Genomic DNA, 57,671 nt, shown 5'->3' with positions numbered 1-57,671 from the left:
GCAACTCCTGCCCGTAGCGCGTCACCGACAGCTTAGCTACCGAGTTAGCCTGCCCCTTCAGCAACTTGCTGATATCGGAGTTATTCTTGGTCGCGACGTTGACTCCGTTAATAGTCAAAATCTCATCGCCGGGCAGCAAACCAGCTTTTTGGGCCGGATAGCCTTCGTAAGCAGCCTGAACCACAGTTTTTGCTCCCCGCTTTACCACTACTGCCCCAATGCCGCCGTATTGCCCGGTGGTCATGGTGCGGAAGTCCTCAATATCGTCTTCGGGAATGTAGTTGGTGTACGGGTCTAGCGACTTAAGCATGGCGTCTATGCCCGTCTTCACCATTTTTGCGGGCGTTATCTCGTCCACGTAATAGGTATTCACTTCTTTAAACAGGGTCGCGAAAATGTCGAGGTTCTTGGCAATCTCGAAATAGCGCTCATTGTCGGAGGCACTGCGGAAAGAGACGAGCAACGTGGCCCCGCCCAAAATCAGGCCGGCCAGATATTTTTTGCGCATAAAAAGGCTGAAAGCGTGGAAAACAACCTATGATACAGGCACCACCTCAACGGTGGGGGTTGCATCAGTCAGCAAACGCTCCAGCCCTGAAATTAATTTTTTTTCAACCAGCGCGAAAGGTTTTTTTTCCTTGCCCGAATAGATAATCCCCAGCAGCGCAACAGAATGCCCCCCAGGTGCCTCCAGCAAACGGTATTTATTTAAGCGGTAAGCCTCCCGCATGAGGCGCTTTAGCCGGTTGCGGTCCACGGCTCGCTTGAAGGAGCGCTTTGATACGCTCACCAGCACTTGGGGCGGAGCCGTAGTCGGGGCCAGCGCAGGCAACCACACCAACCGCAAAGGGTATAAACCAAAAGAAGAACCCCGGCCGAAAAGCTCGTCAATGAGCTTTTTGCGACACAAGTGTTCTTCTTTCGGAAATGAGTAGGAGCGCGCGCCCGGCGTCATAGAGTTGGCTGGCAGGGGCGAATCGGCGGGAGCCGTCAGCGGTTTAGCGCTTATGACGACCCTCGTCGGATACCGTCAGGCGCTTGCGGCCTTTGGCGCGGCGGGAGGCCAGCACACGGCGGCCGTTGGCGGTTTCCATGCGTGAGCGGAAACCGTGCTTGTTGCGGCGCTTGCGCTGCGAGGGTTGAAATGTTCTTTTCATCGTCTTGGAATGCTATTCGGGGATGGCCGGCAAAGGTACGGGCTTCGTTTGTAAATGCCAAACAGTATAGAAAAGTAGTATAGTCCTTATCGACTTTAAACTCTATTTAAAGCAATCTGACGCATACTTGAGCTTGCACAGAGAATTACTCCGTATACAGTTAGCTCCAGCAATCTGCCCTATTCCCGGAGCTCCGACGTACATTCCAGCCGCGAAGCACACCTGCCTTTATGATTCACTACCACGTCTCATTTGAGAATCCGCTTACTTTTTATCTGCAAATTCAGCTGACGCTAACCGTGCCGGCCGAAGCCACTAAGCCGCTGGAACTGCAGTTACCTGCCTGGCGTCCCGGTCGCTACGAGCTGCAGAACTTTGCGCAAAAAATTCAGCGCGTAGTCGTGGATGATGCAGATTCAGGCGAGGTCCTCCCCTATCGGAAAATAACCAAGGACCGCTGGCAGGTGGCGGGCGCAACTGGCCGGACGGTGCGGGTGCGCTACAACTTTTACGCCCATCAGATGGACGCGGGCGGCTCCTGGCTCGATGAGAGCCAGCTATACATGAATGGCGTGCAGTGCTTACTGTACGCTGAAGGTCGTCAGCACGAGCCTTGCGAGTTGACGCTGGAACTGCCCGAAAGCTGGCAGATTGCGTGTGGCTTGCCCCAAAAAGCCCCCCACATGCTTCAGGCTGATAGTTTTGAGCACCTCATCGAATGCCCGCTGATAGCCAGCCCTACGCTGCTGCACCACGAATATCAAGCGCAGGGCATACCGTTTCATGTCTGGGTGCAGGGCGAATGTGACCCTGATTGGCCGCGCCTGCTTCAGGATTTCGCGGCCTTCTCGGAGGAGCAGTTGAGCTTATTCGGCAGTTTTCCGGTGGCGGACTATCATTTCCTTAATCAGATACTGCCTTACGCCCATTACCACGGCGTGGAGCACACCAACTCCACGGTCATCACACTGGGACCCGCACAGCTGCTCATGACGGAGGGACTTTATAAGGAGCTGCTGGGCGTAAGCTGCCACGAGCTATTCCATACTTGGAACATCAAAAGTATCCGGCCGGTAGAGCTACTGCCGTACGATTACACGCAAGAGCAGTACTTCCGCACCTGCTACATCGCTGAAGGCATCACGACTTATTACGGCGAGTACTTACTAGCGCGTAGCGGCGTGCGCACGGCCGAACAGTATTTTCAGGAGCTTAATACGGTGCTGCGCAAGCATTATGAAGATGACGGCCGCTTCAACCTGTCGCTCGCGGATGCATCAGTAGACCTGTGGCTGGATGGCTATAAGAACGGCGTGCCCGACCGTAAAGTGTCGGTATATCATAAGGGCGCGCTGGTGGCGCTGCTCCTGGATCTGGCGTTGCGGCAGCTTTCCAAGCACCAGCGCAGCCTTGACGACGTATTGCGGCGGCTATGGCTGGAGTTTGGCCAGCCCGGCGTAGGCTATACTGAGGATGACTATATCCGCTTGGTAGAAGAAGTAGCAGGACGCCCCATGCGGCAATACTTCGACAGCTTTATCTATGGCACTGCCCCATTGGAAGAGCCCCTGACGAAGGCTTTACACTTTGTGGGCTGCACGCTCCTGCAGCAGGAGAACGTATCGGCCGCGGAAGGCGTATTTGGCTTTAAAACCATTGTCAAAAACGAGCGGACCGAAGTAACGAACATCCTCCCCCACTCGCCCGCCGCCGCCGCTCTTACCGTTGATGATGAAATAATAGCGGTGAATGGCCAGCGGGTTCAGACGAACTTACAGGTGCTGCTCAACAGCGGGGCACCTAGCTATGAAGTAACCGTGTTTCGTCAGAGTCGCTTGCTTACTGTACCGCTGGTAGCTGATCCAAGCAAGCGTTTTTGGCCAAAGATTACAATCGAAAAACGCCCTGACGCCACGCCGGAACAACAGGTAAGCTTCCGGCAGTGGCTGAAGCAGGATTTTTAATTCTGTGCTTTATATGAATTTATATCCCATTCTTCTTACACTGGGGGGCATTTCGCTGATAAGCTGCGACAGTAGTCCTCAGAAAGCTGTCAAAACCCGCGTAGAGCCGCACGAAGTGGCTGTTCAGCCGAAGGTTGTGGCACCTGCTACTTCGGCAACAGCGGCTCCGGCGGCCAGAATTTTACGCTCGGAGACCGATACATTACGGTTTCGCAATGGCAGTATAGCTCAGCTTATTCCAGCGCGTGAGGCCGAGTTTGCTCGCCTCAAGGGCATCGACACCGACACCACTGAACAGAAATATATCCAGCTGGCAGAGGGGCGCGCCCAGCGCCGCTCTGACGCATTACTTCTTACCCTAACCAATGGTCGCACCCTTACGCTAACCAATAACATAACGGACCCCGACGAGGAAAAACACGTCGTCTACCGCTTTCGGGGCCCGTTGGAAAACAGTGACTTCTGGGTGCTAGATGTCACGCGCTGGGAGTCAGGATTCGTGCTTCTTATTAATCAGCATACGGGGCGGCGCACCCGGCTTTGGGGTCGTCCGGTGTTAGCGCCCAACGGTACGCATTTGGTCACATCCAACTCTGATATGGAAGCGCACTATTCACCCAATGGCCTGCAGGTCTGGTCGTTGGAGAAAGGCATCCCGCTGTTGCGCTGGAACCGCGTGGTGAACACCTGGGGCCCGGAGGAAGTGCGTTGGCTGAACGACCAAACGCTCGTTATCCGGCAGTATTACCCTGACAGTACGCCCCAGATCAAGTATGCGCGTCTGTTGCTGCCCAAATAGCTCAAGCCATAAAAAGCCCCCCAGAACTGATCCGAGGGGCTTTTTATGGCTTGAACAGCTCTTTATTTCGCCTTTTGCTGCGTAGGATTGGGGTTGCTGCGAGGCTTGTTGATTCGCTGCGACAACACGTCGTTGAGGTTGCCACCAGGCGAATTTCCTTTTACCTGATTGCCAGACTCCGAAATCAAGTTTTGGTCGGGGTTCTGCACTTGCGTTCCGCCGCTATTAGAGCCGCCCCGCATATCTGGTGCTACGGCGCTGGAATCTTTCTGCGGCGAGTCGGAGGGCACAGATTTCTTCTTCGAAGGCTTCTTATTTTCTGCCATGGTAGTAGAGCTAAGGGTGAGAAGATTACTTCGCTCTTTTACCCAGCTTCTCTTTATTTAGTTGCTCAAAGGTAGAGGCAAGCACATAAAAAAGCCCCCCAGCCGTCGATGCTAGGGGGCTTTTTTGGGCTAAGCAGGTTTAAGCTTCTATGCTAATCGGCTCTACGTTTACCAGCTCAGCGAATTGACGCTCCCGAGCCTCAATTTCTTTTTTTGTCAAATTGATCAGGCGCTCCGTACCAAACTTTTCTACGCAGAACGAAGCCATTGCCGAGCCGTGAATAACGGCGCGCTTCATATTGTCGAAGCTTATATCGTCGGTGGCGGCCAAGTGACCGATAAACCCGCCCGCGAAGGTGTCGCCGGCACCGGTTGGGTCAAAGACTTCTTCTAGTGGCAATGCGGGAGCAAAAAACACTTTGTTCTTGCAGAACAGCAGTGCGCCGTGCTCACCCTTTTTGATAATCAAGTACTTAGGGCCCATGGCCATGATCTTGCGGGCCGCTTTCACCAGCGAGTACTCGCCGGAAAGCTGACGGGCCTCCTCATCATTGATGCTCAGCACATCCACCATCTCAATGGTAGTGAGCAGCTCTTCGAGCGCCACATCCATCCAGAAGTTCATGGTGTCCAGCACGATAAGCTTAGGCCGATTGACAAGGCGCTGAATAACCAGGCGCTGCACCTGAGGCGTCAGGTTGCCCAGCATCAGGTATTTGCAGTCCTGGTAAGAGTCGGGAATGATGGGGTCGAAATCGGCCAGCACATTCAACTCCGTCTGTAGGGTTTCGCGCGAGTTCAGGTCCGTCGAATATTTACCCGACCAGAAAAACGACTTCTCCCCTGCTTTCACTTGCAATCCTTCGGTGTCTACGCCGTGCTCTTGCAACAACAGCACATCCGACTGCGGAAAATCGTCGCCTACTACAGCCACAAGCTTTACCGGCTTTACCGAGTAAGAAGCTGACAGCGTGATATAAGTAGCCGCGCCACCGATGATTTTGTCAGTTTTGCCGAAAGGCGTTTCCAGCGCGTCGAACGCCACCGAACCGATAACTACCAGACTCATAAGAAGAGGGAATAAAAGTGATTCAAGCAGATGATTTGAAGTTGACAACGGCACAAACAAAAAAAAAGTCCCCGGAAAAACTTTCGGGGACCTTTTCAGGGTAAGCAATGGGGCTCGAACCCACGGCCTTCGGAATCACAATCCGATGCTCTAACCAGCTGAGCTATGCCTACCAGATGGGTAATGGAGGGACAAAAGTAGCGGTCTGCCGGGGTTATTCAAAAAATATGTCGGAGTTTTTTACCGACTGGTTAGCGTGCTCTGCTGATTTAGCTAGCTACCGCTAGCTGTAGCATTCCGGCTAGTAGCACATATACGACAAAAGCCGCCAGCGTAATACCCACGCAAAAGGCAACGCGTAGGCCAGTTGGCCGCTCGCTACGCATAATGCTTATATTAGCCAGCATAGCACCTACCCCACAGAGGCCACCTATCAACCCACCACCGAATATAAGAAGCATCGGGATGCAGGCCACTACATGTTCCCACGGCGCTAAGGCTTTCGCTAACAGAATTGGCTCACCATCAATATCGGCTACAGGTACGGGGTCGTAAAATCGATTTTTGAGCGTCAGTTGGCGTTCGCTGCCGTCGGGCATAGGCACCATGAAGGAGCGGATTTTACTGAATAAACCGGGTTTCGACTGTGGAGGCACCTCTTGACCATCGGCATAGAGTTTTGTTTTACCTGTCCAAGCAGAGCGCTGTATGCATAAACTGGGACTATTGGGTTCGTCAAGCAGAAAGTTTAATTGCATAGTAAGATTATTGGGTTATTCCGATGTTGGACCTAAAACTATGCCAAGCCGTACCTTTGTCTTTCGCAATTGCTTTTTTAATAATGTCCGACGTCACGCCCCAACCCACCACCTTCGCCGATTTCAAGCTCAATAAGCAGCTACTTACGGCCGTGGCTGAAGCAGGCTTTACGGAGCCTACCCCGGTTCAGCAGCAAACTATTCCGCTTCTCCTTGCCGGGCACGATGTGCTCGGTATCGCTCAGACAGGCACCGGCAAAACCGCCGCTTTTGGTTTGCCCCTGCTCATGAAGGTGAAATACGCTCAAGGTATTCATCCCCGCGCCTTGATTTTGGCCCCCACCCGCGAGCTGGCCATTCAGCTCGAAACGCATCTAAAGCGCCTGGCTACCCAAACTGACCTGCGGATTTACGCTATTTATGGCGGTTTGGGCCCCAAAACGCAGATTGAAACCTTAGCCCAGGGCGTTGATATTCTTATTGCTACGCCGGGGCGCCTATTAGAGCTTTACCTGAAGGGCGATTTGGTCTTGAAAGAGTTGAAAACCTTAGTGCTCGACGAGGCCGACAAAATGATGGATATGGGCTTTATGCCCCAGATCAGGCGTATTCTGGAAGTCATTCCGAATAAGCGGCAGAACGTGCTGTTCTCGGCCACCATGCCGGATAAGGTAGCGACACTGAGCGAGGAGTTCCTGGAGTTTCCGGTGCGGGTAGAGGTGACGCCATCCGCCACTTCCGCCCAGAACGTGAGCCAGACGATGTATCAGGTGCCTAATCTGCTCACTAAGATCAACCTGCTAGGCCATCTGGTGCGGGATGAGGAAGTGTTCAACCGCGTCATGATTTTTTGCCGCACCAAAGAGCACGCCGACAACGTGGCTCACTTTCTAGGGCGCAAAAGTACGGGTGAGGTACGAGCCATTCACGGCAATAAGGGCCAGAATGTGCGCATCAACGCGATGGAGGCTTTTCGTAATGGTGAGCTGCGCTTCCTGGTGGCGACCGATGTAGCGGCCCGTGGCATTGACGTGCCGCAGGTAAGCCATGTCATTAACTTTGATGTACCGCTGATTTACGACGACTACGTGCACCGCATTGGCCGCACGGGGCGGGCCCAGCATACGGGTGCAGCCATCACCTTCGCCAATGCTGCCGAAATGCACCACATGGGCCGCATCGCGGAGCTTATAAATCAAACTATTCCAGAGTTACCCCTACCGTCGGACGTAACGGTGGCCGCTACCGCCTTTGATGAGCAGCAAGGCATGGATCGGGAGATTGACGAGCGTCGTCGCCGCCTCGATCCGAACTACCAGGGGGCATTCCACGAGAAGAAGGTTCCGCTGCAAAAGGATATCGATAAGCGCACTGGTTTGCCTTATGTAGAAGGCCCGAACCGTAGCGTAAAGGGGCGCAAGGCAAATCCGTCGAAGGGACGGTCGTCGTCGCCGGCGAAGAAAGCAATAGCGAAGGCCCGCAATCGTCGCAAATAAAGTTGGGGGCTACCCGCCAGCTTACTCACTGCACGCCATCAGGCGGTAGCCCGCCCGCACAGTCTCTTCGCACAGCGGTAAATACACTCTGACACCTAAAGCATTGGTGTGCAGAAAAACCATTACAGGGGCGGCAGACGACCGTTCGTGTATGGTTGAAGAACGGCCTTGCAGGATAAAGGATTGGGGTTTCATAGCAGCGACGATTAGGGAGATGGAAGGCAGAATAAAGAACGATTAATAACTAGAGCCGTATAATTAAAAGCTATTCAACCGTCTTTAGCACAAATATTTATAACTTACTTCACATCAAAGCAACACTATACTGCTCGCATAGGCAATACCCAGATCTGGGTATTTTTTCCTTAGTTTTTACGTAGTTACAGCACACACTCGCCGTCAATGATGAAAAATGGGCAGGTGGCTGAATTTGATGGTCATAAAGGTGAGGGCAACGCCCCAGAGAGCCGCGCTCCACAGCATATGCAGCAGAATGCGGGAGCGGGGCACATGCAGCTGGGTAGCAATGACGGTACCACCGATGGGACTGAACAGAATAGGCGTCAGAAAAGCAATACCGGGCATCCCGAAGCGGCGAAAAATGCGCACGATACGGCGGCTCTGTTTGCTGAAGATAGGTTTGCCCTTGCGCTGCCGCCGCTGCCGAATGTGCAGCGCCCAAGCGCGGCCCACGCCCGATACGATTAATACGCTGGTCATCATGCCAGCTACGGTCAGCCCCCAGGTGAGAGCGAAAGACAAACCCGCCGCTGTACCCGCAATCGGGCCCGCAAAGAACTTAAGAGTGCTCAGCAGGTAAACGGACGCATATTGAGCCAATTCTTTGGCAAGATGAGGTAACACGAGTAAGAGGCAGTTACAGCTTGAATGACAGAAACAGCCAACAGCTTCAGGTGTAAAGATAGCACGAAGCCCGTGTCGTCCTTGGTTCCGTATACGCTGGCAGATTGCATGCCGTCTTAGTAAAGCTGTATTCTCATAAATACTCTCTTACTTACAATTTGCTCCCGTACGATAAGTCCCCGGCGTCGCCGAGGCCAGGCATAATGTAAGCTTGGGCATTCAGGCATTCATCAATGGCAGCAACCCAAAGCGTGGCCTCCGGAATTTCGCGGGTTACATAGGCTACGCCCTCGGGGCTGGCTATAACGGCCGCAATGTGCACTTGCCGGGGCGTGCCGAAGCGCAGCATTGCCCGATAGGTGAGTACCAGCGACTTACCCGTAGCCAGCATCGGGTCGGCCAAAATAAGGACCCGCTCATCCAGGGAAGGGGCCGCCAGATAATCGACCTGCACTTGCACCTGCGACGTGCCCTCAATGCGGTAAGCAGCGGCAAAAGCGCTGGGCGATTGGTCGAAGTAATTGAGAAAGCCCTGATGAAACGGCAGGCCCGCCCGCAATACGGTAGCCAGCACCGGAAAGTCGCGGAGCTGCTGACTATTGGCAGTACCCAGGGGCGTTTGCACGGCCTTGTCGGTATAGCTGAGTAAAGAGCTGATGCGATAGGCAATGATTTCGCCCAGGCGCTGGAGGTTACGCCGAAAGCGCAGACTATCACGCTGTATCTCTACATCGCGTAGCTCGGCCAGGAAATGATTGGCGATGGAGGGCTCGGCGCACACGATGTGCACGCGGTCGGAAAGGTCGGAAGTGGCTTCGGGTGTGGAGTTTAGCGCATCCATTGCAGATACCAGGGTTGGCGGGTTTGAGTGAGCGCCACGTAAGGCACGGGCGTAGCGCCGAAGTTGGCGAAAAAACGGGCAATAGAAGGAATCATTCCGCCTTCAAAATCGAGAACCAAGCCGGGCGAGCCCGCATAGCGTTGAATTATATGGTCGAGCAGCAACAGCGGGGCTCCCGCTTTTTTGCCCCCCGGCGAGGCAGCGGCAAATAAATAAATAATAATATGCGCGTGGCGAACGAATAATGCCCCGGCCAATAGCTCTCCGGTGTCAGGCGCCCGCACCTCCAGTGCCAGCAATCGGCTGTGCATCTGCAAGGCTTCTACCAACGTCTGCAAGCTTTGATATTCCTGGTTCTTTAACCCAACAGCAGCTTTCTCCTTTTTGAACAACTTAATAACAGCCGCGGCCGACATAGTTTCGGTGACTACCAAAGGCTGAAGTTGCTCCTGATTACGACTGAGGCGGCGGCAGTAATCGGGGGCGTAAGCGGCAAATAAGGTGGCATAAACGGGCGCCAAGCTCAACTGGTAAGTTTGACGCTGTACAAGTTTGAAGGCAGGTGGCGCGGCGACCAGCTGGTTCTGGGTGCTCAATTGCAGATACAGGTGAGCAAAACGACCCGCGGGCAGCAAAGCCAGATAGTCGAGCACGTTGCGCTGGCGGCTGGCGGCGGTGGTTATCAGGCCAAGCTGCTGGGTAAAAGGCGGCTGGTACACGTCACGGCCCCAAGGCCTCGTCTTTATTGGCAGGGGAAATATGGAGGCATAAGCGCCCGTATTGTCGTTTATCTCCACCACCGCATCCCAACGGCCGGCAGTGGCTCCCAACCACCAGGCATAGGCATATGGTAAGGCTTCGGGCGCTGCCGCCATGCAGGCTTCCCAAGCGGACAGATCAAGTTCAGAATGACGGAGATAGCGGAGCGGCAAGGGTACGGTTGAAAGTTACGAAGCTTAGTACGGCAACCTGGAGCAAAAGGAACATGATACCGGGGGGCTATTTTAGGGCGAAAACTTTCAGTAAACCAGCCTGGTCATCTTTTAACCAGGGAAGCCAGACCGATTTTCGCGCTCAACCTAATTTGCCCCCCAAGTGTGTAGTTTTGTACAGCCGGGTGCCTCAGTGGTCGTTTGGTCCTACTAAGTAGTATGAGAAAATCATTATTGCTGCTCACAGTGCTGAGCTTACTGGCCGGGCAGGCCGTCGCCCAGGTAAATACAGCTGGCCCCACTTATCTAAAATACGACACGCTGAGCACCAAGCCGGCTGTTTCGGCTCAGCCCCAAAGCGATGCACAGGGCCCCACTTACGTTCCGCTCGACAGCGATGTATATCGGCTGATTGACCGTTATGCTATCCTTTTCGGCCCCGATTCGCTCAACGATCCGCACACCTCCGTGCGACCCTATACCCGCGCCGGCGTAGCCCGGCTGGCTGAGCGCATACGCCGCGACAGCTCTACCGTAGGGCTCTCCCGCGCCGACCGCTTCAACGCCGATTATCTGCTGCGCGACAACTGGCAGTATACCAAGCTCGATGGCCCCGCCAATGCCACGCAACAGCCCGTCCTGAAGTATTTCTACCAGAATCAGGCCGATGTATTCCACGTCGAGACGCCCAACTTCACCTTGCGCGTCAATCCGGTGGCCCACCTGGAAGTGGGCCGCGACACGGACAGTGATGGCTCGCGCTTTGTCAATACCCGCGGTATTCAGGTAGAAGGCACCATTGATGAGCGGCTCGGATTCTACACCTTCCTGACCGACAATCAGATGGCCGTACCACAATACGTGCAGGAACGCGTACAGCGCGATACCATCGTGCCACACGAGGGCTACTGGAAGTTCTTCAAGAACAAGCCTGACCAATACGACTTCATCAATGCGCGGGGGTATATCACGTACGCCGCTACCAAGCACATTAACGTGCAGCTTGGCCACGACCGCAATTTTATTGGCAATGGCTACCGCTCCCTGATTTTGTCGGATTACAGCGCACCGTATCTGTTTTTGAAGCTGAATACGCGCATCTGGAAATTCAATTACCAAAACCTGTTCGCAGAGCTGACCGCCGACCGTCGGGAATCGGATCAGGTATTTCCAAAGAAATACTTCGCTCTGCATCACTTGAGCTTCGACGTAACGCCAACCTTCAATGTAGGCCTGTTCGAATCGGTTGTTTTTGCCCGTGGCAAGGGGCGGTTTGAGCTGCAATACCTTAACCCTATTATTTTCTATCGGGCAATTGAGCAAGCAGCTGGCTCGGAGGATAACGCTATCCTAGGCCTCGATTTTAAGTGGAATATCCTGCACCGTGGCCAGCTGTACGGGCAGTTGGTGCTGGATGAGTTCGTGCTTGGGCAGGTGCGCTCCGGTGAGGGTTGGTGGGCCAATAAACAAGCCTTTCAGCTTGGGGCTAAATACCTAGATGTGGCCGGTATCCGCAATCTTGACTTTCAGGCGGAGGTCAACTACATCCGTCCTTACACTTATCAGCACGAGGACCGCTTCCGTAACTACCAGCACTACCAACAGCCCCTGGCGCACCCGATGGGGGCCAATTTGTACGAGGTACTGGGCATTATGAGCTATCAGCCGCTGCCGCGTCTGAACGTGGTGGCCAAAACCATTTTTACTACCCAGGGCCGCGACACGGCCGGCACCAACTTCGGCACCAACGTATTATACGACTACAACTCACGGGCCCAGGAGTTTGGCAATGTTACGGGCCAAGGCATAAACACCCGCTATTTCCACGGCGACCTGACGGCTTCCTACCAGATCAAGCATAACCTCTGGATTGACGCCAAGCAGATCGTGCGCCGCCAGACCAGCCGTGAGATGCCTAGCCTGAACAATACGGCTGCTATTACGTCACTGGCCGTGCGCTGGAATATCGCGCAGCGTCTGCACGAGTTTTAAACGGAATATAGCGCGACCCAAAGGACGGCAAAGCCAACTTTCAGTTCGCGTATCATTAAAAAGGTTGCCGGGGGGCTTTTTGCAATGATATCCAACGACTGCAACGATACGCGAACTGAAAGTTGGCGCTATATTTCAACGCCCCAGCCGGAGCCTGGCAAACAATGACCCACCACTACGATGTCGTTATTCTCGGGGCCGGGCCGGCGGGCACGGCTTGCGCGTTGGCGTTGCAGCATAGTGGTCTGCGTGTGGCCTTGGTTGATAAAGACCAGTTTCCACGCGATAAAGTATGCGGCGATGCTATTCCTGGCTTAGCGCTCAAAGCCATTCGTCAACTCTCGCCCACTCTATATGAGGAGTTGTACGCGCTGCCGCAGAAAGCCGAAACCCGCGACAGTAGGTTATTTGCCCCCGACGGGGGCGACATTCGGGTGCGGTGGCAAATTCAAACCTTCAACAGTCCCCGTCTGCACTTCGATGCACGGCTGCTGGAGATGGTGCAAGCCCACACCACCACGCAGGTTCAACTCGATTTTTCAGTCAAAGACATTCACATTACCGCTGAGCAGGTTACGCTGCTGCCTGCTAACGGCCAGGCGCCGCTCACCTGTCAGCTACTCATTGGCTGCGACGGTGCCAACTCGGTAGCGGCCCGTAAGCTTACCCAACGCCCTCTGGACCGTGCCCACCAGTGCGTGGCCGTACGCGCCTACTTCCAGGGCCTCATTGATACCGACGAAACCACCACTGAGTTTTATTTCCTGCGCGAGTATCTGGCCGGCTACTTCTGGATTTTCCCGGTGGGCGACGGCGTCTATAACGTCGGCTTCGGCATGCTTTCATCCGATGTGGCGGCCCAGAAGCTGGATTTAAAAAAAGTACTGCTGGCCATCACCCGCGAGCACCCGCAAGTCGCCAAGCGCTTTGCCCAGGCCAGCCAGCTAAGCAAAGTGAGCGGCTTTGGGCTGCCGCTGGGGGGCAAATCCCGGCCTATTAGTGGCACCCGTTTTCTGCTCTGCGGCGACGCGGCCTCCCTTATCGACCCCCTGCAAGGCCACGGCATCGACACCGCTATTCAAAGCGGCATATTAGCGGCCAGGCAAGCCATGCGCTGCTTCGAACAGCAGGATTTCAGCGCGGCGCAAATGCGCTGGTACGAGCAAGCCGTGTATCAGCAGATAGGCAAAAAGCTGGCCCGCAGCTACCGGCTGATGCGCTTTATTTCTACCAAGCCCTGGCTGGTAAATGCGGGCTTTGGGCTGGCACGCCATGCGTGGGTGAAGAAATGGCTGCTGAAAGTGGTAGGATAAGGGCCTAGTGATACGGGCTATGCTAATGCCTTACCTTTGCGGCCTCCATGAAAACTTACCTCCGCATTCTGGGCTATGCGCGGCCATTCGCCGATTTCGTGCCCCTGTATTTTCTGTATACGGTGCTGGGCATCATATTCGGACTCTGCAACTTCACGCTGGTTATTCCCCTGCTCAACGTGCTTTTTGGCACCACGGAGCAGCATACCGTTGCCATCTCTGCCGCGCCGCCGGACTTCGCGCTGTCAATCGACTACATCAAGACGATGTTCGATTACTACTTTACCCAGGTAACCGCTGCCCGAGGTAAGCTGGGCGCGCTGAGCTTTGTGTGTCTTATTCTGATTGTGTCGGTTTTTCTGAGCAATCTGTTCCGGTATCTGGGCTTGCGCATTATTGCCCGCGTTCGGGCCCGCGTGATCCGCAATATGCGCCACGCTTTGTACGAGCGCATCACCCAGCTGCAGCTCGGCTACTTTTCGGGCGAGCGTAAGGGCGACCTGATGTCGCGCCTCACCAACGACGTGCAGGAAGTCGAAGGCTCGGTGGTAAACACGCTGACCGGTGTCATTCGCGACCCGCTGTTTATCGTGGCTTACTTCGTACTGCTGCTGTATATGTCATTGAAGCTCACGCTGTTTACCCTGCTTATTCTGCCGGTGTCGGGCTTGCTGATTTCGGGCATTTCCAAGCGGCTGAAGCGGCAGGCTCACCAGAGTCAGGAGTCGCTGGGCACCATGCTTTCGGTGATTGACGAGACGCTGGGGGGCATTCGGGTTATCAAGGCCTTCAATGCCCAACCATACATTATGGGCAAGTTTCGGGCGCAGAACAACAAGTACGCGCGCACCCTGCGGGCCATGGCCAACTCCCGGGATTTGTCTTCTCCTATCTCAGAGTTTCTGGGCGTGGGCGTAGTAGCTGGCCTGCTTTTTTACGGCGGCACGCTGGTGCTCTCGGGCGAATCAGAGCTGACCGCGTCGGACTTTATTGGCTATCTGATTCTGTTTTCCCAAGTTTTAGTGCCGGTGAAGGCGCTGGGTGGCGCTTTCAGCTATATTCAGCGGGGCCTGGTAGCCGGCGAGCGAATTCTGAAAGTAGTAGACACAGAGCCCATCATCCGCGACCAGCCCAACGCGCATGTACTTCCTCCTTTCGAGCACCAGATCGAGCTGCGCGACTTGCAGTTCAGCTACGGCGACCAGCCCGTTCTGAGCAACATCAACCTCCTAATCCCTAAAGGCAAAACCGTGGCGCTGGTCGGTCCGTCGGGCAGCGGCAAATCAACGCTAGCCGATCTGCTGCCGCGCTTCTACGACCCTACCGGGGGGCAAATTCTGATCGACGGCCACGACGTGCGCGACTGCACTATCCATTCCGTGCGCGAACAAATGGGCATCGTGACCCAGGAAAGCATTCTTTTTAACGATACTATTTTTAATAATATACGCTTCAACACGGAGGCCACGGAAGCGCAGGTAGTAGAGGCCGCCAAAATTGCCAACGCCCACGAGTTCATTCAGCAAACCCCCGAAGGCTACCACACCTTTATCGGCGACCGAGGCTCGCGCCTCTCGGGCGGGCAGCGGCAGCGCATCAGCATTGCCCGCGCTATTCTGCGCAATCCGCCGATTCTGATACTGGACGAAGCTACTTCTGCCCTCGATACCGAATCGGAAAAGCTGGTACAGGAAGCCCTGACGCGACTAATGCACAGTCGTACCTCACTGGTTATTGCTCACCGCTTGAGCACTGTGCAGCATGCCGACGAAATTGTGGTGCTGCAAAACGGCCGTATTGTGGAGCGCGGCACCCACGAAGAACTGCTGGTGAGGGCCGGCGGCCTGTATCAGCGCTTGAATAGCATGCAAACTAACGGTATACTGATATAGAATTGGGGCGAAAAGAAATAGGTAGCGTTGAGTTGCGCTTTGCTTAAAAAGCCCCCCAGGCCTTGGAAAAAGCACCTAAATTCAACCGTGTAAGGCTTGGATGCGTTTAGCAGGATGGTGCCAGGGTTGCACTACGCGACGAAAATGGGTAAAGGTCTATATTTAGCCCGCCGTTGTGGCTTTCGCGCGTAGTGCAACCACCGGCTTTTCTTCAACTTAGCTCTCTCCTCCTATGCTTGGTTTCAAACGCTTAGTCAATGTAGTCGTCATGGTGTATTTGCTCCTGGCGCTGCTGTTTATCCTGATGCCCGCTTCCCGCGACTTTATGATGTCGTCGATGGGATTGAGTGGTGACTTAGGGTTGGCAACATTTTATAACACCATGTTTGTTATCGGAGCCGTATTGCTGGCTTTGGAGCTGATCGTAGAGAACCTGTATAATGTGGCCTTGAAACGCGACCTTTCCCGCCAGGAAGGCAAGGTAAACGAGTTGAAAGCCCGCCTCTATGACCATCAGATGGAGCAGCGCGACCGAGATTTACAGGCACGCCCAGTTACCACAGCGGCTCCGGCAGCACCCACTCGGCCTGTTACCACAGCAGCACCCGTTGTACCTGTTACACCAGTTGCACCTCCTACTCCCGTAGCACCGACAACTCCAGCGCCAACCCCAGAGCCGGCCGCAACTACGACCACCACGACTACCCGTCTCGACCCCGTATATGTAGTGCCCGCTGACCCTGCGCCGGGGACTAATTTGCCCCCCAATACCAACGTAGCCGAAACGCCCCCGCATTCTAACATTCCGCCCGCTTCTGCCGCCGACCTCGAGACACCACGACCTACGCAGTATCCCTCTTCCCAACCCTAATAGTGACCGATTCGCTTACTAACCGCATTCAGGCCGAGCTTACGGAGGCTCGCACGGTCCTTGACCGTTTTCTAGCTGATCCAACCAATATTACCGCCATCGAGCAAGCTGCCCGCCTCATGGCCGGCAGCTTACAGCTGGGAGGCAAACTCCTGAGCTGTGGCAACGGCGGCTCTCTCTGTGATGCGCAGCATTTTGCCGAGGAACTCAGCGGCCGTTACCGCCACGACCGTCCCGCCCTGGCGGCCATTGCTCTCACCGATGCCTCGCACATGAGTTGCGTGGCAAATGACTATGGCTACGACCACGTATTTGGTCGCTACGTGCAGGCCCTGGGCCGTCCCGGTGATGTACTGCTCGCCATAAGTACCAGTGGCAACTCGCCCAACGTATTGCGCGCCGCCGAAGCGGCCAAAGCAGCCGGAATGCGCGTTGTGGGCCTCACAGGCAAGGATGGGGGGCAATTAGCCGCCCTCTGCGACGTCGAGATTCGGGCTCCGCATTCAGGTTTTGCCGACAGAATTCAGGAGATTCATATCAAGGCGATTCATATTATGATTCTCCTAATTGAGGAGTTGGTGAAATAAACTTGCGGCGGTAAGCACGAAGCTTTTCTTCCTAAAAGACCAAGACATAGCACTAAGCTGTTGGCACGAGGTCTTTTGATACTAAAACGCCAGAGGTTTTCCCTGATAGAAATTCAACATCTGCTGTTTAAAAAAACAGTCGTATTTGGCCTGCACCAGTTCAGATTGGGCCGTTATTAATCGGCTTCGGGTTATGCTGTACTCTACGGCATCAATGCCTCCTAACTCCAGCATTTTGGCCGCGTACCGGTGTTCCTCGCCAATAACGCCGTACTGCAATTGCAGGGCCTGGTACTTTTTGGCAGCAGCTCTGTAATTTAAAAATGCACTTCTTACTTTTCCGTTGAGCTCCTGGTTTACCTGCTGGTAGCTTAGCCGCGCAGCCTCAATGTCCAGCTTAGCCAATTGGTCGGTGCTCTGCATCTGGAAACGGCTGAAAAGGGGCACATTTAACGATAAGCCAACCCGCCGGTTCAGATTATCCAGGATTTGGTTTTCAAACCTCTCGGTTTTATAATTCGAGGTGCGCGTTGCTAACTGGGCTGTAAGCGCTAATACTGGTTTGTAGGTAGCCCGCCCCACTTGCCAGGCATAGTGCGCGGCTTCCACCCTCGCCTGCGCGGCCTTCAAATCGGGAAGAACCGTAGCTGCTACGGTCAGTACCTCTTCACTCATGAGGTCCGGCGTTAGCTCTTGGTCGGATATTTCAACTGGTTTCACAGCCATCGTCTCCGTGATTGGTAAGCCAATCACCTGACTCAAGGTAAATAAGGCTTGCTCCACGTTATTCTCTGCGTAAACGGTCAGCAGATCTTCCGCCGCCACCTGCGATTGCAGGCTAAGCAAGTCTCTTTTGCTAAGTATGCCCTTTTCTGCCTGCATCCTTACCTTCCTTTGCTGCTCAACTAAATAAGCCGCCCGCAGCTTAGAATTAGCTAATTGCTCTTGGCTGAGTAATACCTGCAGAAAAGCATAGACGATATCCAGCGAAATGGCATTACTGCTTGTTTGGTGTCCATACGTGGCCGCCGCCATTTGCTGACGCCGCAGCTTGACTTGCGAAGAAGAAGCAAAACCATCGAATAAATTCAGGTTAAAATTTAAGGCCGCCTGATTGCCGAAATTGAACTGGTTTGATAACTCGTTCGTGGAAGGATCAATCAAAAACCCCCAGTTACCGGCCGAGCGCACGCGGGCATTGACGGTCGGCAGAAAGAAGTTTTTTGCCGCGTGGAGCTGCACCCTGCTTTTATCCTGGAACAAAGTAGCTTGCTGAATCTGCAGGTTATGGGTTTGCGCAAAGGCCAGACATTCCTCTAGTGTCCAGATTTTCTGGCCTGAAGCAGTGTGGCACAATAAGCAGAAGACAAAAGCCCCCCATGACGCTTTCTGCCATTTAAAAACGGACAACCTGAGCTTGCCTATTACTTGCACCGAACAAGTAGCTAGCAGTAGTAAGAGCGAATGCATGGACGTATGGCTTAAGTTGCTACTCCTCCAAGGCAAGCGTAACCTGTCTGACCCCTTCCACCTCTTTTAAGGCTTCGACTAAGGCTTCGCTACTACTAGCGTTTTTCAAACTGGCGCTATAAGAGAATTGCGTGAGCGAGTCCTTCTTCAGCTTAGAAGTCTGTGTGCTCACTACCTTGAACCGCTTACAGAAAGCCTGTAAGATGGGTGTATAGTCACTCTCTGTACTGAGGGTGGCCTTGCGAACAATGGTCAGAATGAAATCGTCTTGTTGCGTGGTAGCGAGGCCGTGAGTCATGGCAGTGGTTACCAAACCGATAAGCAGGCACCCAACTAAAGCAACCGAATACAATCCTTCTCCGCAGGCCAGGCCAATGGCCAAAGCGAAAAAAAGGAACATAAAGTCTTGGGCGGCCTTCGTGGCGGTCCGAAACCGAATGATGGACAAAATGCCCACCATGCTAAATGCCTGCGCCAAGTTATCCCCTACTACCATCATTACGAAGGCCGTAATCATGGTTAGCATCACAATAGACTTAATTAGATTAACTGAGTAACTACTTTTTCGAAAAGCAATGACGTAGAAAAAGGAAATAAGTAGCCCGCACACCGCAGCCCACATCGTATTGCCCAATACCTCCCGAACGGTGATAGAAAAATTGAAAACTGCCTGAATATCTCGCTGCATAGAAAGAAAAGATTAACGCTGAGCGCCAACCAAACAAGTATAAGTTAAGCATAAGCGCATGAGCTAGTTAGCTCATGCTTAATACAGAAGAAGCGATTCTGCCGTGCGTGCTACGTGGCCTTTTAAGGAAATAGGTTGGCACGAAATAGTTGTTCTGACGACCATGCCCGGCACCAGGGGGGCTTTTTTATCGTCAATCAAAGCGGTGACAAAGAACGCCTGCCGTCCATCCACGATTTGTACTGTATTATCAATACCAATTATTCTGCCGACCGCCGTTTGGGTAGTTCCAGTTACCGCTACCTCTATTTTCTGCCGTAGCTGGACGTAGTTCTTCTCCAGATAATTTACTGGCAGCAACACGACGTAGGCTGAATTATCAGCCACCGATACCAATACTTCCTCCATTGGATTTGCCGCTGCTTTCTGTAGCAGTACGGTTCCCGAAACCGGTGACACTACCGTTAATTCTTTTAAGCCTTGCTTGATGTGCTGAATTTGTCGTTGAAGGGAGTTAATTCGGGTGCGGATAACTCTGACTTGTTCGGGTTTGCTGCCGGTAGTAGCGGACTTATAGCCAGCCTCAATCCTACCGACATTTAGCTCGCGCACTCGGAGGGTATTCAGGGCTAGCTCATATTCCTGCAATGATGTCAACGAGTCTTGGTGAAGCGCCACTGTGCGCTGAGTCAGAACGCGTTGAGCCGCGAGCTCCTGCTGAGCAAGGGCCAGCTGATTCACTACTCCTTCCACATCCGCAGATTTCTGACCAGTACTGACAAGCTCTAGCTCCGCTTCCTGCACAGCCAGTTCACCCTGCAATTGTACCAACCGTTCCTGATCCTGATTGGAATACATATTGGCTACCGTATCGCCTTTGCTCAGGTAAGGCTGGTGATATATTTTCGGATTCAACTGAAAATCAGCTTGGTAGCCTCTCTGAAATACTGATGCCGAAAAAGCATTCAACCGGCCCGTGCGATTATCTTTTAGAGTAGAAATCAAGTTGCCGTTCTGGGCTCGGCTCAGGGTCCATTCACTAATCGGCATTACCAAACTGCTCGTATCAATGGTGTAAGGGATGGCAGTGGGGGCCAATTCCACCACTGCCGTTCCTATTACTAGCGGCGTGGCTGCCAAGAGCAGGTTTCTTTTTAAAAAGAGCTTTATCATAAGCAATAAAAATTAGCTCTACCTCAGATTTAAGAAACAGTACTTATTTCAATAATTCAATTACCGTCAAGAATATAAATAGACCAATAATTACGCCAACAAGCCAAGGCTTTTATTTCACCTCATTTTCAGAATGATAACTTTTGCCGCTATTGATGGGAATTAAGGGTCAACGCAGCAAAGTATGTACTCACTATTTTCTTACTAATTATTTGACGTATTTCTACTGTTTTATCGTTATTTAATCATATTTTTTTCTATTAATTCAAAACACTGATATCTGTCCCTATTCTCTACACCCATGCACCCTAAGCAACTACATGTGGCTACTGTACAAAATCTGTCCCACTAAAAAAGCCGACTTCAAATAAGGCCGGCTTTTTGGTGTCTATCTTTGATTCGGCTTTCATCTTATTCTATTCATCGTTTATCAATGCTTACCAAAACCTACGGCTCGGCCGTGCAGGGTGTTAATGCCAATACCATTACAATTGAAGTAGTTGTATCGCAGGGAACACTATTTTATGTAGTCGGCCTAGCCGATAATGCGATTAAGGAAAGCCAGCAGCGCATTGAATCCGCTTTAAAATTTCGGGGGTATCGGATGCCACGCACCAAGGTGGTCGTGAATATGGCTCCGGCCGATGTACGCAAAGAAGGCTCGGCCTACGACCTGCCCATTGCCCTGGGCATTTTGCACGCTTCCCAACAGTTGAATACTGAACGATTAGGCGAGTATATTATCATGGGCGAATTGGCCCTAGATGGCAGCCTACGACCTATTCGCGGCGTACTGCCCATCGCCATTCAGGCCCGTAAGGAAGGCTTCAAAGGCTTTATTCTGCCCCGCGAAAACGCCCAGGAAGCCGCCATTGTGAACAACCTAGATGTTATTCCGGTGGACAGCATGCAGCAGGCCATCGACTTTTTCGAGGGGCGTGAGGAAATTGCCCCCCTGCGCATCGATACCCGCGACGTATTTCAGCACACCGTCAATCAGTACACCGCCGACTTCGCCGACGTGCAGGGCCAGGAAAACATCAAGCGTGCCCTGGAAATAGCGGCCGCCGGGGGGCATAATGCCATTATGATTGGCCCACCCGGCGCCGGTAAAACCATGCTGGCCAAGCGCCTGCCCAGTATTCTACCGCTGCTCTCCATGCAGGAGGCACTCGAAACTACCAAGATTCACTCGGTAGCCGGCAAGTTGGGCACTAATGCTTCCTTGCTGACGACGCGGCCGTTTCGGGCACCGCACCACACTATTTCGGATGTGGCGCTGGTGGGCGGGGGCAGCAACCCGCAGCCGGGCGAAATCTCGCTTTCCCACAATGGGGTGCTGTTTCTGGATGAGCTGCCGGAGTTTAAGCGCACCGTGCTTGAGGTGATGCGCCAGCCGCTGGAAGAGCGCCGCGTGACCATCTCGCGAGCCAAAGTGAGCATTGAGTTTCCGGCCAACTTCATGCTTATCGCCAGCATGAACCCGTGCCCGTGCGGCTACTATAACCATCCCGAGAAGGAGTGCGTTTGCGGCCCCGGCGTAGTGCAGCGCTATCTTAACAAGGTAAGCGGCCCCTTACTCGACCGCATCGACCTACACGTGGAAGTCACGCCCGTGACCTTCGACCAGATGACAGAAACGCGTAAATCGGAGAGCAGCGCCGATATTCAGCAACGGGTAGAAAAGGCGCGGGCCGTGCAAAGCGACAGGTTTAAAGACTTCTCTGATATTCACTCCAACGCCATGATGCCTTCGCAAATGGTGAAGGATATCTGCCAGATCAATACGGCCGGCCGCGCCCTCCTCAAAACGGCTATGGAGCGCCTGGGCCTTTCAGCCCGCGCCTACGACCGCATCCTGAAAGTAGCCCGCACCATCGCCGACCTAGCAGGCACCGAAGAAATTCGCATCGAGCACCTGGCGGAAGCCATTCAGTACCGCAGTCTGGACCGGGAAGGCTGGGCGGGATGATTTATTTAACATTTATCAAGTAACATTTACCGACGCACGTCAACTGATTGCTATGCTCAACGCTCATGCATTACTTGTTCATTGGTAAATGTTAATTGATAAATGTATAAGCGCTTCGTCAAACCCCTCCTGTTTCAGCTCGACGCGGAGCACACGCATCACTTTGTTTTCGATAATCTTAAGCGCGGCTACCGAGTACCCGGCACCGCGGCTTTGCTGCGCGGCCTCTACGATTTTCAGCATCCTAGCCTAGAACGGGAGATTTTCGGGCTAAAGTTCAGGAACCCCATAGGCCTGGCAGCGGGCTTCGATAAAAACGCCGACCTCACCGATGAATTGGCAGCGCTGGGCTTCGGGTTTGTCGAAATAGGGACAGTGACGCCGCGGGCGCAGCCGGGCAACCCAGCCCCGCGTCTGTTTCGGCTGCCAGCTGATGCGGCCCTTATTAACCGCATGGGCTTCAACAACGACGGCGCTGAAGCCGTAGCCACGCGCCTCCGCCAGCGACGCTCATCCATGCTCATCGGTGGCAACATTGGCAAGAATAAGGACACGCCCAATGAGCACGCCGCCGCCGATTATGTGGCCTGTTTCGATGCGCTCTTTGATGTGGTTGATTATTTCGTAGTCAACGTCAGCTCGCCCAACACGCCCAATCTGCGACAGCTTCAGGAAAAAGCCCCCCTGATTGACTTGCTCCAGCAAGTACAGACCCGCAACCAAGCCCATCCCAATCCCAAGCCGCTGCTGCTCAAAATCGCGCCTGACCTTACCGACGGCCAGCTTGACGACATCCTGCTCATCGCCCGCGAAACGCAGCTGAGCGGACTGGTAGCCACCAACACCACCATCAGTCGCGAAGGGCTGCAAATTGCCCCCCAACAAGTACAACAGTTGGGCGCAGGCGGTCTGAGTGGTCGCCCGCTGCGTCAGCGCGCCACGGAGGTTATTCGGTATCTACACCACAAATCGAACGGCGAACTGCCTATTATTGGTGTGGGGGGCATTTTTTCGGCCGCTGATGCCCAGGAGAAACTAGCAGCCGGCGCGGCGCTGGTACAGCTTTACACTGGCTTTATTTATGAAGGTCCCGCGCTTGTAAAGCGGATTAATAAGGCGTTGGTGCAGTAGTCATTGCTAACATATAGCCTTATTTGGTCAGGCCGTCATGCAGAGCGGAGCGAAGCATCTCGCGTTCTGTGTCTGGTTGCTATTCCAGGTAAACACGCGAGATACTTCGCTTCGCTCTGCATGACGGCCTAAACAGCTAGCATTTCTGAAGAGAACTTTCCTGCTGGCTCTGGCAACGAATAATTAAGCTGGCACCTGCTTTTGCAAACGCACTTCTACCACCTCTTCAGGCCGCTGCCCATGCGAGAACTTGGCTTTGTAGCGCCGTTGCACCCACACCAGCGGCGGCACCATGACCAGCGTAGGCCACAGAAAATTCCAGGGCCAAGGAATGAACGTGAGACTGGTAGCCGAAAAAGCAGACACTGCCGCGATATAGGCGCCTACGAAGCCCGATATATGGTTGTGCAGCCATTGGCCCGTAGGCCAGGGACTAGAACGCCGAAACGCCCGCAGCTGCTGCACAGCAAAATTGGCCCCAATGCTGCCAAACACGAGCGAAATGACATTGCGCGTAAGCACGCCGTAGACAATCGTGCCCCCGAAAACCACCAGTCCCAGCCCTACCCCTATCCAGTCGTAGACGGATGCTTGCTGGCCCTGGCCCATGTGCTTGTGGTAGAGGGAGCGGTAGCCAAACCAGGCCAGATACAGGCTGAAAATACCAGTCAGCAGCAAAAAGGTGAGCCCCTTAACACTGGCCGAGAAGATAGCCGTGGTGCCCGCTATTACCATGGCCCAGAAGAAAATACGACCCCAGAGCCGATGCGCGCTGCCCCCTTTGCGCACTGCCAGAGCAGCCGGCGCCATGAAAAAGCCCACGAATCCGGCCCCGATATGCACCCAACGGTTCAGCAGCAATAGCTCGTCCATGACAGCAGCGAATAAGTATTGAGTATCAACTAACTCTGGTCGTTTGCTGTCAAATGTGGGCGAAAACGGGATTTGTATTTCCGAAATAATACTGAAACGTCGGAATAACTAGGTGAAGTAACCGCTCGGGCTGATGAATTGCTGGCGGCTGCCTGCGCCGGGGGCTTTTTTTATCGTGCCAGCGCTGCCATAAAGCGGTGCACTGGCTGGATTCCCTAAAGCTTCAATCCCACCCGCCACTCAATTACGTCGGCGGCACCGCGGTGTACTTTCAAGTCGACGGATCCGAAAAGCCGCTCCGTAACGTGGTATTTCAAGCCTATGCGCTCGTAGTAAAAGCTGTTCGATTTGTACGGATTATATACGTAAACGCCTAAGTGCGTGACCACTGCCATGCGCCCAAACAGCAGCTCATGACCGACGAGTACCCCGGCTTTTTTCACGTCGATCAGGTTCTCGCCCGTTCGGATAGTGTCGCGCTGCTCGGCCAGCAGGCCCCGGTCGTAGAAGCCCTCCAAGCCGGCCACCAAGTTGCTCTTGCGGTTGATGCGCCGGCCGGCCAGCACCGTCAGGGAATTCACCAGATACTTCTGCCGACTCGATTCGTTGCGCTGCTTATAGCCCAGTGTGCCGCTCAGGTTCAGGAAGTTCCGACCGATATCCTCAGGCACGTAGCCCGGCACAGCCGCCACCGGCCGAAACGGGCGCTGCTGATGATAGTTCAGGCCCAGCACCACCGTCGGGATGTTGATGCCCAGATTAGGTTTCGTGGTTGCGCCGTTGGAATAATGGTTGAGTCCCACGCCCAGCAACAAGCCTACATGCTCCGAAATGGCCACATCATATTCGGCCCGGAGTTGCAGCGTGGCATTCAGGCGCGAGCTGACAATCAGGTTTTTGTGATTGGTTTCCTGGTCGAAGCGCACCGGGAAATAGCCCAGGCCCGTGCCGATCCGCAGGTTCAGCTCGTGGCGGGCCGTGCGCAGAAATGATTTGTTCAGGTACGCGGTAGCCGCGTACGACTGGCCCAGCACTGGATTATGATAGTCGTAGTAAGTGAAAGCCAGCCCAACTTTCGGGTAGCGGTACCAGGCGTGCCAGGGGGCATTTCCGGCGGTTTGCCGCTGCATATTCAGTTCAAACCCCGTGGGGTGGGCCTTCACTAGATGAGCTACTCGCGGAGTATGAGCAATAATGAACCCACCCTGCACATAAGCTCCCAGCACCATCGGCTCGCGGAATGGGGCCGTTTCGGGCGTTTTCTGACGACTCTGGGCCTGGGCCAGCTGACCAAAAAAGCTCAGTCCAATACAGGCGGCCACAACAATAAGACCCAATTTCAATCGACCAAAAATAACCATAGAGCAGCGTGACGCGACTCAAAATTAGCAAAACCTGTGGCACCGTGCTTTGGAAACAAGACAAGTGCTAGGAGGCAACTAAGCGCCTGACCTCTTTGCACTTGACGGAAACATGAGTATTAAGAATAGGTTTTCGCTGTTATTAAACTAGCATTAATTACAACCTGGGCCGCAACTTTTATACACTCTTTTACGGTAAGAGGCCCTGACAATCGTTTGTCCTGCTGGCATTAATACCAGATTTACAATGTTTTACAAAAACCTTTTATCCTTTTTATGAAAAAGTTTGCAGTACTGGCTTTAGGCCTTCTGACGGCCTCCGTCGCCCAAGCTCAGGACCCGGGCGGCTTCCGCATTGGCTTAAAAGCCGGTGCCACTTACTCGAACATCAGCGGCGACAACGTACAGCAGATTACGGGCGCAGGATATAGCAGCGATTTTGGCGATTACAAGCTGGGCTATAATGCTGGTGTAGCGCTCACCATCCCGCTCAGCTCCGATGGTTTCTTCTCCTTCGCCCCTGAATTGCTGTACAACCGCAAGGGCTACGAAATCAGCTCTACGCAAACTAACCCCGGAGCTGGAATTTCTAAGCTAGAAATTGAGCAGTCGCGTGTTCTGCACTACCTAGATGCGCCATTGCTGGCCAAAATCAATGCTGGGGGGCTTTTCTTTGAGCTTGGCCCACAGGTAAGCTACTTGTTTGGCTCCAAGAACAAGAGCCAAACAACTACCAAATTCGCCAATGGCGACAAGGATAAGGTGGAAGACAATTCCGGCTTCCTTGATTACACCGGTGTCAGCCGCGACGACGCCTATAAATCTGACCTGGCGCAGTTCGACATCAGTGGTGTGGCCGGCCTTGGCTACATGACGGAAGGCGGACTCAGCCTGGGCCTGCGTTATGCTCGTGGTTTCAATTCCCTTATTGATACCAAAAACCAAGACAACGAGCCGAAAGCATTCAACAACGCTTTTACCCTACAGCTGGGCTACCTGATTCCGACGAAATAGGTAGTTGCTGTTCAGCTTCTTAGAACGGGTTGCCAGGCGCTGGCAACCCGTTTTTTTGTGCTGTTAAAAATCTGAATAATCCCTTTTCATGGCATTTTTTGTGCCGCTGGCACACTTTTCGTCTGTGGCCGGGGTGTGCAATTTATCTAACCAAACCTTTTTTGCGCCATGAAAAAAACTGCATTCGTACTCGCCACCCTGCTATCGGCCGCGGCCTTCGATTCTTCCGATGCTCATGCTCAGGGTATTCGCTTTGGCATCAAGGGCGGTGCCAATTACTCCAACCTCTCCGGCGACCTGACCAACGAGGACATTTATGAAAACAAGTTTGGTGCCCACGGCGGCGTAATGTTGAATATTGGCCTCGTAGATGACGGCTTCCTCTCCGTGCAGCCCGAGGTTTTGTTTTCCCAGAAAGGCTACAAATACGCCGATAACCAGTTCACCTTCCTGGGCCAGAGCTATACCTACAAAGGCACGCAGACCTACAACTACATCGACGTGCCGTTGCTGCTCAAAATCAACACGGGGGGCGTTTTCTTCGAGGGCGGCCCGCAGTATAGCTACCTGCTCAGCGTGAAAGACGAGTCGGAGCGCACGACCAACGGCACCGTATTCAGCAAAGTGCAGAATGAGCAGAACCTGGAGGAGGTGAACCGCAACGAAATCGGCTACGCGGCCGGCCTCGGCTACCAGAGCGAAAGCGGCCTGCTGCTGGGCCTGCGCTATAATGGCTCCTTTACTGACTTCGCTAAAGACGGCTACCGCGACGATGAGTTGCGCAACGCCCGCAACCAGGTGTTTCAGGTGTCGCTCGGCTACCTGATTCCGAGCCGCTAGAACCTGTTGATCTATAACAATTTAAGAGCCCACCTTCTACAATAAGAGGGTGGGCTCTTTGGTTACTATATATAATTTACAATATCCAGTGTGCTTATTGTCGCCGCGTCCTTGGATGGGGAAAGGCATTTTTCAGTCACACTTTCATCTCGATTATAAGTAGTTATGAAAAAGGTTATTCTCTTCTTGGTGCTAACTACAACTGTTGCATCCTTTAGCCACGCGCAGAGCGTAAAGCTGGGCCTCAGAACCGGCGCTAACTTGTCGAATTACGTTGGTGATGGCACCAGGATTTTTAAAACAGCATTTAACACTAAGCCTACATCACAGTTTGGCTTGCACGGCGGACTAACACTCAACGCTCCATTGACCAGTGGCGGGTTCCTTTCTTTGCAGCCTGAGCTTTTGTACTCCCAACGTGGTTTTCGATTGGAAGGAAATGGAATTAAGCACTCGGTACGCGAACACTATATCGATTTGCCTGTGTTGGCCCGCATCAACGCTGATGGCCATATATTCGAGGCTGGTCCGCAGATAGGCTATCTGGTGGCAGCTACTATAAAAGAAGATGATAACGCACCAGGTAATATCGTTGGGAGCTACAGGCGGACTGAAGTAGGATACCTAGCTGGTGTTGGCTACCAATTTACCTCAGGGCCTAGCGTAACCATTCGCTATAATGGTGGGATCTCAGCAATTAAGGGCTATGATACCGATGACAGCAAGACTCGGCATTCCGTGTTTCATTTTTCTTTAGGGTACGCGTTTGGCGGCGAGTAGATGAAGCATGCAGAAGCTACAAAGCCTGTTCCCCGGAATTAGGGAACAGGCTTTGTAGCTTCTAATACCATTACGAAAAAAGCTGCCGCATCTGTAGCTACTTTTGACCGATGACTTCGTTAGTAGCTTTCTGCTGTTGGCATTCTATGAAAAACGTTCTTTTGGGATTGATCCTGCTGCTCATCGCCAGCACCACCAACTACGGGCAGCTTGTGCGCGTGCGACCGGGCCTCAAGGTGGGGGGCAATTTGAGCAGCGGCGTCGGCAAGGATATGGTGGACAGCAAGTTTCGGGTGGGCTACCACGGCGGCGCTACGTTGAACATGAGCGTTGGAGAGCGGTTTTCGTTGCAATCGGAAGGGCTGTACACGATTAAAGGCGACAAGTCACTTGCCTACGGGCCGAGCATTTTATCGGAGCTGCGCTACCTGGACGGCTTGGTTCTGCTGCGCTACACCACCACCGACATATTCTTTGAAGCCGGCCCACAGATGGGTCGTTTGCTTTCCGTGAAGAGCAACCTTGAAACGGTAGAGGCCCTTAGCGTGGAGAAAGGCCCCTTTCGCCAGATTGAGTATGGCTATGCCTTCGGCTTTGGCTACCAAGATCCAGGAGGACTCAGCGCAGGCTGGCGCTACCTGGGCGGCCTCAGCAATATCTTTAAAGCCGTCCAGTTTTCGGAAGATGAGACGCAGCAGCTGCAAGCGCGCAACGGGGCGTTGCAGTTTTATGTCGCGTATCGACTCTTTAATAGGAATAAATAAAACAAAAAAGCCCCCCAGCACATATGCTGGGGGGCTTTTTTGTTTTTGTGGTACTACAAGTCGCCCCCAGGGCCTCGTAGTACCACTATCGTTGCACAAAGTTTAGTATGCAGGCATCCGCAACGATAGTGGTACTACGACTTTAGAGTCGTAGTACCACGCGCTACCTGCTGGCCGCCACGTAGTTGCGGTAAAAGTGCGGAATGGTTTCAATGCCTTTGAAGAAATTGAAAACCCCAAAATGCTCATTAGGTGAGTGAATAGCGTCGGAATCAAGGCCGAAGCCAAGCAGCACAGTATCCAGGCCCAGCTCCGACTTGAACATGGCCACAATCGGAATGGAGCCACCGCCGCGCGTAGGCACCGGCTTTTTGCCGTAGGTGGCTTCAATGGCTTTGGCCGCCGCCTGATACGCTACGGAATCGGTGGGCGTGACCACCGGCTCGCCGCCGTGGTGGGGCGTTACCTTCACGGTGACACCCTGGGGGGCAATTTTCTGGAAATGCTCCTGGAATTTCTGGGTGATTTCAGCCGAGGTCTGGTGGGGCACCAGGCGCATCGAGATTTTGGCGTAGGCCTTGGAGGCGATTACCGTTTTGGCACCCTCGCCCGTGTAGCCACCCCAGATGCCGTTTACATCCAATGTAGGTCGGATGCTGGTGCGCTCGATGGTGCTGTAGCCTTTCTCACCGTGAATGTCTTTCAGGCCGATGCTCTTTTTGAAATCCTCGTCGGAGTGTGGGGCTTTGGCCATTTCAGCGCGCTCCTCGGCGCTCAGCTCATCTACGTTATCGTAGAAGCCAGCTATTGTAATGTGGTTGTTCTCGTCGTGCAGACTGGCAATCATCTGGCAGAGCACGTTGATGGGGTTGGGCACCGCGCCGCCGTAAATACCGGAGTGCAAGTCACGGTTGGGGCCGGTTACTTCCACTTCGTGGTAGCTCAGGCCGCGCAAGCCAACTTCAATGCTGGGCACGTCGTTGGACAGCATGCCGGTGTCCGAAATCAGAATGACATTGGCCTTCAGCTTCTCCTTGTTGGCTTTCACGAAGATGCCGAGGTTGTTGGAACCGACTTCTTCCTCGCCCTCAATCATAAACTTGACGTTGCAGGGTACGCCACCGTCCTGGCTCATCATTTCGAAGGCTTTGACGTGCATGTACACCTGGCCTTTATCGTCGCAGGCACCTCGGGCGTAGATTTTCTCGTCTTTAATTACCGGCTCGAAGGGCGGCGACGTCCACAGCTCATATGGGTCGGCGGGCTGCACATCGTAGTGGCCATACACGAGCACCGTGGGGAGGCTGGGGTCGATGATTTTGTCGCCGTACACAATGGGGTAGCCGGCGGTCTGGCATAGCTCCACATTTTCTACGCCGGCTTCTTCGAGGCGGGTTTTGAGAAAGTCAGCGGCCTTGAGCACGTCGCCCTTAAACTTAGGGTCGGCCGACACGGACGGAATACGGAGCCAATCGAGGAGTTCGGAAAGGAAGCGGTCTTTGTTTTGGTCGAGGTACGTAGGCATGGGGCGGTGAGGTTGATTGGGAATGACAAGTAAAAGTAACACTGATTACCTCAGCTACTAAACAGGAATCTGATGGCGACTGAGGTGTACTCAATTAGATAAGCTAGGTGGAAGAAAGCAAGTCAGCACTATCCGCGAATTTGAAATCCTTGTTTTGGCTGCATGACTTGAAAATTTTACTTACTTTTCTACCTGTGTTATCTCCTAGCACCCTGTAAATAAACCCTTTATGCTTAGTGTAAAACAATTAAGTGGATTCATGAGCAGAAAAGCCATAACACTTACGCTGCTTCTATTACCTATTGGGTGCCTCTTGTGGCAATGGAGTTCCCTGCCTCCTCAGGTTCCCATGCATTTCTCACGAGGGGGAGCGGATTCTTTCGGGGATAAGCATATGCTTATCGGCTTCGTGCTTATACCATTGCTATTGTATGCTGCTCTGCCCTTTATGTACCCGGCAGAAGCTGAAAACGATAAGCATCGGCAAATAGGAACAGGTGTAATGATTTTTCTGAGTCTGGTACTATGCGTCTTGTTGCTGGTAGGAATACTAGCAAGCAGATAAGCACTGGGCACTATCACTCAGCGCAGCCTAGTATGGTGGGCACCTTTAGCCTTTAAGTCAGTAAACCATTCCCTTCGCCAAAGACGAGAATCTGACTACCGCGTCGCTATAGCCTGCGTAAATTACTTCCGCCCAAACAGCGGCACCCTACTCTCCGTCCCGGCTCTGAGCCGCTCGATATTAGCTCGATGGGTATAAATCAGCAGGCCGGCCAGCACAAAGCCGAACACCAGCAGCAGCGAATTATCCGGCCGAAACGGGGGCAGCAGTTGCAGGAGTGCGAAGGCCACGCCCGCCGCCATAGAGGAGAGCGACACGTAGCGGAAAAGTAGCAGCACGGCCAGAAATACCAGGATGCACACGCCCACTGTTCCCGGCGCAATGGCCAGCATCATGCCCAGCACCGTGGCCACCCCCTTGCCGCCCCGAAAGCCCGCGTAGATGGGGTAGATGTGCCCTACCACGGCCAGCACGCCGCACGTCAGCTGAAAGTACAGCAAGTGGCCGGCCTGAATTGCCCCCTGGTTGAGCATAACCGTGGCCAATGACGTAGCGGCCCAGCCCTTGAATACATCAATGGCCATGACCACCGAGCCAGGGCGCTTGCCCAGCACCCGAAAGGTATTGGTAGCCCCCGAATTGCCGCTGCCATGCTCCCGGATATCCAAGCCAAAAAACCACTTCCCCACCCACAAAGCCGTCGGGACGGAGCCGATAAGGTAAGCGGCCACGAGGAGGCCAAGCACGGCAGGAATGTTCATAGGGCGGTAGGGTAGAAAGTGTGGAGTCGCTCAAAGATAGAAGCTGACTCCACCTTATACGCAAGCGGTAACTCCTGCTACATGAGATTACCTAAAAAGGCCGTCATAACGGGTGCCACGACACAATTTACTGACCAGCGGCATTACTTATCGTCGGTCATGCAGAGCATTCCGCGCATTAAGCGGCGACGAAGCATCTTGCGTGTTTATTGGGATTACTGACTCTATGTCAGCACGCGAAATGCTTCGTCGCCGCTTGATGCGCGGAATGCTCTGCATGACCGCCTAGAACAGATTCACATATAAAAAAGCCCCCCAGAATATTTCCGGGGGGCTTTTTTGCTTGGTGAACTTACTTTTTATGAGCCGCCGAAAGGATCTTCTTCGTCGGCTTTTTTCTTCTTCTTTTTCTCCTTTTTAGGTTCTTCCACCGGCGCGTCGGCGGGCGGCGCGGCTTGGTCTATAGTCGCGTCTTTCTTTTTCTTCTTACGGCTAGGCTCTTCCACGGGGGCGTCGGGAGCGGGCGTGGTGCCTTGGTCTACTACGGCTTCCTGCTTCTTCTTTTTCTTCTTTTTGCCGGTGTCCTCCATGTTGTCGAAGTTGCCGGTGTCGTCGTTGCCGCTTACGATGGGAGTTGCTTTGCGCTTCTTAAGATCTTCACCCAGATAGTCCTTGCGGAAGTGGTCGAGGAAGAGTTGCACCTCCTGGTCGTCGCCGAGGTAAAAGCCGTACTGGGTGGCCGTATTGTAGTCGCCCTTGGCTTTGAGGCTAATAATCTCATCGAAGGAGCCGTGCTGGGCTTTGGCCAGCACTACATTGTTGGTGTACTTGATGTAGTACCAGGTGCGCGGCTCAGCTTCCAAGTAGATTTCGACCGCGTCGCCGGTGCTCTCGCGCTTTACTTCGATGTAGCCGTCAATCAGCGCATTTAAATCTTTTTTGCCTACGCTGGCCAGCCCAATTTTGCCCACCGAATACCAGGCCTTCTTCTTCTCCGACCATTCCAGATTTACCTTGCTCAGCACCAGCGTGTGCAGAAATTTGGAAGACAGCTTTTGCAACGGCACGTAGCTGCCCTTGCGGGCGGCATAGTTCTGCACCGCCTTGCTGCCAATGAATTCGCCCAGTTTATATAGCTCATTCTGGGAGCCATCCAGCGCTTCGGGAGCACCTTTGATGCTGCCGGCTATATCAGCGGCCATTGCCTCAATAGCTTTTTCCGGCATGTTAATGTCGAACGCCATGAAAGTATCCAATTCGTAGCGGTTGCTGTCGGGCTTGGCTTTACCTACGCCCGCGGCGGTGAGCGAGTAGTCTTTGTTGGAGGCAATCAGCTCCATCTTCCCCCGGAAATTCATCACGCCCGTGGAGTCGTCCAGCTTCAACACCTGGCCTTCGTAAATATTAATATCGGCGGCATCATGCCGGGCAATGGTGAAGTTGCGCTTCTTGGCGTCGAAGCGCATGGTGCCGTCTACTTTGAAGATGTTCAGATCAGTTACGTCGGGCTTCACGGCCGTGAAGAGCGGATACACCTTAGCCGTGCTACCGGACATAAACAGGCCGGTGAGCATGGGCACGCCATCCTCCGTCGTCAGGTCCTGCACCTTGATGCGCATGTCTTTGGGGTCTATGCTGTCCTGCACGGCAAACCAGCCGCTCGCCGATAGTTGAGAGCTGAAGTCGAGGCGGGCCTGTCCGTCGAAGATGAAGCCGCGCCGCTGGGAGTTCAGGCGCACGTTGCCCCGATATGGTACCCGTGGCGCCAGCCGGAATTTTTCGGCGGCCTGAATGTTCGCCACCGCCACCGTAGGCGGCGACAAGGGACTCATGATGTTCTCTTTTTTGCCCCCCAGCAGCCCTTTGCCGATGCCTCTGCCGGCATTGGCCAAGCTCCCCTTCACTGCCACCGAATCGACGGCGAAGTTGGCGAACTTGATGGCAAACGAGTCGGCTGTAGCATTTTGGTAGCTGTACAAGGCATTGCCCGTGAAGGACGTGCGCGACTTAATTTCTATCTGACCCTTATACAACTCATGAAATTTGCTCAGCGTATCCATCACGATACCAGCATTCTGAAAGGAGCGCATCTGCCCGCTGCCGAGTACATACACTTTACTGCTGTCGGGCGTAATCCAGGCGTCGGCGGCGGCAATGTAGGGTACGCCACCCGCTACCAGGCGGTAGCGGCTCAGGTCGTACTGACCCGAGGTACCTCTGAACTTTAGCCCTTTCTGCTCTTCTTTGGTAGAGAAGAAGTAGGCCTTGGTAGAGTCGGCACCGGGCGCCACGCGCATCTGCACAAACTTCTTCTTGAAGTCCCAGCGGCCACCGCTCAGCGTCGTTTTGAAGTCGGAATATGGCAGATCGATGCTGGCCTTGCTGCCTTCTTCGCGGGTGAAATTGGCGTAACCTTGCTTAATGTCGTAGTCAAAGGCTACTTCATTAGCAGTCAGCGCGGGCTTATTCGCTTCCGATGATTTAATGCTCAGTGTCGATTTTTTACCCTTGTAGCTGGTGGGCAAAAAGGTGAACTGCTGCGAGCGAATAAATGATTGCGGCCCGTCCATACCGCCGTTGCCATAAAGCCCCCCAGGCGTAAGAACGGCAGTACCCTTAAAGCCATAGTCGCCGGCGTAGAATTTCATGGCCATGCCGTCGCGCGGGGTACTGAGGTACATGGAGTCGGCTTTTACCACCCACTTCATCTCATAGCCCGGCAGCAACGCTACGTTGGCATAATTCACGCCATTGAGCGGCCCCTGCGCGATATTACCCGACTTACCAGAGGTCACTACGGAATCCTGATAGAAGATAAACTGCTCGCTTTGGAGCTTGCCCACGAGGTAGGTCAGCTCGCCGTTGCCCTGAATGCCGCGGTTGCTCATCTGCACCTTATTATACAGACGGCCTTTGCCCCCGTACACCGGCAGACCTTCCTTGGGCGCATTGTAATTGAAGCCCAAGGAACCGTCTTCCTGCAAGCTCAGCTTGGTCTGGATAGGCGGCAAAATGCCCCCCGATACGAATGTGCCCTTAAATCCGACTGCTGAGCGGTTCTTGTTATTGAGTGAGTCGAGGCGGAAGGGCGGGATGTCGAAGTACACGGCCGTGTCGTAGGCGCCGCCCAGTACTTCAGGCTTGTTGAAGAACACGTAGGCGCCCGTGGAAGCGTCGAAGGAAGGATACGCGCCCAGCTTCTTGCGTCCTGACTTGTTCTTGGGGTCGTTGATGTAGAGCTTACCCGACGAGCTTTTCTTCTTGTTAGTGAGGGCAAAGTCCGTGTCCTTACGCGTCTTCATCACCGAGCCTTTCGAGTTTTTGCCCTTCACGATGATAGAGTCAATCTTCACCAGATCGATGAAAAAGCCGTCGTAGTCGAATTTAAACTCTTTGCCTTTGAAGATAAATGCCGAGGCCACCACGGTACCGTTGAACAATACGCCGCGGTTTTTCTGAATGCGAATCGTGCTGCTGTCGGGCTTCACGTACACCGTTATGGAGTCGTCGGAGAAGTTGAAACGGTCCACACCGCGCACAATCAGGTCGTTGCTGTTCAGGTCGAGCGTCGCGTTCTTGCCGCTCGGCGACAATGACTTGATAGCGATGTGGTCGTAGTCTTTTTTACCTCGCGAGGAGCGTACGTAGTGGCTGGCTTTGGGCAGCAAAGTTACCTCATCGGTTGTTGCATTCCAGGCCACGTAGCCGTCGCGAGCAAGGCCGGATACGGCCGAGCGCACGTTGGCTTCCTTTACTTTCAGATCGGTGGCCATCTGGCTCACCGTGAAGGTTTTCACATCGCCATGGGCCTGACTGTAGCCCACTACCATTTGTAGGGGATGAAGCTTATTGATAGCCTTAATCTGCTGGTAGCGGGTGTTGGTATAGAACTCCTTAGACTCGAAGCTGGCCGTCACTTGATTTTTGGCGGTCAGCATCGAAAAGTCGATTAGCGGCGTGCGAATGGGCCAGGTGAGCAGCTCCGTCGCGATTTCCATCTGGTGGTACGAGTCGTAGTAAGGCGTGGTTTTATACAAACCATCCTCCCGATTCAGCTGTAATACCTGCCCCCGCTTGCTGTACTTGAGCTTCACGCCGGGGTGAGTCAGCGAATCTGTTTTATCCTGATAAATAGTAACGGCGGCGCGGGCGGCGGTAATGATGGAGTCGCCGAGCAGGTAAGCCCGCGAGGAAGCTGCAAACTTGGTTTTGCCGTCGGCCTCCACGGTAATGCGCGATAAGCTGCCGTCGAGGGAGGCGCTGAGCATCTTGCTGCCGGCCAACGAAAAGCCCCCCACGTAGCGAATATTGTCGCCGAGGTTCTTTACGCGAGCATCATTGGTCAGGGAGATGAAGCGCGGGTAGCCGGAGTCGGTAGCGCCGGGCTTTTTCTTCACGCTTTTATAGGAAAATGCCCCCTGAACCGGAGTTTCGAGCACGGCCGGATACGTGAGCGTGACGGGCTCGGCCGCGAGCTCGGCTTTGGTAATATCGAAGTCATAGCTGGTCATGTCCGCCGTGACGGGGTTGTTGTTTAAGGCCCAGGCCATTTGCCCGCCCTGCCCCACAAAGCGGCTCCGACCGGGCACCACGATGCCGCTGGTTTTGCGCAGCACAATGCTGTCGCCGGCGGTAGCCATGAGCAGGTCGGCATCTTTAATGATGAGCACCGGGCCGCGCGTGGGCGGAGCCATGTACGTATCGTAGCCATTATCGACAAATACGGGTTCTGGAGCAGGCTCCGGCGCTTTTGTGGGCGCAGCAGCTTTCGCTGGCGTTTTGGCGGCGGTTTTGGTCGGAGCCTTCGCCGGCGCTTTCTTTTTGGGCGTGCCCCAGCCATCGTCGTTCCCCCAGCCATTGTCGCTGCCGGAGTCCCAGAGGTCGGCGGTATCCCAGCCGTCACTGCTTTTCTTTTTGGCAGGCTTTGGTTTGGCCGCAGGCTTGGCGGCGGGAGTGGCAGCCAGCGGTTCCGTTTTTGCTACCGGCGCAGGCGCAGCCACAGGTTTAGGCCGGGGTGGCGCTGGTAGTGGATTGTCGTTTTCGTTGTAGGCGAAGGTAAAATTGCCCCCCACAACGCGCAGATTGTTGTAGCGCGAGCGATATAGGGTCTTGGTATTCAGAAACTGGGCGGTACTGACCAGAAACTTTTCTGTCGTCAGCAAATCCTCTTTATCCACGGCCTTGGCTACTACCCCAAGCAGCTCGGTCATTTGCTGGTCGGAGAGGTTTTGGCCGGCTCCCGCCAGCACGGCGTCAAATAGCGACTCAAAGTGCGGCCGGGGCCGATATTTCTTCTCCAGCATCTGCTGGGAGATAGCAATAATCGTGGCCTGATGAGTGGCCGTAAGCTTATTACTGGCCCATAACTGCTGCAAGCTGGCAGCGGAGGCTTTGGCCGCCGCGTTGTTGGTGCTGGCCATCATGGACTGCACATCCAGAATATATTGGGCTGGCTCCTGCGAAAGTTTGCCTCCCTTCGGACGAGGCGCGGCCGCGGGCGCTCCCGTGACCGGGGGATTAGGCTTGGTTTGCTGCGCCCACACAGGCCCGCTTCCCCCCATTATCAGCAAACAAAACCAACCAAAGACAAGATGCTTCATACTCACGCCATCAGGACCATAATAAGACGCCTACAATTTCGCAAAAACCACGCAGATTTTTGTAGCGACGTTCTGAAAACCGCGTAGTTGCAGCATTTGCGGGTTTTTCTATAGAATAGTACCTAGCTAATACACTATAAATGAAACTAATGGCTCCTACTCAATCTTATCATAATACAAAATACTCAAAACTATTACTCAGCCTTTCAGGCCAGTAGCTGGATAAGAATTGGCTCTGCCGCAAAGTCGCTCCACATTAAAAAAGCCCCCCGGCTGTGATGCTGGGAGGCTTTTTATTATGCCAGATTTTTGAGTAAACGCTCGAGAAGCGACATGCTTATTATCAGCTTCTTGGCGGTGGAATTATTATTGCAATAAAATCAGTGCAACAAGAAGCTGTATACCAAGCCGGCCACCGAGTATGCCAATTGCACCTTTGAGCCGGTGACTCTAAAACCAGCGTCGGAATGCTTAGCAGATAACAACTCGTGAGCCGCCGTTCAAACCGGCTCCTTTATTGATTTTGCAGCGTAAAGTTCTCAAAGGTAGCAGTGGCCGTAGTCGGACCTTTGACCAACACGCCCGCTCGTACGCCCCGGTCCCAGGGCGGTAAATACGTGCCATTGATGGTGCCGGTAATGCCCGGCATAGCTTGCCAGGTCTTGCCGCCATCCGTGCTCCAATCAAAGCGAAACAGGTTGCCGTTCTGGGCTTGCATGCGCAAGGTCAGAGCGGCGGCGGCAGGCAATTTCACTTCGCTCAGCGTCTTCTGCTTGCCCTTTTCCAGTTGCCACAGTTGCAGCTTCGCGTTTCCGGTGGTTAAGGCCAGGGTATTTTCCGGGTCGCCGTGGGCAGCAATACCGGCCACTGTACCCGTAGGCAGCGCGGCAGGATTTAGCAGTGTAGTAGTGGCGGTGTAGTTGGCGGTGGTGGTATGCTGGCCTAATACGGCCCCGCTGTGCTGTGGCCGGGCCGTGAGTTGCAACTTACCGTCGCGCACGGCTGCGGTTGGTCGCTCTTCCACGGGCCATTGCCAAGTCGGCAAGAGCGTAGCGCGGTCAAATTCATCGCTTAGATTGCGAGCTGTGGCCGCGGGTGCCGCCGTGGGGGGCATTTTATCATCGCCCGGGAATTCCGGCCATTCATCGGCGGTCCAGGTGAACTCGCTTATCACGCCCTGCCGACCCACAAACTCAAAGCTGCGCGTGTCGTAGGCATGGTGCAGCATATACCAACGGTTGCCGCGATTAAACACAGTACCGTGGCCCGGACAGGCCCATTTTTCGTTTTTGGTCAGAATGGGATTCTTGTCGTATTTCTCCCAGGGTCCTAGCAACGTCTTCGATCGGGCTACCCCAATTCCGTAGGTACAAGTGTGGCCGCAGCAGCCATTACCGGCATAGAAAGCATAATAATAGTCGTTGCGCTTCACCATGGCCACGCCTTCCACCAGATTGCCTTCCCAGGGCGCTGTGTTGCGAAACAACTCCGTTTTCTCGCCGGTTAGCGCCGTGTGCTCCTCGTTCAGGCGTTGGGCCCAGATAGGCGTGGGCAAATTGCGACTGTTACCATCTTCCTTCCAGATTAGATACAGCTCCCCCTTCTCATCGCGCATCGGAAAGCCGTCGATGGAGCCTGCCTCCTGCCCTACTATCGGGCCATGGTCGCGGTAGGGGCCTTCGGGTCTGTCGGCGCTGGCAATCCCGACGGACAAGGGACCGTTTTTCTTGTGAGCTGTGTAATAAATGTAGGTCTTATTGCCTTCCTGACTGATCTCCGGCGCCCAGAAATAGTAATCGGCCCAGGCGGGCAGCTCGTTTGGAAATACGTGGCCCGCCAGCTCCCAATCCGTCAGGTTGGTTGATTTTAGCAACGGAAATACCGGCCCCCAGTTAGAGGAAGTAGCCGTCGCCCAATACGTGTCGCCCACCTTGGTAATAGAAGGGTCAGGGAAATCGCCGGCCAACACCGGATTGACAATGGTCAAGGCAGGAGCATCGGCCTCCGCCAGCGTTTCGGCAGTATTAGCAGCCGGAGTGCTGACAGTAGATGCTATTTGCTGACAAGCACCCAGCAGGCTTAGGGCAAGACCTAAAACCAGGTTCGTATTCTTGTTTAGTACCATGAAGCAGGAAACTACAGTTACTTGAATGGTCGGATCACACTGGGGGGCATTTTAAATCTTATTCGCCGCCGGGCTCAGGCAGCTGAGCGCCGATGGGCTCGGGGGTGCCGAAATTAGGAGTACCATCGGCATTCCAGGCAAACTTTTGCATGCGAGGGCTGCGGGCATCGCCGCAGCCTTGGTTGGGGCCGGAGTTGGCATGGTAAATAATCCAGTCTTCCTGTCCGTTCTTCGATTTGAAGAAGCTGTTGTGGCCGGGGCCATATGCCCGGTCAGCAGGATCTTTAGTAAAGACGGGCGTAGCCGATTTGGTCCAGGCAGTGGGGTTCATTGGGTCGGCGGTGCTGGAAGCCGACAGCAGCCCCAGGGCATAATCGTCGGTGCTGCAATGACTGGCCGAATACACAATGAAGGTTTTGTCGTTGTGTTTTAGCACTTGGGGACCCTCATTCACCTTGGGTTCGCCGTTCCTTTCCCATGGGTACTCAGGCCGGCTCAGCTGCGCCCGCGGCCCGCTGATGGTCCACGGGTTGCTCATGGGGGCGATATACAGGCGCTGCTCCTCGGAGCCAGCCTCTTGCCCTGACCACAGCAAATAGCGCTTATTATTCTGCTCCAGAATAGTGGCATCAATGGCCCATAAGTCTTGGCCAGGCACTGCAATCTGGCCTCTTTCTACCCAGGTGCCCGTGGTAGGGTCAGCCGCCGCGTTTTCCAGTATCCACAGCCGCTGTCCGCCGCAGCAGTTACCAGGGCCGGCAGTAAAGTACACATACCACTTACCATCCAGAAAGTGAATTTCGGGGGCCCAAATATCACGCGAAGCACCGCCGGTGGTTGACGGCGTCCAGATCACCTTGCTCGTTGCCGACCCCAGTTCCGACATCTTCGCCGTTTTCCAGAGCCGCAGGTTAGTGCCGGTGGTGTGCATGTAATAGTAAAATCCGTCTTTCTCTGTTACCCACGGGTCGGGGCCGGAGGGTAGCAATGGATTTTTGAAGGTAATGGCATCAACGCTGGGGGTAGGCTGCGGAACGGAGTTCTGCGGCTTGTCTTTTTCACAAGCAAGCAGTCCTAACACCAACATGCTACTCAGGAGGCGGCGAAGCAGGGTGGAAAGCATAGGTTGAGTATTAGTTACAGATAATTGTATTACGCTAAACCCAGCAGCACGGCGAACCAAATGACTTGCCCGCCAACAAAACAGCCGCCCCGACCTGGGCCGGAGCGGCTGTTACGCTATGCATGACTAGGCCAGCGCTTACTGCCACCCAGGATTCTGCGTGAGACGAGCTACGTCGACATCGGTACGCAGAATAGGTATCAAACGAGACTTGTTCAACTCGAAGTTATTGAAGTCAGGGTCGCGCTGTCTGGCAGCAGTAAGCGCCGCTGTCTGGTCGATGCCTGGCTGTGGATCTACCACGCCCCAGCGCTTTAAGTCAAACCAGCGCAGGCCTTCACCCGTGAGCTCCGTTACCCGCTCGTGCATAATGCGGGTGCGCAAGGTGGCCTGCGTGAAGCTGGCGGCTACCAGCGGTGTCATACCCGCACGGGCTCTAACGCGGTTGATAAGGGGAATAGCGGCGGCGGTTTGACCTTGCTCGTTCAACGCTTCGGCTTGCAGCAAGAGCACATCGGCGAAGCGCATTACCCGGTGATTGATAGGCGAGTCGAAGTTCTCGAAGTTCCGATAGTAATCGGTGGAGTACTTCCGCCAGTAAATGCGCGAGTTGTTGGTGCTGCCGGGCGCAAAGCGAGTATTAAACGGCTCGCCATATACCATGGGCTCGGGGCCGCGCGGAATGGTATTCGGTGTAAGTTGGGGATTATAAAACAAGGTAATTCCCATCCGTGGGTCGCGGGCGCCGGCCGCAGTAGCTTCGGTCAGGAACTCGTCGCGTACCCAAGGGCGCACTTCACCATCCGTAAAGCCGTCGCCGGGCACGCCCCAGAACTGGGAGCGCTGGCCACCTTCCGAAGAGCTGGCGTTGTCGCCATCATTGCCCCCCAGGTTCACATCCGAGAAGCCAACCTCAAAGATTGACTCCGAATTGTATTCGGTGGTATGCTTGAAGTTATCCTGATAATTAGCTACCAGGCTGTAGTTCGTATTGGATAGTACCTTCTGAAATTGAGTGGATGCATCGGGCCAGCGCCGCAGCTGCATATATACTTTTCCCAATAAGGTAGCGGCCGCCCCACGGGTAGCGCGCCCAATATCACTGCCGGTATAAGCTACCTCCAGGTCGGGCTCGGCAGCCTGCAAATCAGAAATGACCTGATCCCACACCTGCGCTTCCGTACCCTGCGCAGGTCGGTACGTTACCGTAGATGGCTCCAGAGCCAGGGGCACATTACCATATAAGGACACCAGATTGTAGTAGTACAAAGCCCGCAGAAATCTAGCTTCCGCAATCACGCGCTTTTTGAGGTCTTCATTCATAGTAATGCCCGGCACCGAATCTATAACCTGGTTAGCGCGGTTAATAGCCCGGTAATGGTCGCGCCAGATATCGCGCGAAGGCTCGAAATCGTAGTTTACCTGCCGGAACTTCGTGAAGTCGGCCAGCTCGCCCCAGGGGCTAGAGCTAAAGCCATCATCAGAGCGCAGATCTAAGGCAAAGTGAATCCAGCGGCGGTAAGTGCCCAGCTGCTGCAGGCCGCTATACACAGCATTTACCCCCTTGACAGCGTCGTCGCTGGTTTGCCAGAACGACTGGGAGGTAGCTATGTTGGGGTTATTTTGTTTGAGCAGATCTTTTTCGCAGGCCGTGGTCAGCAGCAGAGTGCCAGCCAGCGCGCAAAGTCCAAGTTTTGAAATATTCATGTCTGATCAGTTGAGAGTTGGAGGAAACGCCTTGGGCTAAAAACCCAGCTGAATACCTGCGGTGAAGGTGCGCACGTTGGGGTAGCTGCCCTCATCGAGGCCGCGGGTAAGCACTCCGCCCGTTACACCACCGATGGTTTCGGGGTCGTAGCCGGTATAGTCGGTGATGGTAAACACATTTTGGCCCGTCAGGTAGACCCGCACGCTGCCTACCCCTTTCACTCGCTCCAGCATTCCTTTAGGAAGCGTGTAGCCGAGCTGCACGTTTTTCATACGCAGATACGAGCCGCTCTCCAACCAGCGCGTAGAGGCAATCCGGCTGTTGTTGCGGGCCGACTCACCCTCTTTTACCGGCCGAGGCGTGGTAGTAGAGGGATTAGTAGTAGTCCACGGATTCAGGTCGCTCCGATAAGCGCTATTTTCATCCAGTCGGTCGGTCCAGAAGCGGGTGCCATTCCACACATCATTGCCAGCAATGCCTTGGAAGAACACAGCTAAATCAAATTCGCCGTACCCGGAGGTAAGGTTGAGACCATACTGTAGCTTAGGGAAGGGGCTACCGGAATGGGCCCGGTCGTCCTCGCTAATTCTTCCATCGCCATTCAGGTCTTTGTACCGCACGTCGCCGGGTTTAGCATTCGGCTGCGCACTGTTGGCAATGTTATCTCCTGTCTGGAAAATGCCATCGAACTGATACAAATAGAACGAGCCTACAGGGTAGCCTACTTCGGTGCGAGTGATACCGCCTTCTGGGCCAGCATTGAATACTTGGCCAGGCACGTCCGTGAGCTCAAGTACTTTGTTCTTCAACGTGCTCATGTTTGCCTGTACCCCGTAACGAAACTTGCTCCGGTTTTCGTTGTAGCTAGCAATGAACTCGAAGCCCCGGTTCTCAATGCGGCCCAGGTTGACGAAAGGGTTGATTCCTTGATTGCCCAGGAAGAAGGCCGGGTCAGGATTCACCAGCGCATCTTTCGTGCGCGATATATAGTAGTCGGCTGAGAACGTAAACCGGTCCTCCAGCAATCCTAGGTCAAAGCCAATGTTCGTGGTAGCCCTGGTTTCCCATTTGATGCCGGTGCTGGCTAGCTGAGTCTGAGAGTTGCCATTAAGTACCGTTTGAGCTGTTCCAAAAGGATAGTTAACGTTAGGGTTGATGAAACCCTGATACAGGTAATTGCCGGGCAAGCCATCGTTGCCGAGCTGTCCGTAGCTGCCCCGCACCTTCAGGTTGCTGATAGCGGTAATGCCATCGAAGAAAGCCTCCTCCGAAACGCGCCAGCCAGCTGAGGCAGCGTAGAAGTCACCGTACAGGTTTTCGGGGCTGAAACGGGAAGAGCCGTCGCGACGATAGGCCGCTGTGAGCAAGTAGCGCTGGTTATAATCGTAAGTTACCTGAGCAAAATAAGAACGCTTGGTCCAAGTATCGGTGCCGCCACTTACGGCCGGATTCTGAGAGCCAGCATCTAACGACCAGTAATACGTAGGGCCGGTGCCATAGCCCCGGTTGGTGGCGCGCGATATCTCGAACGTGTTTTTCTGCTCCGAGTAGCCAACTACGGCTGTCACGTTATTATTGCCAAAGCTCTGATCAAACGTCAGGGTGTTCTCCGCCATCAGGAACAGCTCACTGCCCCGACCCTGGTACAAGAAAGACGGGTCCAGGGGGGCGTTCTGGCGCTGCTGCCCAAACTTACGCCGGTCTTCATCGCGAAAGTTATGCAGCTCGGTCGCCAGATTGAGCCGGTAGCGCAGAAAGTCGAAGATGGATACTTCGCCGTAGATATTGCCTTGCAAGCGGTAAGAAAGGCCGGTGCTGCGCAACAGATCCTGGGAAGCGATTGGGTTGGTACCGAACGTGCTGTTGTTGGAATTACCAAACGCAAAGCCCCCCGGATTAGCCGGATCTAGGACGGGCAGCGTTGGGGGAAGCCGAACGACATCAATAAAGGGCAGACCATTTACCCGCACCTGATCGGCGCGGGTGAGCAAGGCATTCTGCCCAACACGCAAACGACCGCGATTAAAGCCTGAGTTGAGACGCAGACTGTAGCGTTCAAACTTAGGACCTATGATAGTGCCTTTCTGGTTGAAGTAGCCAGCCGAGATCAGGAAGTTCGACGACTCATTACCGCCCGAAAAACCAAGGTTATAATCCTGAATTCGCCCCGTTTGAAATAGCTCATCCTGCCAGTCAGTATCGGTGCCCGTAAGCTGATTGGACGCGGGCTGACGCCTCAAACCAGCATTCTCATACGCCAGGTTATTCACTTCTGCCCACTCTTGCGCGCCCATCAGGTCATAGCGCTTCGCAATGTTCTGCACGCCAGTGTAGCCATTAAACGTAATGGCGGGAGTACCGGCACGACCTTTACGCGTCGTGATGATTACCACGCCATTAGCGCCCCGCGAGCCATAAGCGGCCAGGGAAGCGGCATCTTTCAACACCTGTACCGATTCAGCGTCGGCCGGGTTGAAATCGCGCACGTTATCAGTCCACAGACCGTCGACGATGTAAAGTGGGCCGCTGCTGGTACCTCCCAGCGTGCCAATACCGCGCACGTTGACGTTCGACGCTTGGCCGGGCTGACCAGAGCTGGTAACCGTTACGCCGGGCAAGCGGCCCTGAATAGCTTCGGTCACGGTAGCTACGGGGGCCCGCCGGATATCTTCGGCAGAAACTGAAGCTACCGAGCCCGTTACGTCCTGACGGTTCTGGGTGAGGTAACCAACTATTACTACTTCGTTCAACGACTGCGCATCGGGCGCTAGCGGCACGTCAATGGTAGTACGGCCTCCCACAGCTAGTTCTCTAGGCGTGTAGCCTACATAGGAAATTACTAAAGTGGCATTGTCGGGAGCGGTGATGGTATAACGGCCATCTACATCGGTTTGCGTGCCATTGGTGGTGCCTTTCACTACCACATTCACGCCGGGGAGGCCTTCGCCTTTTTCATCGGTGACGCGACCACTGATCGTAATATCGGCCGCTTGGAGTACTGCATAAGGCAGTGCCGCACGAACACTGGCCGCGGCACTGGCTTCAGCGGCCACAGTCAGCGGCAAGGAACATAGAAGCGCTGGAATAGCGAGCCAACGCAGTTTGGGTACGGGCTTTTTCATATGAAAAGATTAGGTGGTGGGAAATGATGGGCAAGTGTAAGCAAGAAGTCTAAGGCCAAATTTAAACATAGTTTCCGCAAACGTTTGCGGAATAACTAACAAAAAAATCAGCTTCGCCATAGATCAATTATCCTGGGTTACGCTGAAAAGCTTGTTGGCATTGGCAGCAGGGCTTAAAGGTAAGTGCGCTGATACATGCATTTACGTCCGGTAAAGAAACATAAGATTAACCTGAAATTACACTAATACCAAAGGAAAGCATTCAATTCTTACAAGCCAAACTATCTAACTATAAAATTGTTAGCGGAAATTTCTGCACAATATTGAGCTAGACTTATGATACAGTATCCGTCTATTGCCTGAATACGTTTAAAGTGCCTACTATTCGTATAGCTTAGAAATAATAGCGTTAGCACTGCTGTAACCAGCTTCTGCGTAGGCCCTTTAGAACCCTCTATTTTGCATATAAAACTTTATTCGTCAAGCTTTTACTTAGAGAAGCAAGTTAGACCGATATGTAAAAGCATGGTTCATTACTCGATTTATAATACATGGACTGTTGAACATTATATTGCGTTGCACCACACTGACTAAATGAGAGGGTAAAGCAAATTTTAGCGGGAATTAGATAACGCAATCGTTTGCGTTTTTCGTACTCATTTTTCACCTTTATGGCTGATCTCACCTCCATCCATTTCTGTTTCATTTCTAGCCGCACGCACTTATGTTAACTCAATCTGTATCCGCTGCTTTCCAACGCCACTTCGGGCACGCTTCACTTTTGGTACGAGCGCCCGGCCGGGTTAATCTGATTGGTGAGCACACCGATTATAACGCTGGCTTTGTGTTGCCGGCGGCCGTGGATAAGGAGATTCACTTCGCCGTAGGCCTGAATAATACGGATACCGCTCACCTCATTGCACACGATTTGCATGAGAGCTGTGAGTTCTCGTTGACGGAGGAGGTAAAGCCCGGTGAGGTGCAGTGGGCCAACTATATAAAGGGTGTAGTAGCCCAGCTGCAGCGCAGAGGCCTGAAGGTACCCGGCTTCGACTGCGTGTTTGGCGGCAATATTCCGATTGGGGCCGGCATGTCATCGTCGGCAGCAGTGGAGTGCGGACTGGCGTTTGCCCTGAATAAGCTGTTGGGGGGCAAATTTGACCGGCTGGAGCTGGCGCATATGGGCCAAGCCGCCGAGCATGAGTTTGCGGGCGTAAAAAGCGGCCTGATGGACCAGTTTGCCAGCTTGCACGGGCGGGCAGGCCACGTAATTCGCCTCGATTGCCGCTCGCTCGATTACGAATACTTTCCCTTTGATACCACCGCCTATCACCTCATTCTTTGCAACACCGGCGTGAAACACTCGCTGGCCAGCTCCGAGTACAACAATCGGCGGCTGGAGTGCGAGCAGGGCGTGGCTTTGCTGCAAAAGCATTATCCGAAGGTGAATACCCTGCGCGACGCAACTCTCCAGCAGCTGGAAGAGCACCGCGCCGAGCTGGGCGATGTGCTGTACCGGCGCTGCTCGTATGTAGTAGAGGAAAACCTGCGGGTAGAGGCGGCTTGCCAGCATTTGCTGGCAGGCGATATGCCCGCGTTTGGCCAGGAGATGTACGGCTCGCACGCCGGCCTGCGCGACAAGTACGAAGTAAGCTGCCGGGAGTTGGATGTATTGGTGGAGCTGGCAAAGGATGCACCCGGCGTATTGGGCGCTCGGATGATGGGGGGCGGCTTTGGCGGCTGCACCATCAATCTGGTGGAAGTTGCGCAGGTAGAGAACTTCGTGGAGCGTATGACGGCTGGGTACCAGCGGGAGCTGAACTTATCCCTCGAAACGTATCAGGCTATTATCGTGGATGGCGTGGAGGCAATAGAGACCGTATCAGCCGGCAGCTAGCCGGCAGAAAAGCCCCCCAGCACCCATTAGCCAGCATACTCACCTGCCTGAGGCTTCGACTATCTGCTGTTTATCGCTGAATCTTAATCTGCTTTTTGCCATGACCTTTGATACCGCCGAACACTCGCACCGCCGCTACAACCCGCTCTCGGGCGAGTGGATACTGGTGTCTCCCCACCGCTCCAAGCGGCCCTGGCAGGGGCAGCAGGAAGAGAAACAGCCCGATGAACGGCCCACCTACGACCCTACCTGCTATCTCTGCCCCGGCAACACCCGCGTGGGGGGCATCGTGAACCCCCAGTACGACAGCACGTTCGTCTTTGCCAACGACTTTGCCGCCCTGCAGGCCGATGCGCCCGTGGGCGAGGTAAGCGTGGGCGGCCTGCTGCGTGCCGAAGCCGAATCGGGGGTGGCACGCGTCATCTGCTTCTCGCCCCGCCACGACCTGACCTTACCGGAGATGGACGAATCGGCCATTCGCAACGTGGTAGACCTGTGGGTAGAGCAATACCAGGAGCTGGGTGCCCGCCCGGACATCAACTACGTGCAGATATTTGAGAACAAAGGCGCGATGATGGGGGCCAGCAACCCCCATCCGCACGGCCAGATCTGGGCCCAGCGCACCGTGCCCGCCGACCCGGCCAAGGAAACGGTGCAGCAGGCCGCTTATTTCGCCGAGCACGGCCGCAGCCTGCTCAGCGCTTACCTGGAAATAGAGCTGAGGGAGAAAGCCCGTTTGGTGCTTAAAAATGAGCATTTCGTGGCCCTGGTGCCCTTCTGGGCCGTATGGCCCTACGAGACCCTGGTCGCGCCGCGCCGCCACGTAGCCAGCATCGAGCAGCTGACCAGCGAGGAGAAAGATGCGTTTGCCGCCATTCTGCGCCAGCTTACCATTCGCTACGACAACCTGTTCGAGATTTCCTTCCCCTACTCCGCTGGCCTGCACCAGCGCCCCACCGACGGCCAGGCCCACGAAAGCTGGCACCTGCACATGCACTTCTTCCCGCCCCTGCTGCGCTCGGCCACGGTGCGCAAGTTTATGGTGGGCTACGAATTACTGGCCAACCCCCAGCGCGACGTGACGCCCGAGTTTGCCGCCGAGCGCCTGCGCGGTTTACCGGGTGTGCATTACAAGCAGGCCACCCCCTAAAAGACCAGCGCCCCTCAGCACACCGCGCTCCTGCGCGGGAGACCAACGTCCGCACACGCACAAAAAAGCCCCCAGAGCAGCTCCGGGGGGCTTTTTTAGCTGAATCCAGACAAGAATCTACAGTGCCTGCAATACCTGCTTCACCGTGACGCGCTGGCGGTAGTCAGAGTTGAAGTAAGCAAACCTGATCCTGCCGTCCTGACCGATAACGTAGGTGGCGGGCACGGGCAGCACGTTGGCCTGGGCTCCGTTGGCCTGCTTCAGATCCAGGCCGAAGCCCTGGTACTTGCGGGCCGTGGCCTCGTCCACGGTAAAGGCCGTGCCGTAGGCTTTCATGATGGCGAAGCTCTGGTCGTGGATAATCGGGAACGAGGCCTTGGTTTTCGCCACCGTCTTGTCGATGTTCTGCTGCGTTTCCGGCGACACGACCACCACCTGCGCGCCTCTGGCCGTGAGCAGCTGAAGCGAGTCCTGCAGCTGGCTGAGCTGCTTGTTACAGTACGGGCACCACTGGCCCCGGTAAAAATACAGCACCACGGGGCCCTTTTTTAGCAGCTTGCTCAGCTCCACCTCTTGGCCATTGGCGTCTTTGCCTTTGAAGGCCGGCGCCCGCTCGCCCACTTTCATCGCCGTGGCCGAAAGCGCGGCCGGAGCTGTTTGCGCCTGGGCGGCTACCGGACCAAGCAGCAACAGCCCGAAAGCGGCGGCCCGAAACGTATCATTCATATTTTAAAGGAAAAGTTGGCAGATCAAGAAGCCGTAAAGGTAGCCCGCGGCATCGGGCGGGCCAGCGGCCGGGCGGCTACAGCGCGTCGGCGGGTTTGAGCAGGCCCGGAAAAGCCTTACGAAACTTCTCCACTTTAGGCCGCGATACGTGGTCGATGTAGCCCTAACCAGGGTGGAGGCGGTAGTAGCCCTGGTGGTAGTCTTCGGCCGGCCAGAACGCGGTGAAAGCCGTTATCTGCGTCACTATGGGGGCGGGGTAGTGTCGGGCCGCGTCCAGCCGCCGGATGGTGGCCGCGATGAGCTGCCTCTCCTGCGGGGTGCGGTAAAAGGCCACCGAGCGGTACTCGGAGCCTGCGTCGGGGCCCTGGCGGTTTAGCTCGGTAGGGTTGTGCGCGCCCAGAAAAAACACGTCGAGCAACTGCTGGTAGCTCACCTGCCGCGGATTGTAATACACCTGCACGGCTTCGGCGTGGCCGGTCTGGCCGCCGCCCACGTCCTTGTAGCGCGGGTTTTTGGTGGTGCCGCCGGCGTAGCCCGCCACGACGGCCGCCACGCCGCGCACCTCCTCGAAGGTTTCTTCGTGGCTCCAGAAACAGCCCCCGGCAAACGTGGCCACGGCCAGACCGTGCAGGTCTTTGGGCGCAGGGCCGGCCGGGCCGGGCGTTTGTGCCCGGCTCCGGGGAATGCTCCGCTCTGGCCGCTCACCCACGAACCCAAAAAAGCGGCTTCCGCCGCTTTCCCGGTAATCAAGCTGTCGGCGCTGCCGGGTAAAGGCTCAGGAAGCACGACCAGACGGCCGTGCTTCCAGCGTCCCTTACATTTTGTCGTGACTCATCTTGTCGTCGGCCATCTTGGCCTTCGCCCCTTTTTTGGTAGGCTTGGCCATTTTCGAGGCACTCATCTTGCTATCATTCATCTTGCCATCGACCATCTTGCCGTCCGTCATCTTACCGTCATTCATCTTCCCATCAGCCATTTTACCGTCGGCCATCTTGCCGGATTTACTGGTTTCTTTTTTATCGCCCTGGGCGAAAGCCACGTTAGTAAGCGGGGCCGCCAGCAGGCAGCCAACAAACAAAGTGATGCCAAACAACCTGGTTTGGGCGGCGGAGATGGAGGCGCTTTTCATGAGTTTCAGAAAAAAGGGGAAGGATGTAAAAGTTGGTTTCGGGAGGATAGACGCGCCGGTCTTTCGCGCCTTACACCGGAAGACTGAAAACATTCAGGCGTTTTTTTCGCCCCCCGGCTCGGCGTCGGACAGGCGCTGCCGGATGCGCTGCCGGGCCTCGGCCGACAGGCCCGGCTGGTCGGCGGCGGCGGCAGCCTGCGCCAACCGACTGATAAGTGCCGTTTGCCGGGCGTAGCGGTTGCAGTAGGGGCAATAGCGCAGGTGCAGCCAGAGGCTGTTGTGGTCGGCACGCGCCAGGGGGGCATCGGCGCGCTGCTCGATGAGCAGGGTGGCTTGCTGACAGGAAATGAATCGGAGCATGAGTACGGGCGGGAAGCGGGCGGCCACGAAGGCCGGAGAGACGGGAAATCAGGCCACGCGGCCCAGGCCGTGATTTTCCAGGCAGCGGCGCAGCTGAAGCTTGGCCCGGTGGATGATTACCCAGTAGTTAGACGTGGTCAGCCGCAGTTCCTTACAGATTTCCTCGGCCGTCAGCTCTTCTACGAAGCGCAGCACGAACACGGCGGCGTGCTGGGCGGGCAGTTTATCCTGGCAGCCGCGCAGCGTCTGGTGCAGCTCCTGCTGCTCCAGCGCGCCGTCGGCGCTTTGCCAGCCGGCGGGGTACTGCCGCTGCCGCCAGTGCCCATCCTGGGGGTCGAAAAAGTCGGCCTCCGTGGAGTCATCGGGCGTAATCTGGGACAGGGACACCTCGGGGTGGCGGGCTTGGTGGCGGTAGTGGTCAATGATTTTGCGGCGCAGAATCAAAAACAGCCAGGTGCGCTCCGACGACTCGCCCCGAAAGGAAGCCAGGGCCTGGAGCGCGCTCAGCAGCGTCTCCTGCACCAGCTCCTCGGCGCAGGCTCGGTCGGCCACGCGGCCCAGCGCGAAGCGGTACAGCTCGTCGCCGTAGCGTTCCAGCCACAGCGCCGGCTCGGGCCGGGTCAGGGTAATTGCCATAAGTAAAGGGAGTGATGAACGGCCCGGTAAGTAGCTGGCAATAAATGTACTGCCCCGATGTAGCGAGCTCATCACAATTGTATCACAAATCAATATTCCCGTCATTTAAGGCGCGCGCGCACTGAAAAGGCAGTACAGCCGGCCGGCAGAGGTCGCCGTCCGACCGGTCGCGGGGCGGGTCGGCAGCCGCCCCCCCGCGGGCCCCACACGACCACCCCAGCTGGCGACCCACCAGCACCAGCGCGGCGGCCAGCGAGGCCCCCAGCACGGGCAGCAGCAGCATATTGCCCCCCAGCAGCACATAGCCCAGCGGAACCCCCACAATCTGGATCAGCTTGAGCGTATGCGAGGCCGTGCAGGCCGACGCCGGCCGTACGCCCAGCAGCCTGAACCAGTGGCCCAGCGAGCTGCCGATGAGGCCGGCCAGCGCGCCCAGCAACAGGTCCAGCAGGTGGGGCATCATTCGGGCCAGCGACTCGGCGCGCACCCACGTTAGCAGCACAAACCCCAGGATAAACGCCACCCCCAGCCCCTGCCGCAGCCGCCCTGCCCACCCCGCGCCGGCCGACAGCAACGGAGCCGCAGCCACCACGGGCGACGAACGGCGGTAGCGCACCAGCAGCAGCCGGCCGCGGCTCACCCAGCGCCGGATACGAGCAGTAGCCGGCGGCCCGATAGAAACAGAAGAGGAAGTGGGCAGAAGCAGGCTCATGGCGGCGCGGCGGTAAGGTGGAACTCAGCCCGGCAGACGCGGCCACGCGTATTTCCTTACGGCCGCGTGCGGGGCTTCACCAGCGGATCTTTTTCCTGAATCGATGTAAGGTTTGCTCACCCAGCGCGTCTAGCCGCTTGAAACACTGCTGTTTCCCCGTTCAGCTCTTGTCATGAATCGTTTCACGCTGGCTCTTCTGCCTTTTCTGACCGCCGCGTCGGCCGCGGTGCTGCTTAGCTCCCGCCCGGCTCATCTGCCCGCGGCGCCCAACGCGGCCACGCCGGGCGTGCCGGTCGTGGTGGAGCTGTTTACCTCCGAGGGCTGCTCCAGCTGCCCCGCCGCCGACGCGGCCCTGCGCGAGCTGGAAACCGCCCAGTCATTGAATGGCGTGGAGGTCATTGCCCTAGGCCAGCACGTCGACTACTGGAATCGTCTGGGCTGGCAGGATCCGTTCTCCTCGCCCGTGTTCACCCAGCGCCAGCGCGACTACGCCGAGCAGTTCGGGGAGGGCTCGTACACGCCCCAGGCCGTAGTGAACGGACAGTATCAGTTTGTGGGCAGCCGGCGCCAGGAGCTGGCCGAGGCCATCGTGCGGGCGGCAAAAGCCCCCCGCGCTACGGTAAGCGTCACGCGCACGGCCGCTGGCACTCTGGCCGTACGCGTGACCGATTTGCCCCCTGCTACCCAACCGGCCGACGTGCTGCTGGCTTTCACCGAAACGGGCTTGTCGAGCCAGGTGGGGCGGGGTGAAAACGCGGGCCGCCTGCTGCGCCACGCCGCCGTCGTGCAGGCGTTGCGGCCCCTAGGTACGATAGCCCCCAACGGCACCTTCACAACGACCGCGCCCCTGCACCTGGAAGCCCGATGGAAAGCCCAGAACCTGCGGGCGGTGGTGCTGGTGCAGGAAAAAGCGTCGCGCCACATCGTGGGCGTGGCCAGCCTGCCGCTGCACAATCCGGATCTTACCTCCCGCCAGTAAGCCGGCCGGCCAACGCGGGCCGGGGGGCAATTTTCACTTCCGCCTCTTCCTTTCTCAACCCTATGCGCCACTTCTCTCGTCCGGCTGCCCTCGTCGTAGCTGCCCTGACCCTGGGGCTCTCCGCCTGCAACAAAGAGGCCATGGATCCGCCCGCGCCAATGACCGCCGCCGCACCCGCGCCACCCGCGCCGCCCGCTGCTGCGCCCGGCCCGGCCCTCACGCTGCGCACGGGCACCATGCTGCCCCAGGGCGGCGTGCCCAGCGGCGGCACTTTGGCTGTTGAGCGCGACGCGGACGGCATTGAATCCGTGCGCTTCAACGCCGATTTCCGCACCGATTTTCACACCGGCTCCTTGGGCGTGTATCTGGCTAAGTCGAGCGCCCTGATCCGGGTGCAGCGGGCCGCCGACCCTGGCAGCGTGGTGCGCCTGGGCACCATCACCCGCGATGGGGCGCAGACGCTGGTCATTCCGGGCAGCGCGGCCGGCTTCACGCACGTCATTATTCACTGCGACCCGGCCCAGTACAACTTCGGCGCGGCCCTGCTGCAATAGCGATGAACCGGACCCCGCTATTGCCGGCCTGCTGCCGCTCCTGGCTGCTGCTGGGCGTGGCGGGGTGGCTGCTCGCCGCCCCGCCCGCCCTGGCCGGCGGCGGCTGGACCCGCAAAAAGCAGCACGGCTACGCGAAGGTGGGCCTCACCACGGTCAGCACCAACCGCTACCATCCGCTCACGGGCGGCACCATCGAAACGGCGCGGTTTCGGCAGCAGGTATACAGCTTTTACGGCGAGTATGGCCTGACCGACCGCCTGGAAGCCACGCTGAGCTTTCCGTTTTACCGCCGCGCGGCCTTCCCCGGCCTCACGCCCGGCCGCGGCGTCGGCGACCCCGAGCTTGGGCTGCGCTACGGCCTGCTCACCGGCTCGTGGCCCCTGGCCGTGAGCGTGGCGGCCGAAGCGCCCCTGGGCAACCCCAACGTATTTGGCCAGGACCGCACCGACCCGAGCATCTTCCTGCGCCTGCCCACCGGCGACGGGGAATGGAACGTGTGGACCCGCGCGGCCCTCTCGCACACCCTAGGCCGGCTGCCCGCCTACTTCACCCTCAGCGCGGGCTACAACAAGCGCACCGGCGGCTTCACCGATCAATACAGTTACGGCGCGCAGGTCGGCTATCAGCTACTCGGCAAGCTCTGGCTCACCGCCACCGGCCGTACCCTCGGCAACGTGCGCCCGCCCGACCTGACCAGGTTTGGAGCCATTGGCCTGGGCGAAGGCGTGGCTTACTCCACGGCCGGGCTGGGCGCGAGCTACGCCCTCACCAAAAACTTCTCCGCCACCGCCGACTGGGCCGCCGGCTTCGGCCGGCTGCGCAACGTATACTCCGGCAACCAGTACACGTTTGGGGTAGCCTGGGAATGGTAGCGCCCCGCTGCCCGGAGTCCGATATCCGTCTGATTACCTGCAAAAAAACACGTAGTGGCAGCGGAAAAAGCACCAACGTTTCCGGTGGCCAGCTATTTACTTCAGCGCTGCTTTAATGGCCTCGTCAGGTTTTTCGGCATTCAATCGTTTGATCAGGCTCGTTTCGTCCGGGCGGTAGGGCGTGCCATCGGGGTTGAATACTTCGTGAAACCACTCGATGGGCTCGCTGCCGTCGGTCAGGGGCGTATCCCACTGATATTTCGTGTTGGTTTTGCCCGCTACCAGGCCCCAGTTGATGGCACCCACGTTCTGCTTTTTCAGCAGGGGCATAATATTGGCAAACTTGCTGTTGCGAATGCGCGCCATGTACTCGGTGCAGATCAGCGGCCGACCGTGGGTTTCCAGCAGCTCGAGGATGCGCTGGTGGGCGGGCGTGTCGTCGTAGCAGTGATAGGTGATAATGTCCGAATTCAGCGCCTGAAAAGCATTTAGCTTCTCAAAATCCCAGGCCCACAAACCCACGCTGAGCGGCTGATCGGGATTCACGGCGCGGGCCCAGCTAAACACGTTGCGCACCAAAGGCAGCGACGTTTCGCGCTTGCCTCCGTTGCCGGGCTCGTTATATAAGTCCCAGAGCAGAATGCGCTTGTCGTTCTTGAAATGGGTCATCACGTCGGTCACGTATTTCTGCAAAGCCGGAAACTGGGTGGAGTCTTTGGAGGCCGGGTCGCCGGGGTCCTGCACCCACCCCGAGTTGTGAATGCCGGGCTTGGGCGCGGGCTGGGGGCCAGCTTTGTAATCTTTGTTCCAGCAATCGTCGAAGAACACGAACATGGTCTGGATATGGTGCTTATCGGCGATGTCGAGGTACTGGCCCATGCGCTGCTTGAAGCCTTTAGGGTCTTGCTCCCAGGCCAGGTGATGCAAAAACACGCGCATGGTGTTGAAGCCAATGCCCTCCGCGTAACCCAGTTCTTTATCAATGGTGGCGGGGTCGAAGGTGGCCGCCTGCCACATCTCAAGCTGGTTGATGGCCGTGCTGGGGGTAAAATTGGCCCCCGACAGCCAGTCGTGCGCTTTATACCAGGCATTAGCCTTCTCGGGCGTCCAGCGCGTGCCAACAGCGGCTTTGGCCACTTTTGCTTTTCGACTTTGAGCCTGTACTTGAACGCCGGGAGCAGCCAGCAATAGTAGCAGGACAAATAGCAATACTTTCTTCATGCGCGTAAAATTTTCGAATGGAATAAGGCTGTAGTTAGCAGGAGTGGCAGGCGTTTTCACTTTTCGCCTGCAGGCTTCGGCAAGAGTGTGTTGGTCGGAAGGGGCTGCCCGAAGTTGGGGGTATCATCCGCGTTCCAGGTAAACTTCTGGGCACGGGGCGTCCGAAAACGGCCGCAGCCCTGCCCCGGCTCGTCGTTGGCGTGGTACAGAATCCAGTCTTCGGTGCCATCCGGCGATTTGAAAAAGGAGTTGTGGCCGGGCGCATACACCCCACCAGCGGGCATCTGCTGAAAAACCGGCACCGTCGTTTTAGTCCACGAGCCGGGCAGCAGCAGGTTGCTGGTAGCGGAGGCGCTGAGCATACCCAGGGCGTACGTATCAGTCCAGCAGCCGCTGGCCGAATAAATCAAGTGCACTTTCTGGCCACGCCGCAACAGCTGCGGACCTTCGTTTACATCGACGTGCGGCGGGTCGTTCGGGGTAGTAAGGTCGCCGTTGCGCTCCCAATGAAACACGGGCGTCGAAAGCTTATGCCGCTCCCCTTCGATGGTCCAGGGATTCTTCATTTTGGCGATATAGATTTCCTGGCGGCCATTCACGTCCCCGTCCCACCCCGACCACACGAAATAAAGCTGCCCATCGTGGTCGAAGACCGAGCCATCGATGGCCCACTTATCAGCTGGGTCCGAGATTTTGCCCTTGTCTACCCAGGTGCCCTGCATCGGATCGGGCGACGAATTCTCCAGCACCCAGAGCCGGTGCGTCTGGTTGGTGCCCGCATCAGCGGCGTAATAGAGGTACCATTTGCCCCCCAGAAAGTGCAGCTCCGGCGCCCAGATATCTTTCGAGTTAGGCCCCGTAGCGGGTGGCGTCCAGACCACCTTCTGAGGGGCTTTTTTCAGCTGGCTCAACGACTTGGTTTTCCAGAGCGTGATGTTGCGGCCCGTGGTGTGGGTATAGTAGTAATACCCGTCCTTGTAAATGCTCCACGGATCGGCACCGGCGGGCAGGAGCGGGTTGGTAAAGGTCGCTGCTACCTGGGCCTGACTATTGAACGTCAGACCTATAAGCAGGAATAGTAGCAGAAATCGCTGTTTGGAACTCATGCAACGCAGGGAATCAAATGACACGCACAAGCTTTAGATGCTTCGCAGGAGTCGTCGTTCAGAATTTGTCATGGTCGCTTTCCTTTGCTGAACAGGAAATTGCCCAGATAACTTTGGACACCGACTTAGAGCAATCTATGGCAGATTATTATATTGTGCAAACGTTTGCATCACCTCCCACTCCAGATATCTCACTTTTATCGCCTTACATGTCGCTTTCCTCCTCCCGTCGCAAATTTCTTCAGCGCACCACTCTGGGTCTGGGTTCGCTTGCCATGTTGCCCTACTGTACATCCCGCACCAGCCCCAACGCGGAAACGGCTACTGACGGCGGCAAGAGCAGCGCCACCTATACCAATCCCGTGTACGCCGGCCAGTTTCCCGATCCGTTCGTGCTGCGGCACGAGGGCACATATTATGCCTTCGCTACCACTGGCCAGAGCCAGAAAAAGGATGGGCGTATTTTCTCGATTCTGACGTCGAAAAACCTCTATGACTGGGAGGAAGCTGGCGGCGCGCTTACGCCCCCGGCCGGCTCCGAAGGAGCCGATTTTTGGGCCCCGGAAGTGGTGTTTGTCAATGGGAAGTTCTACATGTACTACTCCAGGGGTGGCGGTGCCATCAACGCCAATGTGGGCCACCGCCTGCACGTAGCCACCAGCGACACGCCAGCCGGCCCGTATCAGGAAGTAGCGCTGCTGGATGTGCCGGAAAGCAAGTTTACCATTGATGCTCATCCCTTTCAGGATACTGATGGCTCGTGGTACATCTTCTACGCCCGCGACTTTACGGACACCAATGACGGCTATTTTCCGGGCACCGGCCTCGTGGTAGATCGGCTTGCGGACATGACGAAGCTGGCCAACGCAAGCC

The 57,671-nt window shown here is 55.5% G+C and carries 50 protein-coding genes and 1 tRNA gene (2 of these 51 cut by a window edge); 21 read left to right on the top strand and 30 right to left on the bottom strand.

Annotation, left to right across the window (positions count from 1 at the left end; genetic code table 11):
- The 3 genes in view from B9A24_RS04855 to rpmH are tightly spaced (at most 43 nt apart) and all read right to left on the bottom strand, a layout consistent with a single transcriptional unit that may run on beyond the window.
- On the bottom strand, positions 1-508 hold the beginning of the coding sequence (locus tag B9A24_RS04855; RefSeq protein WP_084444046.1) for a S41 family peptidase. It extends 1,193 nt beyond the left edge of the window; 508 of the gene's 1,701 nt are visible here — the first part of the coding sequence; its start codon is at positions 506-508; its stop codon lies beyond the left edge, outside the window.
- Positions 509-535: 27 nt separating this feature from the next.
- Positions 536-955 (bottom strand): ribonuclease P protein component, encoded by a 420-nt coding sequence (locus B9A24_RS04850; protein WP_084444045.1) that lies wholly within the window; start codon positions 953-955, stop codon positions 536-538.
- Between the two features lie 43 nt (positions 956-998).
- Complete coding sequence (rpmH, locus tag B9A24_RS04845) at positions 999-1,157, bottom strand: 50S ribosomal protein L34 (RefSeq protein WP_084444044.1); 159 nt, start codon at positions 1,155-1,157, stop codon at positions 999-1,001.
- Positions 1,158-1,387: 230 nt separating this feature from the next.
- Here rpmH and B9A24_RS04840 point away from each other — a divergent pair, with 230 nt between their 5' ends.
- Positions 1,388-3,121 carry a M61 family metallopeptidase gene (locus B9A24_RS04840; protein ID WP_084444043.1) on the top strand — a complete coding sequence of 578 codons (1,734 nt, stop codon included), beginning with the start codon at positions 1,388-1,390 and terminating at the stop codon, positions 3,119-3,121.
- Between the two features lie 13 nt (positions 3,122-3,134).
- Positions 3,135-3,920, top strand: coding sequence for a hypothetical protein (locus B9A24_RS04835; protein WP_084444042.1), 786 nt, complete (start codon positions 3,135-3,137; stop codon positions 3,918-3,920).
- A 62-nt stretch (positions 3,921-3,982) separates the two neighbouring features.
- On the opposite strand, the gene B9A24_RS04830 is transcribed toward B9A24_RS04835, so the two are convergent.
- The 4 genes from B9A24_RS04830 to B9A24_RS04815 form a co-directional block, all read right to left on the bottom strand.
- Positions 3,983-4,246, bottom strand: coding sequence for a hypothetical protein (locus B9A24_RS04830; RefSeq protein WP_084444041.1), 264 nt, complete (start codon positions 4,244-4,246; stop codon positions 3,983-3,985).
- 139 nt (positions 4,247-4,385) lie between these two features.
- Entirely contained in the window at positions 4,386-5,315 is a 930-nt protein-coding gene (locus tag B9A24_RS04825) for a PfkB family carbohydrate kinase (protein ID WP_084444040.1), read from the bottom strand.
- Between the two features lie 99 nt (positions 5,316-5,414).
- Positions 5,415-5,488: transfer RNA gene (locus tag B9A24_RS04820), tRNA-His, on the bottom strand.
- A gap of 96 nt (positions 5,489-5,584) precedes the next feature.
- Positions 5,585-5,923, bottom strand: coding sequence for a hypothetical protein (locus B9A24_RS04815; RefSeq protein ID WP_143434759.1), 339 nt, complete (start codon positions 5,921-5,923; stop codon positions 5,585-5,587).
- Between the two features lie 233 nt (positions 5,924-6,156).
- On the opposite strand from B9A24_RS04815, the gene B9A24_RS04810 reads away from it, so the two are divergent.
- Positions 6,157-7,569 carry a DEAD/DEAH box helicase gene (locus tag B9A24_RS04810; RefSeq protein WP_084444038.1) on the top strand — a complete coding sequence of 471 codons (1,413 nt, stop codon included), beginning with the start codon at positions 6,157-6,159 and terminating at the stop codon, positions 7,567-7,569.
- A 399-nt stretch (positions 7,570-7,968) separates the two neighbouring features.
- Here B9A24_RS04810 and B9A24_RS04805 read toward each other — a convergent pair whose 3' ends face one another.
- The 3 genes from B9A24_RS04805 to B9A24_RS04795 form a co-directional block, all read right to left on the bottom strand.
- A complete protein-coding gene (locus B9A24_RS04805) occupies positions 7,969-8,433 on the bottom strand; it encodes a hypothetical protein (RefSeq protein WP_234996991.1) in 465 nt (154 codons plus the stop codon).
- A 151-nt stretch (positions 8,434-8,584) separates the two neighbouring features.
- Positions 8,585-9,274, bottom strand: a complete 690-nt coding sequence (upp, locus tag B9A24_RS04800; protein ID WP_084444036.1) for a uracil phosphoribosyltransferase — start codon at positions 9,272-9,274, stop codon at positions 8,585-8,587.
- Positions 9,262-10,206, bottom strand: coding sequence for a GNAT family N-acetyltransferase (locus B9A24_RS04795; RefSeq protein ID WP_143434758.1), 945 nt, complete (start codon positions 10,204-10,206; stop codon positions 9,262-9,264). The genes upp and B9A24_RS04795 overlap by 13 nt, the downstream gene beginning before the upstream one ends.
- A gap of 219 nt (positions 10,207-10,425) precedes the next feature.
- Between B9A24_RS04795 and B9A24_RS04790 the strand changes: the two genes are divergently transcribed.
- From B9A24_RS04790 to lpcA, 5 genes are all read left to right on the top strand, one after another.
- Entirely contained in the window at positions 10,426-12,198 is a 1,773-nt protein-coding gene (locus B9A24_RS04790; protein WP_143434757.1) for a capsule assembly Wzi family protein, read from the top strand.
- A gap of 164 nt (positions 12,199-12,362) precedes the next feature.
- Positions 12,363-13,511 (top strand): NAD(P)/FAD-dependent oxidoreductase, encoded by a 1,149-nt coding sequence (locus B9A24_RS04785; protein ID WP_084444034.1) that lies wholly within the window; start codon positions 12,363-12,365, stop codon positions 13,509-13,511.
- A gap of 47 nt (positions 13,512-13,558) precedes the next feature.
- Positions 13,559-15,403, top strand: coding sequence for an ABC transporter ATP-binding protein (locus B9A24_RS04780; RefSeq protein ID WP_084444033.1), 1,845 nt, complete (start codon positions 13,559-13,561; stop codon positions 15,401-15,403).
- A 232-nt stretch (positions 15,404-15,635) separates the two neighbouring features.
- Positions 15,636-16,274 (top strand): hypothetical protein, encoded by a 639-nt coding sequence (locus B9A24_RS21980; RefSeq protein WP_084444032.1) that lies wholly within the window; start codon positions 15,636-15,638, stop codon positions 16,272-16,274.
- 2 nt (positions 16,275-16,276) lie between these two features.
- A complete protein-coding gene (gene lpcA, locus B9A24_RS04770; protein ID WP_084444031.1) occupies positions 16,277-16,861 on the top strand; it encodes a D-sedoheptulose 7-phosphate isomerase in 585 nt (194 codons plus the stop codon).
- An 81-nt stretch (positions 16,862-16,942) separates the two neighbouring features.
- On the opposite strand, the gene B9A24_RS04765 is transcribed toward lpcA, so the two are convergent.
- The 3 genes from B9A24_RS04765 to B9A24_RS04755 form a co-directional block, all read right to left on the bottom strand.
- A complete protein-coding gene (locus tag B9A24_RS04765; protein WP_159451943.1) occupies positions 16,943-18,217 on the bottom strand; it encodes a TolC family protein in 1,275 nt (424 codons plus the stop codon).
- 133 nt (positions 18,218-18,350) lie between these two features.
- Positions 18,351-19,019, bottom strand: a complete 669-nt coding sequence (locus tag B9A24_RS04760) for a DUF4956 domain-containing protein (RefSeq protein ID WP_084444029.1) — start codon at positions 19,017-19,019, stop codon at positions 18,351-18,353.
- 78 nt (positions 19,020-19,097) lie between these two features.
- The gene (locus tag B9A24_RS04755; RefSeq protein WP_084444028.1) at positions 19,098-20,192 is read right to left on the bottom strand and encodes an HlyD family secretion protein; all 1,095 of its coding nucleotides are present in this window, start codon (positions 20,190-20,192) and stop codon (positions 19,098-19,100) included.
- A gap of 433 nt (positions 20,193-20,625) precedes the next feature.
- Between B9A24_RS04755 and B9A24_RS04750 the strand changes: the two genes are divergently transcribed.
- Together B9A24_RS04750 and B9A24_RS04745 are read left to right on the top strand one after the other, a co-directional pair.
- Positions 20,626-22,164 carry a YifB family Mg chelatase-like AAA ATPase gene (locus tag B9A24_RS04750; protein WP_084444027.1) on the top strand — a complete coding sequence of 513 codons (1,539 nt, stop codon included), beginning with the start codon at positions 20,626-20,628 and terminating at the stop codon, positions 22,162-22,164.
- Between the two features lie 102 nt (positions 22,165-22,266).
- Positions 22,267-23,295 (top strand): quinone-dependent dihydroorotate dehydrogenase, encoded by a 1,029-nt coding sequence (locus B9A24_RS04745; protein WP_084444026.1) that lies wholly within the window; start codon positions 22,267-22,269, stop codon positions 23,293-23,295.
- 183 nt (positions 23,296-23,478) lie between these two features.
- On the opposite strand, the gene B9A24_RS04740 is transcribed toward B9A24_RS04745, so the two are convergent.
- Both B9A24_RS04740 and B9A24_RS04735 read right to left on the bottom strand, forming a co-directional pair.
- Complete coding sequence (locus B9A24_RS04740; RefSeq protein WP_084444025.1) at positions 23,479-24,168, bottom strand: DUF2306 domain-containing protein; 690 nt, start codon at positions 24,166-24,168, stop codon at positions 23,479-23,481.
- A 215-nt stretch (positions 24,169-24,383) separates the two neighbouring features.
- On the bottom strand, positions 24,384-25,505 hold the full coding sequence (locus B9A24_RS04735) for an acyloxyacyl hydrolase (RefSeq protein ID WP_159451942.1): 1,122 nt from the start codon (positions 25,503-25,505) through the stop codon (positions 24,384-24,386).
- A 300-nt stretch (positions 25,506-25,805) separates the two neighbouring features.
- Here B9A24_RS04735 and B9A24_RS04730 point away from each other — a divergent pair, with 300 nt between their 5' ends.
- The 4 genes from B9A24_RS04730 (at position 25,806) to B9A24_RS04715 (ending at position 28,927) form a co-directional block, all read left to right on the top strand.
- Positions 25,806-26,543: a porin family protein gene (locus B9A24_RS04730; protein WP_084444023.1), complete on the top strand. Its 738-nt coding sequence runs from the start codon at positions 25,806-25,808 to the stop codon at positions 26,541-26,543.
- A gap of 168 nt (positions 26,544-26,711) precedes the next feature.
- On the top strand, positions 26,712-27,383 hold the full coding sequence (locus tag B9A24_RS04725) for a porin family protein (RefSeq protein WP_084444022.1): 672 nt from the start codon (positions 26,712-26,714) through the stop codon (positions 27,381-27,383).
- A 165-nt stretch (positions 27,384-27,548) separates the two neighbouring features.
- The gene (locus B9A24_RS04720; protein WP_084444021.1) at positions 27,549-28,163 is read left to right on the top strand and encodes a porin family protein; all 615 of its coding nucleotides are present in this window, start codon (positions 27,549-27,551) and stop codon (positions 28,161-28,163) included.
- A 146-nt stretch (positions 28,164-28,309) separates the two neighbouring features.
- The gene (locus B9A24_RS04715) at positions 28,310-28,927 is read left to right on the top strand and encodes an outer membrane beta-barrel protein (RefSeq protein ID WP_159451941.1); all 618 of its coding nucleotides are present in this window, start codon (positions 28,310-28,312) and stop codon (positions 28,925-28,927) included.
- 163 nt (positions 28,928-29,090) lie between these two features.
- On the opposite strand, the gene B9A24_RS04710 is transcribed toward B9A24_RS04715, so the two are convergent.
- Positions 29,091-30,452: a dipeptidase gene (locus B9A24_RS04710; protein ID WP_084444019.1), complete on the bottom strand. Its 1,362-nt coding sequence runs from the start codon at positions 30,450-30,452 to the stop codon at positions 29,091-29,093.
- Between the two features lie 229 nt (positions 30,453-30,681).
- On the opposite strand from B9A24_RS04710, the gene B9A24_RS23180 reads away from it, so the two are divergent.
- Positions 30,682-31,017, top strand: a complete 336-nt coding sequence (locus tag B9A24_RS23180) for a DUF1648 domain-containing protein (protein WP_084444018.1) — start codon at positions 30,682-30,684, stop codon at positions 31,015-31,017.
- 122 nt (positions 31,018-31,139) lie between these two features.
- Here B9A24_RS23180 and plsY read toward each other — a convergent pair whose 3' ends face one another.
- The 6 genes from plsY to B9A24_RS04675 form a co-directional block, all read right to left on the bottom strand.
- On the bottom strand, positions 31,140-31,778 hold the full coding sequence (gene plsY, locus B9A24_RS04700) for a glycerol-3-phosphate 1-O-acyltransferase PlsY (RefSeq protein WP_084444017.1): 639 nt from the start codon (positions 31,776-31,778) through the stop codon (positions 31,140-31,142).
- Between the two features lie 359 nt (positions 31,779-32,137).
- On the bottom strand, positions 32,138-37,378 hold the full coding sequence (locus tag B9A24_RS04695) for a hypothetical protein (protein WP_143434756.1): 5,241 nt from the start codon (positions 37,376-37,378) through the stop codon (positions 32,138-32,140).
- Between the two features lie 514 nt (positions 37,379-37,892).
- Entirely contained in the window at positions 37,893-39,503 is a 1,611-nt protein-coding gene (locus B9A24_RS04690) for a family 43 glycosylhydrolase (protein WP_234996989.1), read from the bottom strand.
- Between the two features lie 58 nt (positions 39,504-39,561).
- Positions 39,562-40,626 carry a glycoside hydrolase family 43 protein gene (locus B9A24_RS04685; RefSeq protein WP_200813864.1) on the bottom strand — a complete coding sequence of 355 codons (1,065 nt, stop codon included), beginning with the start codon at positions 40,624-40,626 and terminating at the stop codon, positions 39,562-39,564.
- 138 nt (positions 40,627-40,764) lie between these two features.
- Positions 40,765-42,333, bottom strand: a complete 1,569-nt coding sequence (locus B9A24_RS04680) for a RagB/SusD family nutrient uptake outer membrane protein (RefSeq protein WP_084444015.1) — start codon at positions 42,331-42,333, stop codon at positions 40,765-40,767.
- A 36-nt stretch (positions 42,334-42,369) separates the two neighbouring features.
- The gene (locus B9A24_RS04675; RefSeq protein WP_084444014.1) at positions 42,370-45,456 is read right to left on the bottom strand and encodes a SusC/RagA family TonB-linked outer membrane protein; all 3,087 of its coding nucleotides are present in this window, start codon (positions 45,454-45,456) and stop codon (positions 42,370-42,372) included.
- A gap of 724 nt (positions 45,457-46,180) precedes the next feature.
- Between B9A24_RS04675 and galK the strand changes: the two genes are divergently transcribed.
- Together galK and B9A24_RS04665 are read left to right on the top strand one after the other, a co-directional pair.
- Entirely contained in the window at positions 46,181-47,353 is a 1,173-nt protein-coding gene (galK, locus tag B9A24_RS04670; RefSeq protein ID WP_084444013.1) for a galactokinase, read from the top strand.
- 100 nt (positions 47,354-47,453) lie between these two features.
- Positions 47,454-48,503 carry a UDP-glucose--hexose-1-phosphate uridylyltransferase gene (locus B9A24_RS04665; protein ID WP_084444012.1) on the top strand — a complete coding sequence of 350 codons (1,050 nt, stop codon included), beginning with the start codon at positions 47,454-47,456 and terminating at the stop codon, positions 48,501-48,503.
- A gap of 117 nt (positions 48,504-48,620) precedes the next feature.
- Here the strand turns inward: B9A24_RS04665 and B9A24_RS04660 are convergent, their stop codons facing one another.
- From B9A24_RS04660 to B9A24_RS04635, 6 genes are all read right to left on the bottom strand, one after another.
- Entirely contained in the window at positions 48,621-49,229 is a 609-nt protein-coding gene (locus B9A24_RS04660) for a peroxiredoxin-like family protein (protein ID WP_084444011.1), read from the bottom strand.
- A gap of 163 nt (positions 49,230-49,392) precedes the next feature.
- Positions 49,393-49,938: a peptide-methionine (S)-S-oxide reductase MsrA gene (msrA, locus tag B9A24_RS04655; protein WP_234996986.1), complete on the bottom strand. Its 546-nt coding sequence runs from the start codon at positions 49,936-49,938 to the stop codon at positions 49,393-49,395.
- A gap of 105 nt (positions 49,939-50,043) precedes the next feature.
- A complete protein-coding gene (locus tag B9A24_RS04650) occupies positions 50,044-50,358 on the bottom strand; it encodes a hypothetical protein (RefSeq protein ID WP_084444010.1) in 315 nt (104 codons plus the stop codon).
- A 93-nt stretch (positions 50,359-50,451) separates the two neighbouring features.
- Entirely contained in the window at positions 50,452-50,718 is a 267-nt protein-coding gene (locus B9A24_RS22235) for an anti-sigma factor family protein (RefSeq protein ID WP_200813863.1), read from the bottom strand.
- Positions 50,719-50,766: 48 nt separating this feature from the next.
- Positions 50,767-51,354, bottom strand: coding sequence for a sigma-70 family RNA polymerase sigma factor (locus tag B9A24_RS04640; protein WP_159451939.1), 588 nt, complete (start codon positions 51,352-51,354; stop codon positions 50,767-50,769).
- Between the two features lie 82 nt (positions 51,355-51,436).
- On the bottom strand, positions 51,437-52,066 hold the full coding sequence (locus B9A24_RS04635; RefSeq protein WP_084444007.1) for a hypothetical protein: 630 nt from the start codon (positions 52,064-52,066) through the stop codon (positions 51,437-51,439).
- 172 nt (positions 52,067-52,238) lie between these two features.
- Here B9A24_RS04635 and B9A24_RS04630 point away from each other — a divergent pair, with 172 nt between their 5' ends.
- From B9A24_RS04630 to B9A24_RS04620, 3 genes are all read left to right on the top strand, one after another.
- On the top strand, positions 52,239-53,045 hold the full coding sequence (locus B9A24_RS04630; protein WP_084444006.1) for a DUF1223 domain-containing protein: 807 nt from the start codon (positions 52,239-52,241) through the stop codon (positions 53,043-53,045).
- Between the two features lie 62 nt (positions 53,046-53,107).
- Positions 53,108-53,599 (top strand): DM13 domain-containing protein, encoded by a 492-nt coding sequence (locus tag B9A24_RS04625; protein WP_084444005.1) that lies wholly within the window; start codon positions 53,108-53,110, stop codon positions 53,597-53,599.
- A gap of 2 nt (positions 53,600-53,601) precedes the next feature.
- Positions 53,602-54,471 carry a hypothetical protein gene (locus tag B9A24_RS04620; RefSeq protein WP_084444004.1) on the top strand — a complete coding sequence of 290 codons (870 nt, stop codon included), beginning with the start codon at positions 53,602-53,604 and terminating at the stop codon, positions 54,469-54,471.
- 96 nt (positions 54,472-54,567) lie between these two features.
- Here the strand turns inward: B9A24_RS04620 and B9A24_RS04615 are convergent, their stop codons facing one another.
- The gene (locus tag B9A24_RS04615; protein WP_234996984.1) at positions 54,568-55,752 is read right to left on the bottom strand and encodes a cellulase family glycosylhydrolase; all 1,185 of its coding nucleotides are present in this window, start codon (positions 55,750-55,752) and stop codon (positions 54,568-54,570) included.
- Positions 55,749-56,798: a glycoside hydrolase family 43 protein gene (locus tag B9A24_RS04610; RefSeq protein WP_084444003.1), complete on the bottom strand. Its 1,050-nt coding sequence runs from the start codon at positions 56,796-56,798 to the stop codon at positions 55,749-55,751. Before B9A24_RS04610 ends, B9A24_RS04615 begins: the two co-directional genes overlap by 4 nt.
- 209 nt (positions 56,799-57,007) lie before the next feature.
- Here B9A24_RS04610 and B9A24_RS04605 point away from each other — a divergent pair, with 209 nt between their 5' ends.
- On the top strand, positions 57,008-57,671 hold the 5' portion of the coding sequence (locus tag B9A24_RS04605) for a glycoside hydrolase family 43 protein (protein WP_200813862.1). 455 nt of this gene lie beyond the right edge of the window; 664 of the gene's 1,119 nt are visible here — the first part of the coding sequence; it begins with the start codon at positions 57,008-57,010; its stop codon lies off the right edge, out of view.

Source organism: Hymenobacter roseosalivarius DSM 11622, assembly GCF_900176135.1.
Taxonomy (GTDB): domain Bacteria; phylum Bacteroidota; class Bacteroidia; order Cytophagales; family Hymenobacteraceae; genus Hymenobacter; species Hymenobacter roseosalivarius.
Note: the sequence above shows the minus strand (reverse complement) of the source record. Positions and strands in the feature narration are given on the sequence as shown.

Coding starts and splice junctions, on each gene's coding strand:
- B9A24_RS04850 (WP_084444045.1), bottom strand. CDS start 955: ATGACGCCGGGCGCGCGCTCCTACTCATTTCCGAAAGAAGAACACTTG.
- rpmH (WP_084444044.1), bottom strand. CDS start 1,157: ATGAAAAGAACATTTCAACCCTCGCAGCGCAAGCGCCGCAACAAGCAC.
- B9A24_RS04840 (WP_084444043.1), top strand. CDS start 1,388: ATGATTCACTACCACGTCTCATTTGAGAATCCGCTTACTTTTTATCTG.
- B9A24_RS04835 (WP_084444042.1), top strand. CDS start 3,135: ATGAATTTATATCCCATTCTTCTTACACTGGGGGGCATTTCGCTGATA.
- B9A24_RS04830 (WP_084444041.1), bottom strand. CDS start 4,246: ATGGCAGAAAATAAGAAGCCTTCGAAGAAGAAATCTGTGCCCTCCGAC.
- B9A24_RS04825 (WP_084444040.1), bottom strand. CDS start 5,315: ATGAGTCTGGTAGTTATCGGTTCGGTGGCGTTCGACGCGCTGGAAACG.
- B9A24_RS04815 (WP_143434759.1), bottom strand. CDS start 5,923: ATGGTGCCTATGCCCGACGGCAGCGAACGCCAACTGACGCTCAAAAAT.
- B9A24_RS04810 (WP_084444038.1), top strand. CDS start 6,157: ATGTCCGACGTCACGCCCCAACCCACCACCTTCGCCGATTTCAAGCTC.
- upp (WP_084444036.1), bottom strand. CDS start 9,274: ATGGATGCGCTAAACTCCACACCCGAAGCCACTTCCGACCTTTCCGAC.
- B9A24_RS04790 (WP_143434757.1), top strand. CDS start 10,426: ATGAGAAAATCATTATTGCTGCTCACAGTGCTGAGCTTACTGGCCGGG.
- B9A24_RS04785 (WP_084444034.1), top strand. CDS start 12,363: ATGACCCACCACTACGATGTCGTTATTCTCGGGGCCGGGCCGGCGGGC.
- B9A24_RS04780 (WP_084444033.1), top strand. CDS start 13,559: ATGAAAACTTACCTCCGCATTCTGGGCTATGCGCGGCCATTCGCCGAT.
- B9A24_RS21980 (WP_084444032.1), top strand. CDS start 15,636: ATGCTTGGTTTCAAACGCTTAGTCAATGTAGTCGTCATGGTGTATTTG.
- B9A24_RS04760 (WP_084444029.1), bottom strand. CDS start 19,019: ATGCAGCGAGATATTCAGGCAGTTTTCAATTTTTCTATCACCGTTCGG.
- B9A24_RS04755 (WP_084444028.1), bottom strand. CDS start 20,192: ATGATAAAGCTCTTTTTAAAAAGAAACCTGCTCTTGGCAGCCACGCCG.
- B9A24_RS04750 (WP_084444027.1), top strand. CDS start 20,626: ATGCTTACCAAAACCTACGGCTCGGCCGTGCAGGGTGTTAATGCCAAT.
- B9A24_RS04745 (WP_084444026.1), top strand. CDS start 22,267: ATGTATAAGCGCTTCGTCAAACCCCTCCTGTTTCAGCTCGACGCGGAG.
- B9A24_RS04740 (WP_084444025.1), bottom strand. CDS start 24,168: ATGGACGAGCTATTGCTGCTGAACCGTTGGGTGCATATCGGGGCCGGA.
- B9A24_RS04730 (WP_084444023.1), top strand. CDS start 25,806: ATGAAAAAGTTTGCAGTACTGGCTTTAGGCCTTCTGACGGCCTCCGTC.
- B9A24_RS04725 (WP_084444022.1), top strand. CDS start 26,712: ATGAAAAAAACTGCATTCGTACTCGCCACCCTGCTATCGGCCGCGGCC.
- B9A24_RS04720 (WP_084444021.1), top strand. CDS start 27,549: ATGAAAAAGGTTATTCTCTTCTTGGTGCTAACTACAACTGTTGCATCC.
- B9A24_RS04715 (WP_159451941.1), top strand. CDS start 28,310: ATGAAAAACGTTCTTTTGGGATTGATCCTGCTGCTCATCGCCAGCACC.
- B9A24_RS04710 (WP_084444019.1), bottom strand. CDS start 30,452: ATGCCTACGTACCTCGACCAAAACAAAGACCGCTTCCTTTCCGAACTC.
- B9A24_RS23180 (WP_084444018.1), top strand. CDS start 30,682: ATGCTTAGTGTAAAACAATTAAGTGGATTCATGAGCAGAAAAGCCATA.
- plsY (WP_084444017.1), bottom strand. CDS start 31,778: ATGAACATTCCTGCCGTGCTTGGCCTCCTCGTGGCCGCTTACCTTATC.
- B9A24_RS04695 (WP_143434756.1), bottom strand. CDS start 37,378: ATGAAGCATCTTGTCTTTGGTTGGTTTTGTTTGCTGATAATGGGGGGA.
- B9A24_RS04690 (WP_234996989.1), bottom strand. CDS start 39,503: ATGGTACTAAACAAGAATACGAACCTGGTTTTAGGTCTTGCCCTAAGC.
- B9A24_RS04685 (WP_200813864.1), bottom strand. CDS start 40,626: ATGCTTTCCACCCTGCTTCGCCGCCTCCTGAGTAGCATGTTGGTGTTA.
- B9A24_RS04680 (WP_084444015.1), bottom strand. CDS start 42,333: ATGAATATTTCAAAACTTGGACTTTGCGCGCTGGCTGGCACTCTGCTG.
- B9A24_RS04675 (WP_084444014.1), bottom strand. CDS start 45,456: ATGAAAAAGCCCGTACCCAAACTGCGTTGGCTCGCTATTCCAGCGCTT.
- galK (WP_084444013.1), top strand. CDS start 46,181: ATGTTAACTCAATCTGTATCCGCTGCTTTCCAACGCCACTTCGGGCAC.
- B9A24_RS04665 (WP_084444012.1), top strand. CDS start 47,454: ATGACCTTTGATACCGCCGAACACTCGCACCGCCGCTACAACCCGCTC.
- B9A24_RS04660 (WP_084444011.1), bottom strand. CDS start 49,229: ATGAATGATACGTTTCGGGCCGCCGCTTTCGGGCTGTTGCTGCTTGGT.
- B9A24_RS04650 (WP_084444010.1), bottom strand. CDS start 50,358: ATGAAAAGCGCCTCCATCTCCGCCGCCCAAACCAGGTTGTTTGGCATC.
- B9A24_RS22235 (WP_200813863.1), bottom strand. CDS start 50,718: ATGCTCCGATTCATTTCCTGTCAGCAAGCCACCCTGCTCATCGAGCAG.
- B9A24_RS04640 (WP_159451939.1), bottom strand. CDS start 51,354: ATGGCAATTACCCTGACCCGGCCCGAGCCGGCGCTGTGGCTGGAACGC.
- B9A24_RS04635 (WP_084444007.1), bottom strand. CDS start 52,066: ATGAGCCTGCTTCTGCCCACTTCCTCTTCTGTTTCTATCGGGCCGCCG.
- B9A24_RS04630 (WP_084444006.1), top strand. CDS start 52,239: ATGAATCGTTTCACGCTGGCTCTTCTGCCTTTTCTGACCGCCGCGTCG.
- B9A24_RS04625 (WP_084444005.1), top strand. CDS start 53,108: ATGCGCCACTTCTCTCGTCCGGCTGCCCTCGTCGTAGCTGCCCTGACC.
- B9A24_RS04620 (WP_084444004.1), top strand. CDS start 53,602: ATGAACCGGACCCCGCTATTGCCGGCCTGCTGCCGCTCCTGGCTGCTG.
- B9A24_RS04610 (WP_084444003.1), bottom strand. CDS start 56,798: ATGAGTTCCAAACAGCGATTTCTGCTACTATTCCTGCTTATAGGTCTG.